The following is a 42,270-nucleotide window of genomic DNA, read 5'->3' as shown; positions in this document are numbered from 1 at the left end:
GCGGCTCACCACGGCGCCGGCGCACCTGCCGCAGGATCCGCTCCAGGTCAGGCAGGCGCTCGACCTCTTCGACGCGGGCACCATGCTGATGTACGGTCGCGGTGGCGCAGCCGCCGCCCGCACGCAGGGCGAACCGCGCCGCGGTGGTTCCGGCCAGTCGGCGACGCGTTCGCAGCAGCCCAGCCGCGCCGGCTCGGCCTCCGGCTCCAGCCGTGGCGCCGCGGCATTCTCGGCCGGCACCCGCGCGGGATCTCGCCGCACCGGGCGCTGACCGTCCACTTCAGACCGGCCCGCAGGCTCCTCGCCTGCGGGCCGGTTTTTTGTGCCGCAGGCGCGTCAGAGCTGGCCGAGCAAGGCGAACGCCGGCGGGAAACCGCCCAGCACCACGAACGCGGCGATGTTCGTCTTCTTGTACTGCACCAGCAAAGCCACGAACTCCCGCAGAAAGGCACTCGGCACGAAGTACGACGCCGTCTTCGCCCCGATCACGTCCAGGCGCAACCGCAGGCGGCGAGCGAGGATGGCGGTGCGGAAGACGTGGTAGTTGTTCGTCACGGCGAGGATCCGGCCGGAAATCCCCCGCGCGCGCAGCAGTTCCACGCTGAAGCGCAGGTTCTCGTCGGTAGTCGTGGCCTTGTCCTCCAGCAGCACCGACTCCCGAGGCACTCCGGCGTTCTCCAGATACGCAGCCATCGCCACGGCTTCCGAGGTGAGCTCGTCACTGCCCTGGCCACCGGACACAACCACGACGGCCTCGGGCGAGCGCTGGTAGCACTGCACCCCGCGGTCCAGCCGGCTGGCCAGCAGCGGCGGCACGCGGTCACCCAGCAAACCGGAGCCCAGCACGATGATCGCGACGGCGCGGGCGCGGCGGTTCAACCGGCTGTAGAGCACGGAGTACATGAGCAGCGCCGTGAACACGAACGCCAGATACGCCGAGAGCAGCAGTGCCGAGAGCGCCACCACGATCAGCCACGGCGCCGCGCGCGTGAAAGCGACCGCGCCCACCGTGAAGACGTAGACCGCCAGAATCGCCAGCCCCGCGAGCAGCGACAGCAGGTTCGCCGGCCGATGCCCCTCGCGGCGCCACATCACCGCGCCGTTGGCGACCAGCGCCCACGGCAGCACCAGCGCGGCGATCACCGCCACCACCGCGACGACGATCAGAACCACGGTCTGCAGCCACACCAGCCCCGCCGTAAGGCTGAAGAGCCACAACGCCGTCAACACCAAAGCGATCGCGAACCACACGGCGTTGCCGAACCGCCGTGGCTCGCGCAGGAACCGCACCAAGAAGATCAGATCGGCGAGCAGCGCCAGGATCGCGGGGGCCATGATCGGACATTGTGGTGGGTGCCGCGAAACCGCGTCCGATGAACCCCGTCAGAGCGAGGACGTGAGGCCGCGCGCCCGCAGCACGGCGCGCTCCAGCGGCCGGAACACCAGCAGCTCGATCCCGATTCCGACGAGCAGGATCAGGAAGATCGCTGCGATCACCTTCTCGATCGCGTTGAGCGACGAGCCCTGGTTCAAGTACGCGCCCAGGCCGATGCCGAGCTGCGGCGACAGCGCGATCAGCTCGGCCGCCATCAGCGAACGCCACGAGAACGCCCAGCCCTGCTTCAGCCCGGCGAGGAAGCCGGGCAACGCGGCCGGCAGCAGGATGTGGCGGGCCGCGGCCAGCCGGCGCGCGCCCATGACCTGGCCGACGCGCGGCAGGATCGGCGGGATCTGGTCGATACCGGACACGAGGCCGTTGGCGATCGAGGGCACGGACCCGAGCAACACGACGAAGTAGATCGCCGCGTCGTTGATACCGAACCACAGGATCGCGGCCGGCACCCAGGCCACGGACGGCAGGCTCTGCAGCCCCGTGAGCAGCGGCCCGATCGCCGCGCGCACCACGCGGACCTTGGCGACGAGCAGCCCGAGCGGCGTCCCGATCACCACGCCCGCGGCGAAGCCGAGCGCGGCGCGGTGCAGCGACGTCCAGATGAAGCCGAACACCTCACCGTCGGTGAGGCGGTCCCAGAACTCGTTCCACACGGCCAGCGGCGCGGGCAGCTGCGCCTCCGGCCAGAACGCGGCGGCCCACAGGATCTGCCACACGACCACGAGCAGCACGAGCGCGACGACCGGCGGCAGGAAACCCCACGCGAACCGCCGCCAGAACGACGGGCGGCGCTCCCCTACCGGGGCGTCGAGCGCGTCGAGGCCGGAACCGACGGCGTCCAGCTCGTCGACGGGTCCGTCAGGCTGCGGCATGGGTGCTGATCACCTTTCGCAGGTGGCCGGTGATTTCTTCGGTCAGCTCCTCGGTGTCGGCCAGCGGCACGTCGGTCCACTCGCGCACCACGCGGCCCGGGCGCGAGGACAGCAGAACCACGCGCTGGCCCAGCCGCACGGCCTCGCGCACGTCGTGGGTCACGAACAGCACCGACGTGCCCGTGCTGCCCCACACGCGCAGCAGCTCGCCCTGCAGCACGTCGCGGGTGATGGCGTCGAGGGCGGCGAACGGTTCGTCCATCAGCAGCAGTGCCTGCTCGGCGTCACCGCCGACGCGGTGGGTCGCCGCGAGCGCGCGGGCCAGCGCGACCCGCTGGCGCATGCCACCGGACAGCTCGTGCGGACGCTTGTCGCCCACGCCGCTCAGGCGCACCAGGTCCAGCAGCTCGGCGGCCTTGCGGCGGCGCTCGGCGCGGCCGAACCCGGCCAGGCGCAGCGGCAGCTCGACGTTGCGGCTGGCCGTGAGCCACGGCATCAGCGCGGCCTCCTGGAACATCACCGCCGGGCGCGAGGTGTTGAGCGTGATCTCCCCCGCCGACGGCGCGTCGAGGCCGGCCACGAGGTTCAGCAGCGTGCTCTTGCCGCAGCCCGACGCGCCGAGCAGGCACACGAACTCACCTGGCGCCACCGCCAGGTCCATGCCGTCGAGCGCCACCACGGCGCGCCCGGCCGGGCCGAACGCCTTGCCGACGCCGGACAGGCGCACGGCGGCGGTGGCGGTGAAGTCGGTCCGTCCACTGGGGAGGGTGATGGTCATCGCTCGCTGCCTCTCTTCGATCACCAGGGCTGGATCACCGGGACGCGGTCACTTGGCCAGGGCGGGGGCTTCGACGGCGGGTTGCTTCGCTTCCTGCAGGACCTCGTTGAGCGGACCGAAGTCGGCGAACCCCTTGAGCGCCACGGCGGACTTCGCGACGCCCGCGGTGACGGAGTCCTGCGCCAGCTGCGGGAACTGCTCGGGGATCGGGTCCGTGGTCAGCTCGATGCCAGAGAACGCGCGGTCGAGCACGGCCGGGCTCAGCGAGCTGCCGGCGAGCTTCTTGAGCGCTCCGTTGACGACCGTCTTCGCATCCGCCGGATTGGCCTTGGCCCAGTCGATGGCCGCCAGCTCGCCCTTCAGCACCGCGCGCACGGTGTCGGGGTGCTGTTGCAGGAACTCGCTGCGCACGATCACCACGGTGGTCGGGAACCGGCCGTCGGGCCACAGCGACTTCTCGTCGACGAGCACCTTCGCGCCGGCGTCGAGCACCAGCCGCGAGGACCACGGCTCGGGCAGCCAGCCGCCGTCGACGTCGCCCTTGCGGAAGGCGTCGAGTGTCTTCGGGTTGTCCATCGTGGTCACGGTGACCTGGCCGGTGAGCTGCTTGCCGACGAGGAACTTCTTGAGCGCCACGTCCTGCGTGTTGCCCAGCTGCGGCGTCGTCAGCGTCTTGCCCTTGAGCTGGTCGACACTGGTGATGTCCGGCTTCACCACAAGCTGGGCACCGCCCGAGACCGCGCCCGAGACCAGCTGGATGGCGCCTTCGGACTTGCTGAAGGCCGTGATGGCCGGGCCCGAGCCGATGAACGCCATGTCGAGCGACTTGCCGAGCAGCGCGTTGACCTCGTCGGGGCCGGCGTTGAACGTCTGCGTGGTCAGCTTCGTCTTGCCCAGCTGCTGGGTGAAGAAGCCCTTGTCGACGCCGATCAGCGCCGGCGCGTGGGTGACGTTCGGGAAGTAGCCGAGGCGGACCTCCGTCGCCGCGCCCTCGTCCGTGGCCGCGGCCTGGGGCCGGTCCGCGCGTGAACAGCCCGTGAGTGCGCCCACCGCGGTCAGCGCGACGAGCGCGGCGGCGAACAGACGGGTTCTCGGGAGCTTGCGCACGGGTGGGCCCTTCCAGCGGCGACGGGTCCCGGCGAGGTTCGCACGGTCACTCACCCGGGCGCATCGACATCCGCATCGCGGGAAAACCGGTGGGAGGCCCTTGACAGGGGTGCCGTTACTTGCTCAGCAGCAACGAGACGTCACCGAACTCGTGCCAGAGGTACCTCCGCTCGACGGCCGCGTCGTAGGCGCGCTGCACCAGAGCGGGGCCGACGACGGCCTCGAGCAGGAGCAGGTGCGAGGCCTCAGGCGTGTGCAGGCCGGTGACGAGCCCGTCGACGACCTGGGCCGGGTGGTCCGGGCCCAGCACCAGCGACGTCCAGCCCGACGCGGCGGTGACGGAGCCGTCCACCGCGGCCGACTCGAGCGCGCGGACCGCGGTCGTCCCCACGGCGACGACGCGGCCACCCTGCGTGCGAACCCAGTTGACCAGCGCGGCCGTGGTGGCGGGGACGCGGAAGCGCTCCGCGTACGGGGGCTCTCCCGCTTCCGGCGACGAGACGCCGGTGTGCAGCAGGATCGGCGCGAAGAGGACGCCGCGGGAGACCAGCTGCGTCACCAGTTCCGCGGTGAAGGGGCGGGCGGCGCTGGGCATTTCCGCCGAGCCGGGGTCGCGGGCGAACACGGTCTGGTAGTCGGTGAGCGGCCACGTGCGTGGGACGTAGCCGTAGCGGATGGGGCGGCCGACGAGCGCCAGGTACTTCTCCACGCCGCCTTCGACGTCGACGCGGGCGCGCCAGAGCCGTCGCCGGCCGGCGATGTGCGGCTCGAGCAGGGTAAGGCCGGCTCCGGCGGGCAGCGCGAGGTGCTCGCCTTCGCGGCCGTCGAGCAGCGGGCCACCGGTGGCGCGGAGTTCGACGACCCAGGTGCCCTCGTCGAACTCCACGGCGTCGAGCTCGGTGGAGAAGTGGACGCCGACGACGTGGTCGCCGCGCACGGCGTCGACGGCCGCCGGGAGCGTGCCCGAAGTGTTGACGACGAGCAGGTCACCGGGCCGCAGGTGGTCGCCGACCTCGCGGAACGTGGCGTGGTGGACCCCGGCCGGGCTCGCGGTGAGCAGCCGGACCTCGTCGCGGGCGAGGCCCCGTGCTTCGGGTGGTGCGACGGCGAGCAGATCGTCCGACAGCGTGAAGCGGGTGTGCGGAGTGGTCACGAGCGCACCGCCGTGGCGAGGTCGGCGGCGCGGTAGCGGCCGCTGGGCGGGCGTTCGTCGAGCAGCCTGAGGAACGCGGGAACAGCCGTCTCGGGCAGCGGCCGGTCGGAGATGTCCTCGCCGGGGAAGGCGAGCTGGTGCATGGCCGTGCGCAGGTCACCGGGGTCGACGGCGTAGACGGCGAGCTCCGGGTTCTCGACGCCGAGCACGGCCGTGGCGTGGTCGAGCGCGGCTTTCGCGGAGCCGTAGGCACCCCAGCCCTCGTAGGGTTCGACGGCGGCGTCGGAGCTGATGTCGACGAGAGTGCCGTTCGCGGTTTTCAGCGCGGGCAGCAGCGTTCGAGTGAGTGCGAGGGGCGCGAAGACGTTGGTGCGGTAGACGGATTCCAGGGCTTCGAGCGGGTAGTCGGCCAGCGGCGGCAGCGGGCTGATGCCGAGGCTGCTGGCATTGTTCACGAGCAGATCGAGCCGCGGCCCGGCGGCCTCGGCGAGGGCGGCGCGGTGCGCCGGGTCCGTGACGTCGCCGGGCACGGCGGTGAAGCCGATCTCGTCGGCGGTAGTCCGCAACGCTTCCGCACCCCGCGCGGTGCCCAGCACTGTCCACTTGCGACGGACGAGGGCCCCGGCGAGGGCCCGCCCCAGCCCGGCTGACGCGCCGGTGATGACGGCGACTGGCATGGTTCCTCCTGGCGTAGGTACCAACCAGCGTGCGACCTCTACTTTACTGGAGGTCAACCTTCTTTCCGCCACGCAGGATCAAATACGCCACCAGTGAAACCACGAACCCCGCGTAGTACGCCAGATCCGCACCGTGCAGGGCGGCGGTGACAGGTCCGGTGTAGACAGTGGTGTTCATGAACGGCACCGCCGCCGCGAAACCGACCAGGAACGCCACCAGCGCGGCCCACGTCCGGGTGGATTTACGCAGCTCAGCGCCGATGTCGAAGCGCCGGCCGGCCTTCGTGCGACGTAGCCAGTCGGGCACCACGACACCCAGGAACGGCGGGATCCAGTAGCTCACGAACAGCAGCACGTTCTCGAACTTCGCCGACAGGTCGCCGCTGTGCATCCAGAGGATGAGCACGAACGCCAGCACGGTCACCACGACCGCGGACACCGGGCGGCGCAACCGCACGCCCACGGTTTGGAGGGCGAGCGAGCCGCTGTAGTCGTTCATGGCGTTGGACGACACGGCGGCCAGCGCGATCACCAGCAGCGCCAGGCCACCGACCACGCCGCCGCCGACCAGCTGCGAGACGCCGGCCGCGGTCTGGTCGCCCAGCGCCGAGCCGAGCGCGAGGCCGATGCCCTCGCCCAGCGCGTAGGACGCGACGAGCCCGAGCAGCGTGAACCAGAAGACCCCGGCCGGCTTCGTGTCGGCGGGCAGGTAGCGACTGAAGTCGGCGGCGTAGGGCGCCCACGAGATGGCGAGGCTGAGCGTGATCGTGGAGAACAGCACGATGGCGCCCGCATAGTCGCCGCCGGTCGCGGAGTCGGTGAACGTGATCGGGTGGTCGAGCACGACCTTGACCGCGAGCGCCACGAACGCGACCACGAGCACCGCGCTCATCACGGCCTGGACGCGGTGGATCACGGCGTAGCCGAACACGCCGAGCAGGCATTGCAGGGCAAGCACGAGGACCACGGCGAGCCAGAACGGCAGCCCGGTCAACTCCGCCAGCGCTTCGCCGCCGAAGAGCCCCACCAGCGCGTCCCACGCGATGCTGCCGAGCCACTGCACGAGCCCTGGCAGCACCACGGTCTTGCCGAACGGCAGGCGCGCGAGCGGCAATTGGCCCGCGCCGGTTTTCGGGCCCCACGTGGACAGGTACGCGGGCGGCAGCGAGCCGAGGACCGTGCCGACGAGCGCGACGATGAACCCGGTCGTGAAGCCCAGCCCCAACGTCGACCCGAGCGTGCCGGTGAAGACGGCGGTCATGGTGAGGTTGGGTGCGAACCACACGCTCGCAAGCCGCCACGGCCGGCCGAACCGGTTCGCCTCGGGCACGGGCGTGATGCCGTGCGTCTCGATGGCGAAGTCGCCCGCGCCGGACGGCATGCGTCCCCCGAAGACGTCCGCGTCGATCCCGCTCATGTACTGGCCCTTCTCCCGTTTTGCCGGGTGTCATGATTGCCGCTGGCCGGGGCTGGGGGAAGCTTCCGCGACGAACGTCTCCCCCGGCCAGGAGAACTCGGGGTCTTCGAGGTCGAAAGTGATCGAGTTGCCCAGGTTGCCGGTGACCTCGACGATCGTCCCGGACACCGCGAGCCGTTCGAACGGGTTCGGCGCTCGGGAGCGGTACCCGCTCGCCACAGGACGACAATGCGCCCGGTCATTGTTGTTCCCTTTCCAGCTCGGTCTTGAAACTCTTTCGACGGCCTCCGTCCCCGCTGGCACGATGATCGAATGGGGGTTCTGGCGTCGCGGCGCTTCGCCGTGTTCTTCGGCGCGCGGATGGTGTCGTTGCTCGGCAGCTCGATGACGCCGGTGGCACTCGCGTTCGCGGTGCTCGACGCCAGCCCGGACTCCGGGGACCTCGGCATCGTGCTGGCGTCGAACATGGTGCCATTGCTCGCGTTGCTGCTGGTCGGCGGCTCGGTGGCCGACCGCTTCCCGCGTGACCTGGTGCTGCGCCTCGCCAACCTGGGCAGCGGCGCGACCCAGCTCGTGGCGGCGGGGGTGCTGCTGACGGGGAACTACTCGCTGCCGTTCCTGGTGTGCACGGAGTTCGCCAACGGGGTGCTCACGGCGTTCACCACGCCGGCCCTGCGCGGGATCGTGCCGCAGCTGGTCGACCGGGGGTTGTTGCGTCAGGCGAACTCGCTGTTGTCCTCGGCGCGCAACATCTCGAAGGTGGCGGGGCCTTCCGTCGCGGGTGTCCTCGTGGCCACCGTCGGCGGCGGCTGGGCCATCGCGGCGGACGGCTTGTCGTTCGTGGTGGCCGGCCTGGTGTTCAGCTTTCTCCGCCTGCCCCCGGTCGCCGGCTCGTCACGGGCGGGCGTCTTGCCGGGCATCCGCGAGGGCTGGCACGCGTTCCGGCGGATCACGTGGCTGTGGCAGATCGTGGCCGCGTTCACGGTCGTCAACATCGCGCAAACCGGCGTCTGGCAGGTCCTCGGGCCGACCATCGCGCGCGCCACCATCGGCGAGGCGTCGTGGGGTGCGGTGCTGAGCGTACGGGCCGCGGGGGTGCTGATCACGGGTGTGGTCATGTACCGGGTGGCGGCTCGCCGGCTGCTGACCTTGGGGCAGGTGTGCGCCGCGTTGTCGGCCGCGCCGCTGATCGTGCTCGGCTTGCAGCCGGGGTTCGTGGCCCTGGCGGGCGCGGCTTTGGTGGCGGGGCTCGGGAGTGGGGTCGCGAACGTGGCCTGGGATACGACGGTGCAGGAGAACGTCCCCGAGCACCTGCTCTCGCGGATGGCCGCGTATGACGACTTCGGGTCGTACGTGGGGATTCCGATCGGGCAGCTGTCGGCAGGGCCGTTGGCGTCGGCGTTCGGCACCGGGCCCGTTGCCACGGCCGGTGGGGTGGTGCTGGCGGTGGCGGCGTTGGTGCCGTTGTTGTCTGTCGCCGGCGGTGCGGAAGATGCGCCACACACCGGTGGAGGCGGGTTCGGGCGGCGCCTGAAGTCCCCCGAAAACGACGCAGGCCCCCACCCTGCCGAAACGCGGCAAAGCGGGGGCCTGCACCGACCCTCAGTAGCGGATCACACGAGCAACAAGAACGGCAAGCCGTTCGGCGAGCCCAGGCCGGTGACGTCGTCGTAGCCCTTGGTGGTGTGGATCGTCAGGTTGGGGTAGTCGAGCGTGCGGGCGGAGGTCAGCAGACCGTCCGACGCGTCGACGCTGTTGGCGAAGTCCACGCGCTGCACGGCGGCGTCCACGTGTTTCACGTCGTAGATCGTGCCGGTGCGTGACGTGAGCTGGTAGAGCGCCGGGTTGATGAAGCCGTGGTGGAAGTGGTCCAGGCTGTCGGCCACGGCCATCACGCCCGCGAAGACCGGGGACGCCAGGCTGGTGCCGCCGATGCGGTACTGGTCGTAGTAGTCGCCGTCGGGGAAGCGCTGGGTCTGGCCCACGAGCATGCCGGTGTTGGGGTCGGCGACCGCGGAGATGTCCGGGACGACGCGGCCCTTGGCCTTGCCCTTCTGGTTCTTCGTGGACAGCGCGTCCGGCACGATGCCCTTCTGGTACGCCGGCTGCGGGAACACGCGGCTGGTGCCGCCGCCCGCGCCGCCGTTGAAGGCGCCCGGGAAGGACGGGGTGTAGGCACCCGCGGTGAGCGTGGACTTGCCCGTCTCCCAGCCGGTCTCGAAGGTCCGCTTGCCGGAGGCGTCGACCGCCAGCGAGGTGCCGCCGACGGCGGTGACCCACGGCGAGGAAGCCGCGAAGTCCGGCGAAGGCGTGCCGAGGCGCGCGACCTCGTCACCGTTGTCGCCGGAGGAGAAGTACACGCCGATGCCCTCGAGCGCGGCCTGCACGGCGATCTGGTTGAACGCCTTGATCTCGTCGGCCGGCAGGTCCTCGCCGGTGTCGCCGTAGGAGTTCGACACGATGTCGGCCTTGTGGCCGGCGATGATGTAGTTCAGCGCGGTGTCGAGCGAGAGGTCCTCACAGTCGGAACCGCCGACGTAGAGGATGTTCGCACCCGGCGCGAGGCCGTGGGCGGCTTCGACGTCGAGGGTCTCCTCGCCGTACCAGCCCGAGGCGTCGCACTGGTCCGGGCCCTCGTCGGCCGGGTTGACCGGGAAGACGTGCTGGCTGAACTGCGCCTTCGTCAGCGGGTGCGCCGGGTCGTTGCGCTTGGCGTACTCCGACGCGTCGGCGTAGATGGTCGGCGAGGCGAAGGCGTCCACGATCGCGATCGTGGTGCCGCGGCCGTCGGCGCCGAGCTTGGCGGCCTGGTCGAGGCCGTACGCCGAACGCAGCTGCGCCGGCTTGTAGCCGCACGGCGCGTACGGCAGCTGCTTGCCGTTGTACGCCGGGTCGGTCGTGTCGGTCTTCTGGCCGTAGTAGTCGCTGCACGGGCCCGAGTTGCGGAAACCGGCGCCGGGAGGCGCGGTCGCCGGACCGGAAGACTTCGCGGAAGCGGTGTCGGCACCCGAAGTGTGGTCCGGCTCCAGCAGGCTCGTCGCCTGGTCGATGCCCACGACACCCAGCACGGAGGAAGCAAGCGTTGCCGGCACGGACAGGTTCTTGTCCGCCGCCCGCAGCGTCTGGCCCTTCACGGCGTACTTGCCGAGCGTGACGTCGAACGTCTTCTGCACCTGGTCCGCCGTACCGACGGCCTCCACGTACGCGCGGTTCGACGGCACGTCGCCGATCTGGAACCCGGCGCCCGACAGCCACGTCTTCACCGCGGACACGGTCTGGTCCGAAGCGGTGAAGCGGTCGCGCACCTGCTGCGGCGACAGGTACTGCCGGTAGCTCTTGGACTGCGGGTCGGACACGCCCGCCGCCACAGCTTCGGCACTGGCCTCGTCACGCAGGTTCAGGTACACCCGGAAGTCCAGCTTGGACGCCGGCGCGGTGTTCGCAACCCTGGCCCCGGCGTTCGCCCAGAGCGGGTGCGACGCGGGGATGTCGGCCCGACCCGGGGCCGACGCCGCAGACGCCAGCCCCGGCGTGGCGGCCGCGAGGCCACCCGCCATCGCCAGCGAAAGGAACACGGTGAGACTTCTTCGCACAGGCAACTCCCTCGTGAATCGCGGCCCCAGGCCGCAGACGTCCGGCCCGAGACTAGGTCCGCACCGGCCGCCGGGGAAGCGTCCGGCCCGCCGGTGCGGAACCGTTATCTCGAAGCCACACTCGATCTTCGTTGGCACACAAGGAGGAAGTCCGGTTCGTCCACACTGTCCCGAGTGGAATGTCGCCTAATGGAACAAAAGTCCGATTCGGAAGTTCCGCATCGCGGTATCACGGAGCACGCCGGACGGGGAAGCACCACCTACTTCCGTCGGTTGCTCACACCGCCTGCAGCCCCTTCGAACCCGCACCGACCACGAAGCTCTTGTCCGTCTTGATCACCAGCTTCGCCGGGTCGTTCACGCTCGTGTCCGACACCACCACGAAGTCGGCCAGCATCTGCGCCGGCGTCGCGGTGACGCGCACGTAGCCGCGTTCTCCCTTGCAGTACTTGATGTGCGGGTTGTTCGCGAGCCACGCGGCCGATGGCGGCGCGGCGTCGTCACTGTTGGACGTGACCGAGGTGGTCACCAGCTCCGAGCCGACGATCGGGTCGCCGTGGTCGAAGTAGTCCTTGCGCAGGTCGGCCGCCCAGTGGCGGTGGACGTCGCCGGTGAGCACCACCGGGTTGGGTACCTTGCGGTCGATCCAGCCTTGCGTGATGCGATCGCGCGAAGCCTGGTAGCCGTCCCACGAGTCGGGGCTCTCGCACGTGGTCGAATTGCCGTCGCCGTCGCGCTGGGCGAAGAACACCTGCTGGCCCAGAAAGTCCCACGTCGCCGGGTGCGTCTCGAACGCCTTGAGCAGCCACTGTTCCTGCGCCGTGCCGGTGATCGTGCGCGAGGTGTCGCGGTACGGACCGCACGCCGTGCCGGTGACCTGCGCGCTGCGGAACTGGCGCGTGTCCATCATGTGGAAGCGCGCGAGGTCGCCCCACAGGAACTGGCGGTACAGCTGGATCGACGACCCGCTGGGCTTGGCCGTGGACCGGATCGGCATGTGCTCGTAGAACGCCTGGAATCCGTAGCCCTTGCGGGCGGCCGAAGCTGGGCTGGTGGTGGAGTTCCAGTTGTTCATCACCTCGTGGTCGTCGAACACGACCAGCCACGGCGCCAGCGCGTGCGCGGCCTGAAGGTCCACATCGGTCTTGTGCTGGCCGTGCCGAGCCCGGTACAGAGCCAGCGTCGTGGTGTCCGAAGGCACCGCGAGCCGCCGCGGGTTGAGTTCCGCCTTCTTGCGTCCGGAAGGCTTTTCGTAGATGTAGTCGCCGAGGAACAGCACCAGGTCCGGATCGTCGCGCACCACACCCTTGTACGAGTGGTACCAGCCTTCCTCCCAGTGCTGGCAGGACGTGAAGCAGTACTTCAGCTGGTTCACGGCCGCACCCGCGGCGGGCGCCGTGCGCGTGCGCCCGACCGGCGAGATGTAGCCGGCGGTCTTGAAGCGGTAGAAGTACTCGCGCGCCGGCTCGAGACCCGTCGGCTCGATGTGCACGCTGTGCGCCGACGCGCGCACCGCGTTCACCGAACCGTTTTGCACGATCGAGGAAAACGCCTCGTCGTTCGCGATTTCCCAGTCCACCGCGTACGTCGCGTCCGGCATGCCGCCGAAGCCGTCGGCGTTGAGCGGCGCGGGGGCGAGCCGCGTCCACAGCACCACGCTGTCCGGCAACGGGTCGCCCGAGGCGATGCCGAGCTGGAACGGGTCGTGGATCGCCGGGGCGGCGACGGCGGTGCGCGCGTCGGCCCACGAAGGCAGTGCGGTCGTCGCGGCGGCCGCGGTCACGGCGGCGAGTCCGCCCAGCAGCACCGAGCGCCGGTTCACCTGGCCCATGTCAGGGATCCTTTCAGGGAGTAGGGGTTGTCAGGCCGCGAAGTCGGTGAGGCCGGCGCTGCAGCCGGCGAACGTCGGCGGCGAGGTGTTGTGGCCCGTGCAGACCTTGTAGAAGACCCACTTGCCCTGCGCGACGGGCGCGGCCTTGTCCACCGACGTGCCGTTTCCGCCGGAAGCCCAGACGTAGTACGGGCCCGAGCCGTCGGCGAGCCAGTACTGCACGACGCCGGAGCTGCCGTCGGCATTGGTGTCGTAGGCGACGAAGTGCGAGTCGGACGAGCGGAACACGCCTTCGGCGGCGCAGGACGCGGCGCACTGGGCGCTGCCGGTACCGGTGCCGCAATCGGGTGCGACGCGGCCGTCGGAGCCGGTCTGCACGTAGCCGTCGGACACGTAGCCGCCGAGCGCGGGCACGTAGTCCCAGATGGTGGTGGTGCCGAGCGGGCCGGCCACGGAACTGCCGGTGGTCTGGCACTCGATGGCGACGGTCGCGCCGTTGGCCACCGTCTTCACGGCGGTGGCGGCGGCGTTGGGTGCGCGGCGGACGTTGAGCGGGTCACCCGCGGTCTGGACCTTGCCGGGCACGGTTGACGACACTGCCGACGCGGGTACTCCCGAGGAAAACGCGAACCCGCCGATCGCGGCCAGGACAACCCCGAATCCGGCGAGGCGCCGGAGCTTCGAACGCTTCATGGCCATAGCGTGTCGAAGCCTTGTACACGACCCGTACAAATCGCGATATAGGGGACGTGAGCCTCCGAATGGATCTAGCTAACCTGCGCAAACGCTCCTAGCATGCCCGGTCATGGGGACCTTGCCGCTCAGGCGGGTAAATTGTTGACTTCGCTGGCGTTCCGAATTCTCGGACCGTTGGAGGTCATTGCTGAAGGCCGGACCGTCCCATTGGGCGGGCCGAAGCCGAGGTTGCTGCTGGCCGCGCTGGCTTTGCAGCCGAATGTCGTGGTGTCCACCGAAGTGCTGGTCGAAGTCCTCTGGCCGGGTACCGCACCTCGCTCCGCGGCAGCCAACATCCGCACCTACGTCCACTCCCTCCGCAGGCGGCTCGCGGAAACGGCACCCGAGCTGGGTGATCGCATCAGCAGCCGCGCGTCGGGATATCTGCTCATCGCCGCAGACGAAGAACTCGATCATGTGCTGTTCGCCAACCACGCTGCCGAAGCGCGGAAAGCGTTCGAACGCGGTGACGCGGAAGCGGCGCTCGCGTTGCTCGACAAAGCCGACGCGCTTTGGCGCGGCGAAGTGCTCGAAGGCCTGCCACACGACCACGGCTGGGGCGCGGCGATCGCGCGGCTGGCCGAGTTGCGCCTGTCGGTGCAGGAGCAGCGGCTGCGGGCCCGCCTCGCGCTGGGGCGCCACGGCGAGGCGATCGCCGAGCTGCGCGGCCTCGTCACCGAACACCCGTTGCGCGAACAGCTGTGGCAGCAGCTCGTGACGGCGCTTCGCGACGGCGGCCGGATCGCCGAGGCGGTGGAGGCCTACGAGCTGGCCGAGCACACGCTGGAAGAGGAACTCGGGGCGAAGCCCGGGCCCCGGCTGCGAGAGTTGCGGGCCACGCTCGTGACGCCCGCCGCGGTGCCCGGACTGCCCGGGCTGCCGGCCGAGCTCGCGGTGCCGCTACCGCGAGCTCAACCGGGGCCGCCGATCTGCCAGCTCCCGCTCGATCTGCCGGACTTCACCGGCCGCGAGGACGTGGTCGGCCGGCTGGTCACGCGCCTGCGCGAACACGGCGAGACGCGCCGGCCGACGGTGGTGGTGCTCTCGGGCGCGCCCGGCGTCGGCAAGTCCGCCATCGCGGTCCGGGTGGCCCACGCGGTGCGCGACGCTTTCGGGGACGGGCAGCTCCACGTGGACCTCGCCGGCACGTCGTCGTCGCCAAGGGCGCCGATGGGTGTGCTCGCGGAGTTGTTGCGCGCGCTCGGCATTCCCGACGCGGGCCTGCCGCGCGATCTGCCGGAACGCTCGGCGCTGCTGCGCTCGCGCCTGGCCGGCAAACGCATGTGCGTGGTACTCGACGACGCGGGCAGCGCCGCCCAGGTGCGGCCGCTGCTGCCGGGCACGGGTGCGTGCGCGGTGCTCGTGACGAGCCGGGTGCGGCTGCCCGACCTCGACGGCGCGGTGGCGGTCGACGTGGACCTCCTGCCCGAACCGGAGGCCGCGCGGCTGCTGGAGGGCATCGTCGGGGCCGAGCGGGTGGCGGCCGAGCCCGACAACGCCGCCGCGATCCTGCGTCAATGCGGGCACCTGCCGCTCGCGATCCGCGTGGCCGGGGCGAAGCTCACCAACCGGCCCAGCTGGTCGCTGCGGATCCTCGCCGATCGGCTGCACGACGAGCGGAGCCGGCTCGACGAGCTGCGCGTCGGCGACCTCGCCATGCGCGCCAGCGTGACGCTGAGCTACGACCTGCTGCCGATGTCGGCGGCCGCGGCGTTCCGCTGGCTGGGTGCGCTGGGGCCGATCCAGTTCCCCGCTTGGGTCGTCGCGGCCGCGCTGGGCCGTCCGTCGGCCGACGACGTGCTCGACGTGCTCGTCGATGCCCACCTGGTGGAGCTCGTGGCGTCCGACGCCACCGGCCAGCCGCGGTACCGGCTCCACGACCTGCTCCGCGTGTACGCGGCGGAGCTGGCCGGGCGGGACGCGCCGGAGAAGACGCGACGCGCGGCGCGACGGGTGCTCGAGGGTTACCTCGCGCTGGCCGTCGCGGCGGCGGAGCGGATGCCGATCCACTTCTTCGGCCAGTACCGCGACCACGCCGTGCCGCACCCGGAGCTGCCGGAGGGGACGGAGCAGCTCCTGGCCGACCCGGCGGCGTGGTTCGCCGCGGAGCGCCATTCCGGTGTCGCCGCGGTGACGCTGGCCGCGCAGCTCGGGTTCGACGACCTGGCGTGGCAGCTCACGGCCGCGTTCACGCCGTACTTCGACCTGCGCGGGCACCAGGACGACTGGCACGCCACGCACGAGGTGGCGCTGGCGGCGGCCCGGCGTGCGGGGGCCGAGCGCGGCGAGGCGATCGTGCAGCGCAACCTGGGGCAGATCCACCTGTACCAGGACAGCTACGCCGAAGCGTTCGTGGCGTTCGACGCGGCGCGGGAGCTGTACGAACGCGTCGGCGACGCGCAAGGCACCGGCATCGCGCTCGCCGGGCTCGGCACGATCCTGCGCATCCAGGGCGACAACGACCTCGCGCTGGAACGCTGTCACGAAGCGTCGAAGCTGTTCGCCGAAGCCGGCGACCGGCACGGCGAGGCGGTGATCCGCATCGCCGTGGGTGCCGTCTGGATGGCGCAGAAGTGCTACGCGCCGGCCAAGCGGTGGTTCACCGACGCGCTCGAGCTGGCCGCCGCGATCGGCGACCGGCACCGCGAGGCCCACGCCCTGCAACGGCTCGGGCTGCTGCACCAGCACGAGGGCAACCTCGGGCCGGCGCGCGAGTTCGTGACGCGCGCGATCGCGGTGTTCACCGATCTGGGCGACGACCACTGCGTGGGTTACGCCAACCAGAACCTCGGTGAGCTGTGCCTGCACAGCGGCGATTTCGCCCACGCGCAGCTGCTGCTGGTCAACTCGCTGAGCGTGCACCGCCGCAACGGTGACCGGCGCTCGGAGGCCGAGGTGTCGCAGCTGCTCGGTGAGCTGCATTCCGCGCTCAGCCAGCCGGAGCGCTCGCGCACGTACTCCGAGCGGGCGCTGGCGATCTGGCGGGAGCTTTCGGCGCGGCCGCAGCAATCGGCGCTGGAAACGCGGCTGGAGTCCGCTCCAGGTGAGGGGCCGCGGATCGTGTCCGCCTGACCCGTACGCGCGGGCTCGCTTGCTCGGCAAGGGGTCCTGCCGAGACGAGGATTGCGTCTCGACAGGACCCCTTTGTCGTGGAGGAGCGGGAATGGTCCGAAGAGGTCTGGTTCGGCGGGTGCTCGTGGTGCTGGCGGCGGTGCTCACGGTGGTACCCGTGACGCCGGCCGCCGCGGCCGGGTCGTGGCAGGTGGATCTGTCCACGGTGGACGGTGACGACGTGAACGTGTCCTCGGTTTCGGGTTTCCTGACGTTGGCCGACTCGGCGTGGAACCCGGTGACCGCACGGAGTTGGGGTGTTCTCGTCACGGCAACCCGTCACCTCGCCTCCTCGGTGGGCCGGCTGACCGCTCGGGTGGCGGACGACGTCCCGGCCGGCACCACCGTGGAGGTCGACGTCCGGGGCCGCGACACGGCCGGCGACTGGACCGAGTGGATACCGGCAGGCCAAGAGCTCCCGTTCGCCGTCCAGGTGGTCCAGGCCCGGATCTCCCTGTCCGGCACGGCCGACGGTGTGCGGCCGACCGTGCGTGCGGTGACGCTCGCCGCATCGGCCGGCTCGGCTCGGGACGCGGTCGTCACCGAGCCGTTGACCTACCGGATCTACGCGACGCGCGAAGGCCTCGTCGGCGGCAAGACGTCCAACGGTCACGTGATCGCCAAAAGCGACCACTTCGTGTCGTTCCCCTCCACGAAATCGGTGTCCCCCAAGGGAACCGGCTCCTACACGGCGAAGGTCTGCCGCACCGACGGCACCCGCTGCGAGTTCGCGCCCGTGTGGGAGGTCGGCCCCTGGAACACCCACGACGACTACTGGAACCCGGCCGAGGAGCGCGCCAGCTTCCCCACGCTGCCGCAGGGCACGCCCGAAGCGCAGGCCGCGTTCCAGGACGGCTTCAACGGTGGCAAGGACTCCCGCGGACGTGCGGTGAAAAATCCGGCCGGCATCGATCTCGCCGACGGCGTCTTCTGGGACGGCCTCGGCCTCACCGGCAGCTCGTGGGTCGACGTGACCTACCTCTGGACCGGCACCGGCGGCCCCGCCGGCGTGATCACCACCGCCGGCGCGCCGCTGAACCTGCGCGAGAGCCCCAGCACGTCAGCGGCGACAAAGGGCGTCGCAGCGCCCTACGCACGCGTGCCGATCGAGTGCTCGGTGCCCGGTGAGTCCGTGAGCGGCGCCCTCGGCACCAGCGCGATCTGGGACCGCGTTGGTCCGGACCTCTACGTCTCGGACACCTACGTGAAAACCGGCGCCGCCGGTCCCGTCGCGCCGATATGCCCTTGAGCTGCGACGACAGGCGACCAATACTGGACAATTCGCCAAGCCTGAGGGGGCAGCATGACCACACTCGACACGAAGGACGTGACTCCGTTGCGGCTGGGGTTCGCGGGGACCGTCTTCACGCCGGGCGACGACGGCTACGACGACGCGCGGAAGATTTGGAACGGTCAGATCGACCGGCACCCGGCCGTGATCGCCCAGGTCGCCGGCACCGCGGACGTCGCGACGGCGCTGGCGTTCGCCCGCGAGCACGGGCTGCCGGTGGGCGTGCGCGGCGGCGGGCACAGCTTCGGCGGGTTCTCGATGTGCGACGACGGCGTGGTGATCGACCTGAGCGCGCTGCGCGCGATCACCGTGGACACGCACACGCGCACCATCCGCTGCGGCGGCGGCACCACGTGGGCCGAGCTCGACGCGGCAGGCCAGCAGGAGGGGCTGGCGGTCCCGGGCGGCACGATCAGCGACACCGGCGTCGGCGGTCTGACGCTCGGCGGGGGCGTCGGCTGGCTGACCGCACGCCACGGCCTCAGCATCGACAACCTGCTCGCGGCCGACGTCGTCACGGCCGATGGTGTGCCGCTGCACGCATCGGCGGACGAGAACGCCGACCTGTTCTGGGCCCTGCGCGGCGGGGCCGGCAACTTCGGCGTGGTGACGGAGTTCGAGTTCCGCGCGCACCCGGTCGGCCCGATGATCGAGCTGGGCCTGTTCTTCTGGCCGCTCGCGCAGGCTCCCGAGGCACTGCGGTTCATCCGCGACACGCTCGCGACGCTGCCGCCGACGATGGGCGCGATGCTGGTGGGCCTCAACGCGCCGCCGGCCGACTTCGTGCCGCCCGAAGCGCACTTCGCGCCCGGGTACGCGCTGATCATCGCCGGGTTCGAAGGGCCGGAGGAGCACGCCGAGGTGGTCGCGCGAGTCCGGCGCGGGCTGCCGGCGGCGTTCGAGCTGGTGACACCGATCCCGTACGTCGGTCTGCAGAAGATGCTCGACGAAGCCGCTCCGCGCGGGCTGCTGGCGTACGAGAAGGGGCTGTACATCGACGATCTGAGCGACGAGGTGCTCGACGTGATCGCCGAGTACCTGCCGCGGAAGTCGTCGCCGCTGTCGATCACACCGATGTTCGTGATGCGCGAGGCCTACTGCAGCGTGGCCGAGGACGCGACGGCCTTCGGCGGCACGCGCACGCCCAAGATCGCCGTGAACCTCACGGCGACCACGGCCGACCTGCAGGAGTTCGAGGCGGACCGCGAGTGGGTACGCGCGTTCTGGACCGCGCTCACGCCGTTCGCGTCGAGCGCCGGCGGCTACGTCAACTTCATGACCGAGTACGACGAGAACCGCGTGCGCGCGGCGTACGGCGCCGAGAAGTACGACCGGTTGGCGCTGATCAAGGCGAAGTACGACCCCGGCAACGTCTTCCACCTGGGCGCCAACATCCGGCCCGCGGTGGCCGTCTGACAAGTCGCCGGACCGGACCACGGTGCCGGCCGCCCGCGGACACGGCGGCCGGCACCCACCCGGGCCGGGAACTCAGTGCCCGGACAGGTCGATCGCCTTGTCGAGCTCGCGGGGCTTCAGCACGCGCAGGATGCCTTCGAGCAGGTAGTAGTCCGCGTACGGCAACGAGATCTCGATCCCGTCCTCGGCCGGGCGGTTGCGCGTGCAGCGGGCCACCACCGCGTCGGCGCGGCTCGACTTCGTCGTGAGGCACGTGCGCGAAGTCGCCTCCAGCAGGCGCAGACCGGCGGCGCGGTACTCCGGGCGGCCCGCGGCCGAGGCGAGGTCGATGAGGCCGCACGCCATCACGACACCGGCGGAGGCGTCCTTGATGTCGTTGGGCGCCTGTGGGGCGGTGTAGTCCCACACCGGCACGTTGTCCGGAGTGAGGGCCTTCAGCGCGAAGTCGGCGAGCCGTCGCGCGGTGGTGAGGAACGAGCGGTCTCCGGTGCGGCGGTACATCGTGGTGAAGCCGTAGATGCCCCACGACTGCCCGCGCGACCAGCAGGATGCCGGGCTGTAGCCCTGCACGGTGTTCGGCCCGATCTCGGCGCCGGTGGCCGGGTCGAAGTCGAACACGTGGGGCGTGGAGCCGTCGGGACGCAGGAACACGCGCTGCGCCGTCTTCGCGTGCTCGATGGCGATGTCGAGGTACTGGCTGTCGCCGGTTTGCTTGGTCGCGAAGTCCAGCAGGTCGAGGTTCATGATCGTGTCCATGATGATCCGGCCCGCGTCCTTCGGGTCGGTCAGCGAACCCCAGGCCCGGATGAAGTGGCCGTTGGCGTTGTAGCGCTTGATCAGCGACGAGGCCGCCTGGATCGCGCCGGCGCGCCACTTGTCGTCGCCGGTGACGCGCCACGCGGTGACCCACGACGGATAGAACAGGAATCCGAGGTCGTGCGTGCTGGTGTCGTTCTGGCGCGGCGCCAGTTTGTCGGCCGACGCGAGTGCGAGCGCGCGGAATTGTTCGTCGCCGGTGTGCAGGTATGCCATCCAGAGCGTGCCGGGCCAGAATCCGCCGACCCAGTCACCATTCTGCGAAAAGGCCCATTTCTCGAACTTGGTCCCGGTGGGAAACGAGGTGACGCCCGGGGCGACCGCGCGCAGCTTCTTCACCGCGTAGTCTGCCGCTGAGCGGAACACCTTCTCCTGGCTCGCGATGTCGGACACTCCCTGCCCCGAAGCCACCGCCGGAACGGTGCTGGTCGCGGTCGCCGCCACGGCGGCACCGGCCGCGGTGGTCAGCAGGGTACGCCGGGAAACGCTCACGATTGCCCGCCATTTCACAGTCGTGGAAAACGCCAGTGGGGAAATGCCTCACGAGAAGGCCGCCTGCAGTTTTACTAATCCGGCCAAAAGTAGGCCGCCCCCCACACGGCACGCAACTGTTGCCACGAAGCCATTCGGCCGTGACTGTGGTCGGATTAGTAATAATCGGCACCGTACACGACCGTCATGTGGTTGTACACCCACCAAAGCGTGCTTTCACGGTTGTGAATTGTTCATGGATGTGAACTTGTTATTCCGCGCCGGACCGGAGTGAACCACGTGCTCACTCCGGTCCGGACCACTCAGTGGTGGTGGTGTGCGTGGACCACGGCGTGCCCCTTGCCCCGGCCGATCATCCACTTGTTCACCGGCACCGTGACCACGAAGGCGACGATGAGCGAGAACAGCAGCGAGAGCCAGAACAACGCCGACGTCACACCCGCGTCCATCGCGCCCGGGACCATGACGATCACGAGGTTGTCGACGATCTCCATCACCGCGATCGACACGGTGTCGGCGGCCAGGGCGACCTTGAACGCCGCCGAGACGCTCAGGCCCGACTTCAGGACACCGCGCATCGTCAGACCGTAGCCGAAGACGAACGCGAGCACGATGGACAGCACCACGGTGGCCGCGTTGTGCAGCCCGAACGCGGTGCCGAGAACCATGCCGAGCACCTCACCGATGGCACAGCCGGTGAGGCAGTGCAGCGTCGCCTGGATCGCGGTGGACCAGGACGCGCCGTTCTGGTGGTCAGTCATGTCGTCCACTATACCCCCTTAGGGTATCTCGATCACATGCTCAGCCGCCGAGGAGCGACTTCATCGCGGTGATCTCGGCCTCCTGGGTGTCGACGATCGGCTGGGCCATGGCCTTCGCATCCGCACTGCTCCCCTGGGCCAGTTCGGTGCGCGCCATCGCGACGGCACCGCTGTGGTGCTGGATCATCAGCTCGAGCCACTTGCGGCCGTAGGCCACGTCGCGCAGCTGGCCGAGGCCGGCGGTGTCGACCATGCCGGACATCTGACCGTGGTCCATGCCGCCCATCGGTGAAGGCGCCGGCGCACCCCACGCCTTCAGCCACGCCGTGAGCTGGTCGATCTCGGGCTGCTGAGCCTGCTGGATCTGCTTCGCCAGCGTGATCACTCGCTGGTCGCCAGTGTGGTCCGGCACGGGCGCGGACATCTCCACAGCCTGGCGGTGGTGCGGGACCATGTCCTGCGCGAAGGTGACGTCCGCGGTGTTGTGATCAGCGGGCGGGGCGGCGGCCTGCGACGAGCAGCCGACGAGCACGGCGGCGATCGCGGGCGCCGCGATGCCCACCAGGAACTTGCGATTCATGACGTTTCTTTCCTCACTGGGTACGACGAAGTTCGGACACGCTGGAGCCCGTGCCCGATCAGATCCGCAGTACGCAGGAAGCGGTGAGGAGTTCTCGGCCCGTCCGCGAAGGCGGCGCCCGGGCAAACCCGGCGGGCCCGCGTTCGACCGGACCCGACACCGCACTCTCGCGGCGCCGGCGCAGCCAGGCCAGCGCGAGCAACAACCCCGCCGCGGCCAGCAGCACCGCGAGGCACAGGTGCAGCATCACGTGGCCGCCGTCGCTCGCGGGCGGCGCGGCAACCGGATCCGCCGACGTCGAAGCCACGGGCACCGGAACCATCGCCACCGCAGGTGCGTCCATCGCCGAGTGCGCAACGGACACCGCCGCCATCCCGCTCATCTCACCACCGTGCGGCGCCGGGACGTGGTGCATCGCGAGCACGCCGAAGACCAGCGCGCCGAGCAACAGCCGGCGCGCCGGGGCCGAAAACCGGAACCCGCGGGACGGTCGAGTCATCGCCACCAGGCTAGCCACATACCCCAAACGGGTACCAGGTGCTGCCAAGATCACCGTTGAACTCGCTTCCGTAACCCTTTGCACACGACCGGTTGACCCCTGTGAGCACGCTCCCTTACGTTCACTCCAGGTCGCCGGCGGTGCGCAGACCGTGAACTGAAGGAATGGTGGGGATGCGAGGGCCGTCCAAGACGCTCTTCCTGGGCGTCGCGCTGCTGCTGAGCGCGGTGGTGGGGCTCGGCAGCTGTTCCTCCTCGCTCCGGACGCCGACGGCCGACGGTGACAAAGCCCCGGTCCGGATCGCCTTCGTGCCGAAGGTCGCGGGCATCGCGTACTTCGACGCCATGAACGCCGGCGGCCTGGAAGCGGCGAAGCGGCTCGGCGCGCAGTGGATCACGCGCGGCCCCGCGACCGTCGACCCGGCGGCCCAGACCGCCATCCTGAACGACCTCGTCGCCCAGCACGTCGACGTGATCGCCGTGGCGCCCAACGATCCCCGCGCGCTCGCGCCCGCGATCGCCGACGCTCGAGCCAAGGGCGTCCACGTGCTGACCACCGACACCGATGCGCCGGCAACTCAGCGCGAGGTGTTCGTGAACCAGGCATCTCCCGAAGGCGTCGGCACCGCGCTCGTCGACGCGCTGATGGCGAAAACGGGCGGCAGCGGCAAGTTCGCCATCGTCTCGTGCGGGCGGACCGCCGCGAACCTCAACGCGTGGATCTCCGTCGAGCAGACCTACGCGGCCCAGCGCTACCCGAAGGCGCAGCTCGTGGAGACCGTCTACGCCGGCGAGGACACGACCACGGCGACCGAGCTCGCGAAGCAGGTCCTCGACCGCCACCCCGACCTCACGGGCCTGATCGGCGAGTGCACCACGTCGGCTCCCGGCGTCGCGCAAGCGGTGCGGGACCAGCAGAAGATCGGCCGCGTCTACACCGTCGGCACGGGCACACCGCAAACGATGAAGCCCTACCTGCTCGACGGTTCCTGCTCGATGTCGGTGCTGTGGAACGTCGAATCGCTGGGTTACCTCACCGCGTGGGCGGCGGAACAGCTCGTGGAGGGCCACTCTTTCGGGCCCAGCAACAACGTGAGCCTCGAGCTGCCCGCGGTGAAGTACGACGCGCGCTCGAAGACCATGCTGCTCGGCGATCCGCTGCTGATCACCCAGGACAACGTGGACCAGTTCAAATACTGACGGCCGGAGCCCCGTTGACGGAGCCCCGGCCGCAGTCCTTGCTACAAACCAGTGCCTTGCTGTGAAACAGGAACTCAGCGCACGTCGATGGTGACCGTCGCCGTGGTGACGCGGGCGGGCAGCTTCGTCGTGTCGATCTTCAAGTACTCCCCGTCGTCCTGCTGACCGTTGGGCAGCGTCTTGGCGTGGAGCGCGTACGGCGGCGCGGTGTTCGAGAGGCCGTCGATGCCGAAGTCGTTGTCGTTGCTGACCACGAGGGTGCGGCCGCCGTCGGTGGTCGCGACGCCCTCCACCTTGTCGTGGCCGAAGAAGCCGCCGGTCGGGTCGAACCCGGTCACCAGCGCGCCGAGGTCGACATACAGCTTCTTCGCCACCGGCGTGATACCGACCTTGGCGAGGCCCGCGGTGGCCTCTTCGGTGGTGTCCTTGCCGACGTAGGCGTCGATGCTCGACTGCGCGTCACCCACGAGCAGCCCACCCTTGACGGAGTCGTAAGCGGCACCGGCCACCTTCGCCTTCGGCCCGATGTCGGTCGCGCCGCGCAGGTCGATCTCGTAGATCTTCTTGAACGCGCCGGGCTCGAAGTTGCCGTCGCGCTCGTCCACGAGGAACTTCGTCGACGACAGCGCGGTGATCTCGCTGACGGCCGTGCCCGTGTCGTCCGGGTCCTGCAGCAGGTACAGGTACTCATGCGTCGCGTGCGTGCGCAGGTCGACCGTGACGATCCGCAGCGTGGTCACGTTGCCGGGCTTCTTGGTGAGGTCCGGCTGCTGCAGGGCCGACTGCATGATGCCCACGAGCGTCTTGCCGTCCGGCGTGAGCGCGAGGCCTTCCATGCCCTTGTTGGGCACGCGGTACTTCAGCTCCCTCGGCAGCGAGCCGTCGAACGGCGAGAGCCACTCGATCGCGCGGCCGTCGGCGCGGAAGTGCGTGATGAAGGGACCGTACTCGTCGGACACCCAGAACGTGCCGTCGCGTTCGGCGACGAGGCCCTCGGAGTCGTACCCGTTGGGAGTGGCCGGCAACGGGTTCCCGTCGAGGCCCACGATCGTCTCGCCGGTGTCGGCCGCCGTGCTGACCTGCCCGTTGTACGGCGAACCGTCCTTGGCGCGCAACGGGATCCGCTTCTCGAGCACGGCCTTGCCGTCCTTGAGGCGGAACTTGCCGATGGCCGGGTCGAACGCGGGCAGCGGCTCCACCTTGGACCCGTCCGGCGCGTCGACGTTCGGGCCGCGGTCGGTGAGGCCGTAGAACTCGTCGCGCGAGCCCGGCACCGGCGTGAGCGCGGAACCGTAGGCACCACCGGTGAGCTTCACGCCGCCGATGGTCACGAGCGGCGGCAGGGAGGTCGGGTAGAGCTGCACCGCGTCCGACACCGAGTACGTGAACGTGTCGCGGCCGTGGAAGCCCGGCGCGGGCGTGTAGCTGAACGACCCGCTGGGGTCGAGGGTCAGCGACCCGTGTTCCGGCGCGGTGTGGCGCACGATGGCGCCGCTCGCGTCACCGCGGCTGTCGTTGCCGAGCACCCCGTCGCCGTGCACCTGCAGTGCCCGGCCGGCTCGCGTCCCGTAGTGGTCGTCGCGGGCGGCGAACGCGGCGTGCCCGTCGCCTCCGTGCGCCGACGCCGTGCCCGTGGCCAGCAGCGGCAGGGCGAGGATCCCCGCGGCGACCCCGATTCTCACGCGCTTCATCCGTTTTCTCCTCTTCCGGCGTCACACGACACCGGAGGAGGAGTCTGGTTAACGGAGTTGGACAACCGCCGTCATCGAGGCGACGCCCGCGTTAACGGCCTCGTCTCACATGCGCTGCCGCCGCTCCACCACCGATCACGAGAACCAGCACGGCAACGCTCCACCTGCGTTGTTTCTCCACGCGGTGGCCGGCGTCGGCCACCGGCTGCGGTGTCGCAACGGGACGGAACTTCGTCGGTGGCGCAACCGAGGTCGAGGCGACGATCGGGGCGGGCGAAGTCGCGTTCGGCGGCTGGGGCACCGCCGGCGACTGCTCCGCGAGCGCGGGCGGCGGTGGGTCTTCCGCGGTCTGCGAAGGTTTCACCGAGTTCGACGACGGTGGGGGATCCAGTCGCGGGGACGGCGGAGGCGGTGGGGGCGGTGGGGGCGGTACCGTTGCCCCGGCGAGACACCCGGCCGCGTCGGAGGTGTAGAGCTCGGGCCCGGTGCTGATCTCTTGCGCCCCACCGGAGCCGTCGCGCGGCAGGCGATAGGTCACGCTGCGGTGGCCGATGCGGTTCGCCGTCGCGTAGAGGGCACCGTCCGGACCGAACACGACCGAGCCGTACGCCGTGGCGAGGGGGAACTTCAAGCCCGGCACGATGGCGACGCGGCCGTCGCGCGGGTTGATCGTGACCACCGAGCCGTGGCCCGCGGCCGTGACCGACACGCCGTAGAGCAAGCCGTCCGCCGGGTTGTAGGCGAAGTCGTCGACACCGGAGGACAGGACGACGGGCCGCAGTTGCAGGTGCGCGACCACGTCGAGGTAGTGGGGACTGGCCGGGTCGACGTCCACTGTGTACAGGCTGTTGGCATGCAGCAGGTACCACGAGTTGCCGGCCATCGCGCCGCCCGTGGAGCCGGTCGCCCAGCTCCAGATGCCGTGGCGCGCGCCGGCGCGGAACACGCCGCCGAGGTCGGTGACGTGACCCGAACCGTCGATCCGCACCGCGTGGGCGCCGTCGTGGAAGTGGCCCGAGGTCGGACCGTCGGCCACGCCGTAGACCACACCTTGCGAGGCGGAGTAGGCCATCGCGTTGATCCTGTAGCCGGGGTTGCCGAGCGACTGCCACTGCCCGGTCGGCAACGTGAGCCGGACGAACGACGACGAGTGCGAGTTCTGGCTCTCCACCTGGAGAATCGCGCACGTCGCCGGCGCGGCCGGGTGCGTCCGGCCGGGTGGTTCGAGCCACCCCGACGCCACGAGCAGCGCCGACACGGCCGCCGCGGCGGCCGCCACCGGGAGGAAACGGGGAATGCGCACGACCCTCAGCCCAGTCGCGCCAGTGCCGAGCTGAACGCGTCGGGCTGGATGCTCGCCCCGCCTGCGAACGGGTTCTGCAGCTGGAAGATCGCGTAGAGCAGCAGTGCGATCGTGCCGGCCAGCGTCGACACGATCACGAGGTGCGCCGCCATGCGCGTGCCGCCGAAGAGGTTGGGCAGCAGCACGGAAATCAGGCTGCCGAGGATCAACGCGAACCAGACCACGGAGCCGACGCCGCTCGAGGCGGCGTCGGTGAGACGCGCCTGTCTGGCCTGGTAGACCTGCCACAGATCGTTGGCGGCCTCGGTCTTGCGGTCGTTCTCCCAGTCGCTGCTCGCCTGCGCGCCGGCGATGGTGCGGCGCAGCTGGTCGAGCTGCGTCCAACCGGTGTCGGGGACCGTGCCACCGTCGGCCAGACGCGGCCATTCCTGGTGCTGCACAGTACTGGCGTACGCGGTCGCGAGCTGCTGCACGCGTTGGCCGGTGTCGCCCGGCAGCGCTTCGGCGGCCCAGGTCATGGAGACGAGGCTGTCGGCCTCGGTGTAGGAGCCGTCGCGCGCGGTCCCCACCGCGTCGAAGAGCGAGATCAGCACGAACGCCACGAGCACCGCGTGGAGACCGCCGACAATGGTGAACACCTGACCGGCCGCATCGTTGTTGTCACGACGACCTTCATCCCAGCCGAACCGCCTCACCAGATAGCCGATGCCGCCGCCGACCACGGCCGCTCCGACCACCCAGAAGATCCCGGTCAGGTAGACGTTCATCCGACCCCTTTCACACTCGAAGACCACTGCGTCCGCCATTCTTCGGCGAATTCCCGGAAGTGGGCCCGCTCAAGTTAGTCATCTGATTCCCGAGCGACAAGAAGCGGCAGTTCGGTTCATTCGAGTGGCCCTGCGAGGCCCCGATGATCACTGGAACGGAGCAGTTGAATGTTCGAACACCTGCTCTGGATATGCCCGTTCACCTGGGATACACCGGCGATCTTCGGTCGAACTTCCCGTCCGGGTGAGTCCTGCCGACCGAGGGTGACGAACGTTGCGCCGACGAAGATCGTCTAAATCTGGCGCTCCGACAACAGCAACTGGAATGTCCGATTACCCGTTCTGGCAAACAGGTGAACCGACCCGGTTACCCGATCGTGGGATTGTCGGGCGAGGCCGGCTTGCTATGTTGATTCCGCGGTGCCGACCCGAATGAATTGCAGCAGGATAACGAACTCCAATTCGTGCTGGAAACTTTCTCACACGTTCCGAAATCCGACGATAGGTGGTTTTCGCTGTGACCGTCACGGACCCCGTGGACTCCGCGAATCAGGAACAACCGCAACTGAGCCTGGGCCGGGCCGCGGCCCGCACGCTCGCGACGACGACGAAGTCCGTTCCCCAAATGCAGAGCATCACCACGCGGTGGCTGCTCAAAGTGCTGCCGTGGGTGGAGGTCTCGGGCGGCGCGTACCGCGTGAACCGCCGGCTGAGCTACGCGGTGGGCGACGGCCGCGTCACGTTCACCACCACCGGCGCCGAGGTCCGCGTGATCCCGCCGGAGCTGGGTGAATTGCCGGCCCTGCGCGGTTTCGACGACGAAGAGGTGCTCATCGAGCTGGCCGGCCGGTTCGTGCAGCACGAGTTCTCCCCCGGCGACGCGCTCGTGGAATTCGGCCACCAGGCCGACCAGGTCTTCCTCCTGGCGCACGGCAAGATCAGCAAGGTCGGCACCGGCGCGTACGGCGACCAGACGGTGCTCGGCACCCTCGCCGACGGCGACTACTTCGGCGACGCCGTGCTCACCAACGCCGACGGGATCTGGGAGTACACGGCCAAAGCCGTGACCGCGTGCACGGTGCTTTCCTTGTCCCGCAGCGAGTTCCAGGGCGTGCTCGACCGCTCCGACGCGCTGCGCGAGCACCTCGCCGCCGTCGTCGCCGGTTCGGCCGGCCCGGCCAACGACCACGGCGAGGCGGTGATCGACGTCGCGTCCGGGCACGACGGCGAACCGCAGCTGCCCGGCACGTTCGTGGACTACGACAGCTCGCCGCGCGAGTACGAGCTGAGCGTGGCGCAGACCGTGCTGCGCGTGCACAGCCGCGTCGCCGACCTCTACAACCAGCCGATGAACCAGATCGAGCAGCAGTTGCGGCTCACGGTCGAGGCCCTGCGCGAACGACAGGAACACGAGCTGGTCAACAACCGCGACTTCGGCCTCCTGCACAACGCGGACTACTCCCAGCGCGTGTCCACCCGCACCGGCCCGCCGACGCCGGACGACTTCGACGACCTGCTTTCCCTGGTGTGGAAGGACCCTGCGGTCTTCCTGGCGCACCCGAAGACGATCGCGGCGTTCGGCCGCGAGTGCAGCCGCCGCGGTGTGTACCCCGACGCGGTGGACCTCGGCGGGCACCAGGTGCCGGCGTGGCGCGGTGTGCCCGTGTTGCCGTGCAACAAGATCCCGGTCACCGAGACGCGCACCAGCTCCGTGTTGCTGCTGCGCACGGGCGAGCAGTCGCAGGGTGTCGTCGGTCTGCACCAGACCGGCTTGCCCGACGAGTACCAGCCGGGCCTGAACGTGCGGTTCATGGGCATCAGCGAGCAGGCGATCATGTCGTACCTGGTCAGCGCGTACTACTCCGCCGCCGTGCTGGTGCCCGACGCGCTGGCCGTGCTGGAGAACGCCGAGATCGGGCGCGGTGACTGAGCATGGCCGCGCCCGCCACCCCGCCGCGCCCGCCCGAGACCGCCCCTGTGCGGCCCGGGCCGGCGCCGCTGCCCCCGTCGGCGTTCGGGCCGACGGGCCTGGGCACGAGCGCGCTGCGGATCGTGTCGAGACCCGCGTCCCAGCGACCTGGAGAAGCTGAGCCCACCAAGCGAGGAACCGCATGACCGTGACCGAAGAGCCGCCGCTTTCCCTTTCCACGCGCGCGGCCCGGACCCTGGCCACCACCACCAAGTCGTTGCCGCAGATGCGCGGCATCACCCCGCGCTGGCTGCTGTCACAGCTGCCGTGGGTGGAGGTGCCGGCCGGTTCGTACCGCGTGAACCGCCGGCTGACCTACACCGTCGGCGACGGCCGGGTGAGCTTCTTCAACACCGGCGCGCGGGTGCAGGTGGTCCCTGCGGAGCTGGCGGAACTGCCGCTGCTGCGCGGGTTCGCCGACGCCGACGCGTTGTCGGCGTTGGCCGAGCGCTTCGAGCAGCGCGAGTACGAGCCGGGCGACACCATCGCGACGGCGGGTTCGCCGCTCGACTCGGTGGTGCTGCTGGCGTACGGCAAGGTTTCGCGCACCGCGCCCGGTTCCTACGGCGAGGACGCGCACCTCGGCACGCTCACCGCGGGCGACCACTTCGGCGCCGAACTGCTGGGCGGCACCACGGGGAACTGGACCTTCACCGCCAAGGCGGCCACGCGGTGCATCGTGCTGGCGCTGCCGGCGGAGGCGTTCGAGCGGCTCAACGCCTCCGTCGAAAGCCTGCGCTCGCACATCAGTGCCGTGCTGGCGAGCCCGGGCCGCGAGCACAACAAGGCCGGCGAGGCGAGCATCGATCTGTCGGCCGGGCACGACGGCGAGGTCGCGCTGCCGGGCACATATGTCGACTACGACCCGGCGCCGCGGGAGTACGACCTCGCCGTCGCGCAGACGATCCTGCACACGCACAACCGCGTGACCGACCTCTACAACCAGCCGATGAACCAGCTGGAGCAGCAGTTGCGGCTCACCGTGGAGGCGCTGCGGGAGCGGCAGGAGCACGAGCTGGTGAACAGCACGGACTTCGGGCTGCTGCACAACGCGGACCTCGGCCAGCGCGTGACCACGCGCAGCGGCCCACCGACGCCCGACGACCTCGACGAGCTGCTGTGCCGTCGTCGCAAGTCGCGCTTCTTCCTGGCGCACCCCAAGGCAATCGCCGCGTTCGGGCGCCAGTGCACGGCGCGGGGCCTCTACCCGGCCAACTCGGTGCTCGACGGACGCCGGGTCACGACGTGGCGCGGGGTGCCGCTGCTGCCGTGCGACAAGATCCCGATCTCGCCGCAGGGAACCACCTCGATCCTCGTCATGCGTACCGCCGAGGACGACGCGGGTGTGATCGGGCTACGGCCGGCGGCATTGCCGGACGAGTACCAGCCGGGGCTGAACGTGCGGTTCATGGGCATCAGCGACCGGGCCGTGACGTCCTACTTGGTCAGTGCCTACCACTCGGCCGCGGTGCTCGTGCCGGACGCGCTGGGAGTGCTCGACGACGTCGAGATCGGGCGCTGAGCTTCTTTTTCGGAGGGGATGTATGACCACAGTGGACGCCCGGGCGCGGACGGTGCCGGAGGTGCTGGCTTGGAGCCGGGACCTGTGGGAACCGGCGATGCGCGCGGCGGTCGACCGGCTGCCCGTTTCGATGCGCCGCATCGCCGGCTACCACTTCGGCTGGTGGGACGCGTCGGGCGCCGAGTCGGCCGTACCGGCCGGCAAGGCCCTGCGGCCGGCGTTGGTGCTGCTGTCCGCCGCGGCGGCCGGCGGCGATCCGGGCGACGCGATCGCCGCCGCCGTGGCGGTGGAGCTGGTGCACAACTTCTCGCTGCTCCACGACGACGTCATGGACGGCGACGAAACCCGCCGCCACCGGGCGACCGCGTGGACCGTCTTCGGCACCAGCCCGGCCATCCTCGCGGGGGATGCGTTGCTGACGTTGGCCTTCGACGTCCTGGCCACGGACGGTCCCGCCGCTGCTCGCGTCCTGAGCACGGCGGTGCTGGACCTGTTGCACGGCCAGAACGAGGACCTGGCCTTCGAACGACGAGCGTCCGTGGATCGGTCCTCCTGCATCCGCATGGCCGAGGGCAAGACGGGCGCACTTCTGGGTGCCGCCTGCATCCTGGGCGTGCTGGTCGTCGGCGGCCGCGGCACGCACGTCTCGGAACTCGGCGCGTTCGGCCGCTCGCTCGGCCTGGCGTTCCAACATGTCGACGACCTCCTCGGCATCTGGGGCGACCCGGCCGTGACGGGGAAGCCGGTTTACTCGGATCTGCAGAACCGGAAGAAGTCGCTGCCGGTGGTGGCGGCTTTGGCCTCGGAGACCCCGGCTGCCCGGGAGCTGGCGGGGTTGTACCGGCAGGAGGCTCCCCTGTCGGCTGGGGAGCTGGCCCGGGCCGCTTCCTTGGTCGACTCAGCGGGTGGGCGTTCGTGGAGCTCTTCGGAGGCTGCGCGGTTGCTGGCTTCGGCGTTGGCCTCGCTGGCCTCCACGACGCCGGCGCCGCGCCCCGCGGCGGAACTCACGTTGCTCGCGCACCACATCACCCGCCGGGACCACTGAGCCGCGCTGACCGACCTGGCGCGCTTGTGCTCCTCCCCCAGTGCACGAGCGCGCCGTTCTCTTTCCCGGGGTGCGTTTCGGTCCGCGAACGGTCCCCTCGCCCGCCGCCGGGGCGCACGACCGGCGCCTCGCGCTTCCCGCCCGGCACGAACGGTCACTTCGCACCGCGATCCTTGCACGAACGGGCCCACTCGCGCCGGCTCCCGGTGCACGAAAAGTCACCTCGCGCCGGGCGCACCCACCTGCCCAGTGGCGCCTCCGCCGCGGCACGAACGGCCCACTCTCACAGGCAACAACACGCTAACGGTCCAGTCGCGACTCGCCCGCGGCACGAAAAGTCCCCTCGCACCAAGATCGGGGGGCGAGAGGTCCACTCGCGGCGACAGCGCGGCATGAACGGTCCGCTCGTACGGGAACCCGGAGCGCGAACGGTCCAGCCACGCGGGTTCCGACGGACGAGGATCCACTCGCGCCGGCCGCAGTCTTCGGCCAGGCCGCGATCGGGCGTTGGCACGAACGGTCCCGTCGCACCGCGGCCGATGCACGAACGGTCCAGTCGCAGTCGCGAGCAGACGCGAGTGGTCAGTTCGTGCCGCCGCGCACGTGTGACAGGACCAGTCGCGCGGACAACAAAGCACGAAAGGTCCCGTCGCCACCGCAGGCAGACGCGAGTGGTCAGTTCGTGCCGCCGCGCACGTGTGACAGGACCAGTCGCGCGGACAACGAAGCACGAAAGGTCCCGTCGCCACCGCAGGCAGACGCGAGTGGTCAGTTCGTGCCGCCGCGCACGTGTGACAGGACCAGTCGCGCGGACGACAAAGCACGAAAGGTCCAGTCGTGGCGGCGGGGAAGGCCTACTTGCTCGGTCGGCGGCCCATCGCCGCGGTCAAGACCCTGGTCAACCGGACGACCCTGCCCCCCTGCCGCGCCCCGATCTCCTGGTAAGGCGCGGTTTCCACGACCCCGGCCTCGGTCAGCGTGCGCAGCCTCGCGCTGAGCAGGTTGGGCGCGATGCCCAGCGACTCGCGCAGTTCGCTGAACCGCGTCTGGCCCCGGGAGAGCTGGCGCAGGATCATGCTCTCCGTGGCGTCCTGGAAGGGAAACGCGAGAACCGTCTCCTACTCGGCGTCGAAAGCGGCGCTTTGGTCGCTGACCGACGCGCTGCGCGAGGGCCTGCGCGACCAGGGCACGCTGGTGGTGGGCGTGCACGCCGGCTACGTGGACACCGACGGCTCCGCGTGGCTGGACGTCCCGAAGATCGGGCCCGCCGAGGTCGCGGCGAAGACCATGCAGGCGTTGCTGGACGACCGCGTCGAGGTCCTGGTCGACGAAGCGGCGCGGCGGCTCAAGGCCGCACTTTCCCAGCCCCTCGACCGAGAATCGCTCACTTGCCCGGCCGAGTGAGGCTATCGAGATCGGCACCTTCGAACGACCTGGTCGGTGTTCGTCGGGGCTTCCGCGCCGCACACGGCGGACGGGTACGCCGTCAGGTCAGCCAGACGAATCGACGGCACACTCACTTGCCCGGCCGAGTCAGGCCGTCGTCGGCAGCACCGCGGGACAAGACCACCTTGTCGGTGTTCGACAGCGCCTCCGTGCCGCGCGGGCTCGGCGGCGCGGAGCTCAGGTCGCGCAGGCAGATGGGCGGGCCGAGGTCGATGAGTGTGGGGATGTACTCCGCCTTGGAAACAGCCCAGTGGCCGTCCGCCTGAGTGAAGGTGAAGCGCGCGGCCGTGCCTTCTTCGGTGGAGCCGCGGGGGTCGTCGTGGCGGGCGATTTCGTTGCCGAGGCCGTAGGCGACCCACTTGCCCTCGACCTTCTCGAACGGCTGGACCACGTGGGCGTGGTGGCCGACGATCAGGTCGATGTCCGGGGAAGCCAGTAGCTCCTTCGCCAGCGAAGCCTGGTCGTCCGTCACCGAGTGCTGGTATTCGATCCCCCAGTGGAGGCTGGCGATCACCACCTCCGCGCCGGCCGCACGGGCGGCGTGGGCCGCCGCGAGGATGTCGTCGGCGTCGATCTGGTTCGCCAGCCAGGGCTTGCCGGCGGGAACCTTGATGCCGTTGAAGCCGAAGGCGAACGACAGCTGCGCCACCTTGACACCGTGGACGTCGAGGATCAGCGGCTTGTCAGCCTCGGCGGCCGAGCGCGCCGAACCCGTGTGCTCGAGGCCCACTTCGTCCAGCTTGTCCAGCGTCCGCGTGATGCCGGCGGCACCCTTGTCCAGAGTGTGGTTCGAAGCCGTGGAGCAGGTGTCGTAGCCGGTGTCCTTGATGGCGTCGGCGATCTCGGGCGGCGCGCTGAACGACGGGTACCCCGTGTACGGCCCGCCCTCCGGCGCGAGCGGCGTCTCGAGGTGGCAGATGGCCAGATCGGCGCCCGACACGAGCGGCTTCACCCCCGCGAGGATCTGCCGGTAGTCGATCTCGCCGCCACCATCGGCCTGCGCCTGGTCGGTGAGCGCCGGGTGGATCAGCACGTCGCCGGTGGCCACGACCGTGAACGACCCGGGCGTGGCCGAAGAAGGCACGCCTGCGGGGGCCGAAGGAGCGGAAGCGGGCAACGCGGCCTGCGGAGCCCCGCTGCACCCGGCCAGCACCAGCACGGCACCGGCCCATCCCACGATCGAGCGACGGATGTGCGTCATGTTCGCCCCCTTTGTCCAGCTGCGGGCCACATCCTGCCGCATGTCGACCGGACAAGACGCAACGCCCGCCATAACGGACCGTAATCGAACCCAAGTCAACAAGAAAACCCACCAGCAACCGAAACACCAGCATGATCAGCACGGAGCAACAAACCCTGGTCAGTCAGGAAAAAATACGATAATTAGCCCGCCAACCACCAGGCGGAAAATCACTCTCCGTAGGTATCCATCCGCTAACTGCGGCAGATCCCGTGGTTGACGTCACCAGATCAAGTGTCTTGTAATACGAGTCACGCGGAATTCACGCCCACGCAACAGTCGTCCTCGGCCCCAATGGGAGCACTCGATGTCCACATACCCGCACAGGTCACGTACCTGGAGCGTTGTTGGTTGTTGTTTGGTTGCCGGTGCAGTGTTGGCCGGATGCTCCTCCGGCAAGGACACCGCCGCGCCCGCGCAGCAGGCGCCGACGAACGGCAAGATCACGCTGTACTACCTGCAGAAGCAGGGTGACCAGCAGTACTTCGTGGAGCAGGCGCAGGGCGCCCAGGCGGAGGCGAAGGAGCTGGGTGTCGACCTCAAGGTCGTGAACCTCGGCCAGGACGCCAACAAGGCCATCACCGAACTCGACGCCGCGGTCGCGCAGGGCGCCAACGGCGTCGCCATCGTGGTGCCGGACCAGGCCATCGGCCCCGAGGTCATCGACAAGGCCAAGAGCGCCGGCATCCCGATCATCGCGTCGGACGACGTGATCAAGGACGGCACCGGCAAGGCCGCCGCGTTCGTCGGCTTCAACGGCACGCAGATGGGCACCTCGGTCGGCCAGGAGGCCGCCAAGCTGTTCAAGGCCGCCGGCTGGTCCGCCGCCGACACCAAGGTGATCAGCGCCTACAAGCAGGACCTCACCGTGTGCACCGACCGCGTCAACGGCGCCAAGGCCGCGTTCGACAAGGACTCCGGCGCCCAGGTGCAGGTGATCAACGTCGGCACCGACAACTCCCCCGTCGACGCGCAGAACCGCGCCGGCGCCGTGATCAGCTCCAACCCGGGCGTGAAGCACTGGGTCGTGTGGGGCTGCAACGACGAGAACGAGACCGGCGTTGTCACCGCGCTCGCCAACTCCGGAGTCGGCGCGAACGACATCATCGGTGTGGGCCTCGGCGCCTACCTCGACTGCAAGGACTGGGCTGCGGGCAAGGACACCGGCAACAAGTCCTCGCTCTACATCTCGGGCGCCGAGGTCGGCAAGAGCGCGATCCAGGTCCTCGTCGACAAGGTCAAGAACGGCAAGGACCTCCCGGCCGAGACGATCGCCAAGACCACGATGGTGAACAAGGACAACTTCAAGGCGGCCGGCGTCAACTGCACCTGACCCGACCGCGGCCCGGGGGTGTCCACTCGCGACACCCCCGGGCTCTCCTGTGAGGAAGGCTGAGGAAGGCTCACCATGGCCAGTTCCACGGCGCTCATCGCCGAGGGCATCGGCAAGCGCTTCTCCGGCGTCACCGCGCTCGACGACGTGACGCTGGAGTTCCACTCCGGCGAGGTGCTCGCGCTGATGGGCGAGAACGGCGCCGGCAAGTCGACGCTGCTGCGCGTGCTTTCGGGCGACCACGAGCCCAGCGACGGCACTCTGCGGGTCGACGGCGAGCCGGTGGTGTTCGACAACCCGCGCGCCGCGATGGCCGCGGGCGTGCGCGTGATCTACCAGGAACCGGAGATCATCCCGCACGTCTCGGTGGCGGAGAACGTGTTCGTGGGCGAGCTGCCCTCGCGCGCCCGCGTGTTCAGCCGTCGCACGCTCAACCAGCGCACGCACGAAGCACTCGTCGAATACGGCTTCGAAGGCGTGCTCGACCCCGCCACGCTCGGCAGCAAGCTCTCGGCCGCGCAGCGCCAGCTCGTCGAGATCCTGCGGGTGCTCACCGCGGCCACCCCGCCGCGCGTGATCGCCTTCGACGAGCCCACCTCGTCGCTCTCGGAGCACGAGGTCGACGCGCTGTTCCGGCTCATCCGCCGGCTGCGCGACTCCGGCGTGGCCGTGGTCTACGTGTCGCACCGCATGAAGGAGATCTTCCAGCTCGCCGACCGCGTGGCCGTGCTGCGCGACGGCAAGCTCGTCGGCGTGCAGCAGGCCGCGGAGTCCGACGAGAACCAGCTGGTGCGCATGATGATCGGCCGCGACCTCTCCGCGCTGGAGCGGCGCGAGACGGCTGACACCGGCGAGGTCGTGCTGCGCCTGAACCACGTGACCACCGATGACGTCACCGACGTCTCGTTCGAGGTGCGCGCCGGTGAGGTCGTGTGCCTGGCCGGGCTCGTCGGCGCCGGGCGCTCCGAGCTGGCGCGCGCGATCGTCGGCGACCTGCCCGTGCGCTCGGGAACCCTCGAGCTGGACGGGAAACCGTTCAAGGCCCGCACGCCCGGCGACGCCGTGAAGGCGGGCATCGGGTTCGCGCCCGAGGAACGCAAGACCGACGCGTTGCTGATGCAGCGTTCGGTGCGCGACAACGTCTCCATCGCCGTGCTCGACCGCCTCCGCCGCTTCCGCGTGATCAAGCGGGGGAAGGAGCGCGAGCTCGTGGCGGAGTACATCCGCGAGCTTCGCGTGCGCACGCCGTCGATGGAGCAGGAGGTGCGCAAGCTCTCCGGCGGCAACCAGCAGAAGGCCGTGCTCGCGCGCTGGCTCGCCCGCCGTCCGCAGCTGCTGATCCTCGACGAGCCCACTCGCGGCGTCGACGTCGGCGCGAAGGCCGAGATCTACCGCATCATCGACGGTCTCGCCGCCGAAGGCGTCGCCCTGCTCGTGATCTCATCCGACCTGCCCGAGGTGCTCGCGCTGGCCGACCGCATCGTCGTGATGCGGGCCGGGCGCGTCGCGGGCCAGGTGAGCCGCGACGACGCGACCGAAGAAGCCGTACTGACCCTGGCCATCCCGGCGACGGAGCCGGCCGCCGAAGACATCCAGGAGGTGGGGGCGTGAGCACCCCGACCCGGCCCAGCCCCGCGCAGGAGCAGCCGACCGAACAGCCCGACCCGCACCGGGTGTCCACCGCACGCAAGGTGCTCAACGGCATCGGCGTGCAGAACAGCAGCCTGATCATCACGCTCGTGGTGCTCGTCGTGCTGCTCTCCACGCTGAACGACAACTTCTTCCGCACCAACAACCTGCTGCTCATCGGCAGCGCGATCACCATCATGGGTTTGCTGTCGCTGGTGCAGACGCTGGTGATCATCCTCGGCGCGCTCGACATCTCGGTCGGTTCGATGGCCGGGCTCGCGTCGGTGATCTCGGCGATGGCCTTCACGTCCACCGGCAGCTCGATCGTCGGCATCCTCGCCGCGGTCGGCACCGGCATCCTGTGCGGTCTGGTCAACGGCCTGATCATCATCTTCGGCCGGGTGAACCCGGTCGTCGCCACGCTGGCCACGCTCGCCACCTACAAGGGCATCGCGCAGGTCGTGTCCGACGGCAAGGCGCAGGGCTACACGGGCGCCGACGACCTGTTCATCTTCCTGGCCAAGGGAAGCGTGCTCGGGCTGCCGACGCTGGTGTGGGTGTTCCTGATCGTGGCGGCGGTGCTGCACTTCCTGCTGAAGTACACCGACATCGGCCGCAACGTGTTCGCCATCGGCGGCAACGACACGGCCGCGCGCCTGGCCGGCATCAACATCAACCGCTACATCATCGGCGTCTACGCGCTCGTCGGCGTGGTCGCGGCCATCGCGGGCGTGCTGATCACGGCGCGCACGGGCTCGGGCCAGCCGACGTCCGGTTCCGAAGGCCTCGAACTGCAGGCCGTCACGGGTGCGGCGCTCGGCGGCACGATGCTCAAGGGCGGCAAGGGATCCATCGTCTCCACGGTGCTGGCGGTGTTCATCCTCGGCGTGCTCGACAACGGCATGTCGGGCCTGGGCATCAACCAGTTCTGGCAGAACGTGGCCCACGGCGCGCTGCTCGTGGTCGCCGTCGTGCTGCAGCAGCTGCGCAGCGGGGAGCGCCGCGTCGGTCTTCCGGCCTGACGTGGGCGCCGACGGGGCCGGGCTGCACGCCCGCATCGTCGACGCGCTCGGCCGGCTGATCGTCGAAGGGGCACTGCCCACGGGCGAGCCGATCGTGCCCGAGGACATCGGGCGCCGCTTCTCCGCCTCCCGGACGGTGGTCCGGGAGGCCTTGCGGGTCCTGGAGTCGAAGGGGCTCGTGGCCGCGCGACCGCGCGTCGGCACCTGGCCGCAGCCACCGGAGACGTGGAACGCGATCGACCCCGACGTGATCGCCTGGCGCGTCAGCGGCCCGGATTCGCCGCGGCAGCTGCACGACCTGATGGAGCTGCGCCACCTCGTGGAGCCGCAGGCCGCGCGGCTGGCGGCCCGGCACCGGGCGCCGGACGAGCTCTCCGCGCTGGCGGCGGCGTACGAGCTGATGACCGACGCCGTCGAACGCGAGGACACCGAGGCGTTCACCGAGGCCGACACGCTGTTCCACGCCGCACTCGTGCGAGCCGCGGGCAACGCGTTGCTCACCCAGCTGCAGGTGCCGGTCGTCGCCGCCCTGCGGGCTGCACCCGAGCCGACGGCGGGCACGCTCGTGGCGCACTCGCGCGTGCTCACCACCGTGCTCTCGAAGAACGCCGACGGAGCGGAGAACGCCGCCCGACGGCTGCTGGAAACCGTTGCGGCGTACCGCTCACCGGCACCTTGACACGCCCAGTGGTCCACACCATAGTCCGTGATCGACCGGCCACCGATCACGATGGCCTCCGCCGCCATGAGCTGCTTGAGGAGGACGCACCCATGCGTTTCCCGGGAATCCGCGGTTTCGCCGTGCTCGCGGCGGCGGTGACGGCCGGTGGGCTGGCACCGGCAGCCGTGGCGAGTGCGGCACCGGCGGCGCCGGCCGCGCAGTGCTCGGTCGCCGACGCGATGGTGAAGGCCGGTGACTACTGGGTCGCCCACGGGACGAACCTCGCGCCGGCCGACTGGCAGAACGCGACGTTCCACGTGGGCAACCTCGCCGTGGTCCGCACGACCGGCGTGTCCAACCACCAGACCCTGCCGTGGGGCGAGGCCAACAACTACCTGCTGCCCACGACCCCGGGGCAGCCGTTCTCGCCCGAGGACGAGGCCGCGGGCGAGGCCTACCTCGACCTGTACACCTACTTCCACCCCGACCCGCCGATCCTCGCCGACCTGCGTTCGCGCCTGGCCGACGAGGTCGCGAGCGTGCAGGCCGGGCACCCGGGCTACTGGGACCACGTGAGCGCGCTGAACATGGCGATGCCCTCGTTCGCCCGCATCGGCGTGATGGACTCCTCGGAGCCGACGCTCGCCGCGATGCAGAAGCTGTTCCAGCACACGGAGAAGAGCCTGTTCGACGAGTTCTCCGGCCTGTGGCGCACCGACGCGCACTCGCTGTCGTACTGGTCGCAGGGCAACGGCTGGGCGCTGGCCGCCCTGACAAAGGTGCTGCAGGTGCTGCCCGCGAACGACCCGCGGCGACCGGAGTACCTGCGCGTGTTCAAGAAGATGGCGACGACGCTGAGCGTCCTGCAGCGGCCGGACGGCTTCTGGAACGCCAACCTGCTCAACCCGTTCGGCGGCCCGGAGAGCAGCGGCACGTCGCTGATCACCTACGGCCTCGCGTGGGGCGTCAACGCGGGTGTCCTCGACAGCCGCTGGTTCACGCCGGTAGTCGACCGGGCGTGGAAGTCCTTGTCCACCAAGGCGGAGACCGCCGACGGCTTCGTCGGCTACGTCCAGCCGAAGACCGACGGACCGGGTTCGGCCAAGGCCACCGACACTTCGGCCGCCGGCGTCGGCGCGTTCCTCCTGGCCGGTCAGCAGGTCGCCGACCTCACCCCAGGTTGCGCTCTGCCGTCTGCCAGCTGAGGTGCTTTGGGTGAAGGGGTCGCCACTCTGGCAGTGGCGGCCCCTTCCGTCTACTTGAGACAGTCCTGGGGGTCGCCTCGGGTCAGCGCCGGGTCGGTCTGCTCGAACGTCTTCGCCACGCCCGGGCCGGAAGTCCGTGTCTCGAAGCGCACGGTCACGCGGCCGTGGCCCGCGCCCTGGACCCAGCCGGTGCCGAACTCCGGGTGGGCCACGTCGTCGCCCGGGCGCCAGCCGCTCGACGACACCGGCGCCGACCCACCCGGCGACGGGACCACGGCCACGACGGGTTCAGGCGAATTCCCAGGCACGGCAAGTGTGAACAACGCGTCCTGATGTGGCACGGAAAGGCCGCTGAACGCCACCCCGACCAGCCGCACGCCGCCGAACTCCTGCGGGTCCAGCAACAACCGCTCGGCCGTGGCGGCGAGCTGGTTGAGGTCGTCGGTGGGCGAGGCCGTGGTTTCCGACCGCGTCACCGTGCTCATGTCCGTGTGCCGCAGCTTGATCACGACCGTGCGCGCGACCCGGCCCGCCTTCACCAGCCGCGAATGCGCCCCCGCCGCGATCTTGCGCACCTCCGTCCGCAGCCGGCCCAGGTCCACGATGTCGACGTCGAACGTCGTCTCCGCGCTGACCTGCTTGGCCTCCCCACGCTCGGCCACGGGCCGGTCGTCCGTGCCACCGGCCAGCTTGCGCAGCTCTCGCCCGACGACACCGCCCAGCGTCGCCACCGCGTCCGGCTCCGACAACGCCGCCAGCTCCCCCAGCGTCAGCACGCCGATCGTGCGCAGCTTCGCCTCCGCCACCGGCCCGATCCCCCACAACGCCCGCACCGGCAACGGCGCCAGAAACTCCCGTTCGGTGCCCGGCGGCACCACGAGCAGCCCGTCCGGCTTCGCCCGATCCGAGCCGATCTTCGCGACCTGTTTGCCCGTGCCGGCCCCGATCGACGCCGTCAGCCCCGTCTCCGCACGAATCCGCGCCCGCAGGTCCTCCGCGAACCGCGTCACCTCGTCCACCGACGCGCCGGCCAGCGAAGGCGGCTCCGCGAAAGCCTCGTCGAGGGAAATCCGCTCCAGCACCGGCGCCACGTCCGCGACGATCTCGAAGACCTGCTTGCTCAACGTCTCGTACAACCGGAACCGCGGCGGCAGGACGACCGCGCCCGGCGGCAACAGCCGCCGCGCCTGCGACATCGGCATCGCCGAACGCGCGCCGTACTCACGGGATTCGTAGCTCGCCCCGGCAACGACACCACGCGGCCCCGTGCCGCCGACGACGACCGCGCGGCCCCGCAGCGTCGGGCGCGTGAGCTGCTCGACCGAGGCGTAGAACGCGTCCAGGTCGAGGTGGACGACCCAGCGGGTCACGTCAGCTCCCGCCGGTCGCGTCCAGCAGGCGGTGCAACGCCGTCGTGTAGGACTCGAAAGCCGCGCGGCCCTTGGCAGTCAGCTTCACGAGCGTGACGGGCGTGCGGTGCTCGTAGGCCTTGGTGATCTCCACGTACTCGGCGTCTTCGAGCTTGCGCAGGTGCGTGGAGAGGTTGCCGGCCGTCATGTCGAGCAGCTGCTGCAGCCTCGGGAAGGTGATCTGGTCGCCGTGGTGCAGCCCGGCGAGCGCGACGGTGACGCGCAGCCTGGCCTGGGCGTGGATCACCGGGTCGAGCTCCGGCAGGCTCGCCTCGGTCACCGGTCGGCCACTCGCGTCGGACCGGAG

General features: G+C 70.2%; 37 protein-coding genes and 1 pseudogene (1 of these 38 only partly in view). 15 read left to right on the top strand and 23 right to left on the bottom strand.

Features of this window, described 5'->3' with window-relative positions:
- Positions 1 to 271, top strand: a pseudogene (locus AB0M56_RS40840) (hypothetical protein); the annotation flags it as partial.
- A 65-nt stretch (positions 272 to 336) separates the two neighbouring features.
- Here the strand turns inward: AB0M56_RS40840 and AB0M56_RS40835 are convergent.
- From AB0M56_RS40835 to AB0M56_RS40800, 8 genes are all read right to left on the bottom strand, one after another.
- Positions 337 to 1,335, bottom strand: a complete 999-nt coding sequence (locus tag AB0M56_RS40835) for a YdcF family protein (protein WP_364186314.1) — start codon at positions 1,333 to 1,335, stop codon at positions 337 to 339.
- Between the two features lie 48 nt (positions 1,336 to 1,383).
- Complete coding sequence (locus AB0M56_RS40830) at positions 1,384 to 2,265, bottom strand: ABC transporter permease (protein WP_220246860.1); 882 nt, start codon at positions 2,263 to 2,265, stop codon at positions 1,384 to 1,386.
- Positions 2,252 to 3,043, bottom strand: a complete 792-nt coding sequence (locus AB0M56_RS40825) for an ABC transporter ATP-binding protein (protein WP_364186312.1) — start codon at positions 3,041 to 3,043, stop codon at positions 2,252 to 2,254. Before AB0M56_RS40825 ends, AB0M56_RS40830 begins: the two co-directional genes overlap by 14 nt.
- Before the next feature lie 48 nt (positions 3,044 to 3,091).
- Positions 3,092 to 4,150, bottom strand: coding sequence for an ABC transporter substrate-binding protein (locus AB0M56_RS40820; protein WP_364186322.1), 1,059 nt, complete (start codon positions 4,148 to 4,150; stop codon positions 3,092 to 3,094).
- Between the two features lie 115 nt (positions 4,151 to 4,265).
- Complete coding sequence (locus AB0M56_RS40815; protein ID WP_364186310.1) at positions 4,266 to 5,303, bottom strand: S-adenosylmethionine:tRNA ribosyltransferase-isomerase; 1,038 nt, start codon at positions 5,301 to 5,303, stop codon at positions 4,266 to 4,268.
- Positions 5,300 to 5,980, bottom strand: coding sequence for an SDR family NAD(P)-dependent oxidoreductase (locus AB0M56_RS40810; RefSeq protein WP_364186308.1), 681 nt, complete (start codon positions 5,978 to 5,980; stop codon positions 5,300 to 5,302). Before AB0M56_RS40810 ends, AB0M56_RS40815 begins: the two co-directional genes overlap by 4 nt.
- 43 nt (positions 5,981 to 6,023) lie before the next feature.
- Positions 6,024 to 7,397 carry a cytosine permease gene (locus AB0M56_RS40805; protein ID WP_364186306.1) on the bottom strand — a complete coding sequence of 458 codons (1,374 nt, stop codon included), beginning with the start codon at positions 7,395 to 7,397 and terminating at the stop codon, positions 6,024 to 6,026.
- 30 nt (positions 7,398 to 7,427) lie between these two features.
- Positions 7,428 to 7,616 carry a hypothetical protein gene (locus AB0M56_RS40800; RefSeq protein ID WP_364186304.1) on the bottom strand — a complete coding sequence of 63 codons (189 nt, stop codon included), beginning with the start codon at positions 7,614 to 7,616 and terminating at the stop codon, positions 7,428 to 7,430.
- 93 nt (positions 7,617 to 7,709) lie between these two features.
- Here AB0M56_RS40800 and AB0M56_RS40795 point away from each other — a divergent pair, with 93 nt between their 5' ends.
- Positions 7,710 to 9,071: an MFS transporter gene (locus AB0M56_RS40795; protein ID WP_364186302.1), complete on the top strand. Its 1,362-nt coding sequence runs from the start codon at positions 7,710 to 7,712 to the stop codon at positions 9,069 to 9,071.
- Here AB0M56_RS40795 and AB0M56_RS40790 read toward each other — a convergent pair.
- The 3 genes from AB0M56_RS40790 to AB0M56_RS40780 all read right to left on the bottom strand — a co-directional run bounded on the left by AB0M56_RS40790 (position 9,011) and on the right by AB0M56_RS40780 (position 13,514).
- Positions 9,011 to 10,990, bottom strand: coding sequence for a S53 family peptidase (locus tag AB0M56_RS40790; protein WP_364186301.1), 1,980 nt, complete (start codon positions 10,988 to 10,990; stop codon positions 9,011 to 9,013). The two genes, AB0M56_RS40795 and AB0M56_RS40790, sit on opposite strands and share 61 nt — an antisense overlap.
- Positions 10,991 to 11,267: 277 nt before the next feature.
- The gene (locus AB0M56_RS40785) at positions 11,268 to 12,821 is read right to left on the bottom strand and encodes an alkaline phosphatase D family protein (RefSeq protein ID WP_364186300.1); all 1,554 of its coding nucleotides are present in this window, start codon (positions 12,819 to 12,821) and stop codon (positions 11,268 to 11,270) included.
- 30 nt (positions 12,822 to 12,851) lie between these two features.
- Positions 12,852 to 13,514: a hypothetical protein gene (locus AB0M56_RS40780; protein ID WP_364186298.1), complete on the bottom strand. Its 663-nt coding sequence runs from the start codon at positions 13,512 to 13,514 to the stop codon at positions 12,852 to 12,854.
- 102 nt (positions 13,515 to 13,616) lie between these two features.
- On the opposite strand from AB0M56_RS40780, the gene AB0M56_RS40775 reads away from it, so the two are divergent.
- The 3 genes from AB0M56_RS40775 to AB0M56_RS40765 all read left to right on the top strand — a co-directional run bounded on the left by AB0M56_RS40775 (position 13,617) and on the right by AB0M56_RS40765 (position 19,374).
- Positions 13,617 to 16,628 (top strand): BTAD domain-containing putative transcriptional regulator, encoded by a 3,012-nt coding sequence (locus AB0M56_RS40775; RefSeq protein ID WP_364186297.1) that lies wholly within the window; start codon positions 13,617 to 13,619, stop codon positions 16,626 to 16,628.
- Between the two features lie 91 nt (positions 16,629 to 16,719).
- Positions 16,720 to 17,916, top strand: coding sequence for a hypothetical protein (locus tag AB0M56_RS40770; protein WP_364186295.1), 1,197 nt, complete (start codon positions 16,720 to 16,722; stop codon positions 17,914 to 17,916).
- A gap of 54 nt (positions 17,917 to 17,970) precedes the next feature.
- Positions 17,971 to 19,374, top strand: coding sequence for an FAD-binding oxidoreductase (locus AB0M56_RS40765; protein WP_364186294.1), 1,404 nt, complete (start codon positions 17,971 to 17,973; stop codon positions 19,372 to 19,374).
- Positions 19,375 to 19,446: 72 nt separating this feature from the next.
- Here AB0M56_RS40765 and AB0M56_RS40760 read toward each other — a convergent pair whose 3' ends face one another.
- From AB0M56_RS40760 to AB0M56_RS40745, 4 genes are all read right to left on the bottom strand, one after another.
- Positions 19,447 to 20,682: a glycoside hydrolase family 88 protein gene (locus tag AB0M56_RS40760; protein ID WP_364186293.1), complete on the bottom strand. Its 1,236-nt coding sequence runs from the start codon at positions 20,680 to 20,682 to the stop codon at positions 19,447 to 19,449.
- Between the two features lie 302 nt (positions 20,683 to 20,984).
- On the bottom strand, positions 20,985 to 21,443 hold the full coding sequence (locus AB0M56_RS40755) for a DUF4396 domain-containing protein (protein WP_364186291.1): 459 nt from the start codon (positions 21,441 to 21,443) through the stop codon (positions 20,985 to 20,987).
- A gap of 40 nt (positions 21,444 to 21,483) precedes the next feature.
- Positions 21,484 to 22,023, bottom strand: coding sequence for a DUF305 domain-containing protein (locus AB0M56_RS40750; RefSeq protein WP_364186290.1), 540 nt, complete (start codon positions 22,021 to 22,023; stop codon positions 21,484 to 21,486).
- A 58-nt stretch (positions 22,024 to 22,081) separates the two neighbouring features.
- The gene (locus tag AB0M56_RS40745) at positions 22,082 to 22,522 is read right to left on the bottom strand and encodes a hypothetical protein (RefSeq protein WP_364186288.1); all 441 of its coding nucleotides are present in this window, start codon (positions 22,520 to 22,522) and stop codon (positions 22,082 to 22,084) included.
- Positions 22,523 to 22,695: 173 nt separating this feature from the next.
- On the opposite strand from AB0M56_RS40745, the gene AB0M56_RS40740 reads away from it, so the two are divergent.
- A complete protein-coding gene (locus AB0M56_RS40740; RefSeq protein ID WP_364186286.1) occupies positions 22,696 to 23,721 on the top strand; it encodes an autoinducer 2 ABC transporter substrate-binding protein in 1,026 nt (341 codons plus the stop codon).
- A 74-nt stretch (positions 23,722 to 23,795) separates the two neighbouring features.
- On the opposite strand, the gene AB0M56_RS40735 is transcribed toward AB0M56_RS40740, so the two are convergent.
- The 3 genes from AB0M56_RS40735 to AB0M56_RS40725 form a co-directional block, all read right to left on the bottom strand.
- Positions 23,796 to 25,412 carry an esterase-like activity of phytase family protein gene (locus tag AB0M56_RS40735; protein ID WP_364186284.1) on the bottom strand — a complete coding sequence of 539 codons (1,617 nt, stop codon included), beginning with the start codon at positions 25,410 to 25,412 and terminating at the stop codon, positions 23,796 to 23,798.
- Between the two features lie 91 nt (positions 25,413 to 25,503).
- The gene (locus AB0M56_RS40730; RefSeq protein ID WP_364186282.1) at positions 25,504 to 26,715 is read right to left on the bottom strand and encodes a hypothetical protein; all 1,212 of its coding nucleotides are present in this window, start codon (positions 26,713 to 26,715) and stop codon (positions 25,504 to 25,506) included.
- A gap of 5 nt (positions 26,716 to 26,720) precedes the next feature.
- Positions 26,721 to 27,482 carry a hypothetical protein gene (locus AB0M56_RS40725; protein ID WP_364186280.1) on the bottom strand — a complete coding sequence of 254 codons (762 nt, stop codon included), beginning with the start codon at positions 27,480 to 27,482 and terminating at the stop codon, positions 26,721 to 26,723.
- Positions 27,483 to 27,999: 517 nt separating this feature from the next.
- Between AB0M56_RS40725 and AB0M56_RS40720 the strand changes: the two genes are divergently transcribed.
- From AB0M56_RS40720 to AB0M56_RS40710, 3 genes are all read left to right on the top strand, one after another.
- Positions 28,000 to 29,412: a family 2B encapsulin nanocompartment shell protein gene (locus AB0M56_RS40720; RefSeq protein WP_364186279.1), complete on the top strand. Its 1,413-nt coding sequence runs from the start codon at positions 28,000 to 28,002 to the stop codon at positions 29,410 to 29,412.
- Positions 29,413 to 29,593: 181 nt separating this feature from the next.
- Entirely contained in the window at positions 29,594 to 30,973 is a 1,380-nt protein-coding gene (locus tag AB0M56_RS40715) for a family 2B encapsulin nanocompartment shell protein (protein WP_364186277.1), read from the top strand.
- A 22-nt stretch (positions 30,974 to 30,995) separates the two neighbouring features.
- Positions 30,996 to 32,018 (top strand): family 2 encapsulin nanocompartment cargo protein polyprenyl transferase, encoded by a 1,023-nt coding sequence (locus AB0M56_RS40710; RefSeq protein ID WP_364186275.1) that lies wholly within the window; start codon positions 30,996 to 30,998, stop codon positions 32,016 to 32,018.
- Between the two features lie 854 nt (positions 32,019 to 32,872).
- Here AB0M56_RS40710 and AB0M56_RS40705 read toward each other — a convergent pair.
- Positions 32,873 to 33,094, bottom strand: a complete 222-nt coding sequence (locus AB0M56_RS40705; RefSeq protein WP_364186273.1) for a winged helix-turn-helix transcriptional regulator — start codon at positions 33,092 to 33,094, stop codon at positions 32,873 to 32,875.
- 7 nt (positions 33,095 to 33,101) lie between these two features.
- On the opposite strand from AB0M56_RS40705, the gene AB0M56_RS40700 reads away from it, so the two are divergent.
- The gene (locus AB0M56_RS40700; RefSeq protein WP_364186271.1) at positions 33,102 to 33,422 is read left to right on the top strand and encodes an SDR family NAD(P)-dependent oxidoreductase; all 321 of its coding nucleotides are present in this window, start codon (positions 33,102 to 33,104) and stop codon (positions 33,420 to 33,422) included.
- A 112-nt stretch (positions 33,423 to 33,534) separates the two neighbouring features.
- On the opposite strand, the gene AB0M56_RS40695 is transcribed toward AB0M56_RS40700, so the two are convergent.
- The gene (locus tag AB0M56_RS40695) at positions 33,535 to 34,665 is read right to left on the bottom strand and encodes a CapA family protein (RefSeq protein ID WP_364186269.1); all 1,131 of its coding nucleotides are present in this window, start codon (positions 34,663 to 34,665) and stop codon (positions 33,535 to 33,537) included.
- Between the two features lie 412 nt (positions 34,666 to 35,077).
- On the opposite strand from AB0M56_RS40695, the gene AB0M56_RS40690 reads away from it, so the two are divergent.
- The 5 genes from AB0M56_RS40690 to AB0M56_RS40670 all read left to right on the top strand — a co-directional run bounded on the left by AB0M56_RS40690 (position 35,078) and on the right by AB0M56_RS40670 (position 40,554).
- Positions 35,078 to 36,037 carry a substrate-binding domain-containing protein gene (locus AB0M56_RS40690; protein WP_364186267.1) on the top strand — a complete coding sequence of 320 codons (960 nt, stop codon included), beginning with the start codon at positions 35,078 to 35,080 and terminating at the stop codon, positions 36,035 to 36,037.
- A 75-nt stretch (positions 36,038 to 36,112) separates the two neighbouring features.
- Positions 36,113 to 37,648, top strand: a complete 1,536-nt coding sequence (locus AB0M56_RS40685) for a sugar ABC transporter ATP-binding protein (RefSeq protein ID WP_364186266.1) — start codon at positions 36,113 to 36,115, stop codon at positions 37,646 to 37,648.
- Positions 37,645 to 38,688 (top strand): ABC transporter permease, encoded by a 1,044-nt coding sequence (locus tag AB0M56_RS40680; protein ID WP_255638722.1) that lies wholly within the window; start codon positions 37,645 to 37,647, stop codon positions 38,686 to 38,688. Before AB0M56_RS40685 ends, AB0M56_RS40680 begins: the two co-directional genes overlap by 4 nt.
- 1 nt (position 38,689) lies before the next feature.
- Positions 38,690 to 39,367, top strand: a complete 678-nt coding sequence (locus tag AB0M56_RS40675; RefSeq protein WP_364186264.1) for an FCD domain-containing protein — start codon at positions 38,690 to 38,692, stop codon at positions 39,365 to 39,367.
- Positions 39,368 to 39,459: 92 nt separating this feature from the next.
- Positions 39,460 to 40,554, top strand: coding sequence for a glycoside hydrolase family 88 protein (locus tag AB0M56_RS40670; RefSeq protein WP_364186263.1), 1,095 nt, complete (start codon positions 39,460 to 39,462; stop codon positions 40,552 to 40,554).
- Between the two features lie 50 nt (positions 40,555 to 40,604).
- On the opposite strand, the gene AB0M56_RS40665 is transcribed toward AB0M56_RS40670, so the two are convergent.
- The 3 genes in view from AB0M56_RS40665 to AB0M56_RS40655 are tightly spaced (at most 1 nt apart) and all read right to left on the bottom strand, a layout consistent with a single transcriptional unit that may run on beyond the window.
- Positions 40,605 to 41,924 (bottom strand): DNA polymerase IV, encoded by a 1,320-nt coding sequence (locus AB0M56_RS40665; protein ID WP_364186261.1) that lies wholly within the window; start codon positions 41,922 to 41,924, stop codon positions 40,605 to 40,607.
- A 1-nt stretch (position 41,925) separates the two neighbouring features.
- Positions 41,926 to 42,243, bottom strand: a complete 318-nt coding sequence (locus AB0M56_RS40660; protein WP_220246822.1) for a transcriptional regulator — start codon at positions 42,241 to 42,243, stop codon at positions 41,926 to 41,928.
- Positions 42,240 to 42,270: the end of a hypothetical protein gene (locus AB0M56_RS40655; RefSeq protein WP_364186320.1), read on the bottom strand. Its footprint extends 602 nt past the window's final position; only the last 31 of its 633 coding nucleotides appear in the window; its start codon lies beyond the right edge, outside the window; the stop codon is at positions 42,240 to 42,242. The genes AB0M56_RS40660 and AB0M56_RS40655 overlap by 4 nt, the downstream gene beginning before the upstream one ends.

The sequence above is a fragment of the Amycolatopsis sp. NPDC051372 genome (assembly GCF_040682095.1).
GTDB lineage: Bacteria > Actinomycetota > Actinomycetes > Mycobacteriales > Pseudonocardiaceae > Amycolatopsis.
This window is presented reverse-complemented; position numbering and strand designations above follow the sequence as displayed.

Excerpts from the sequence above, each read along its gene's own strand:
- AB0M56_RS40835 (WP_364186314.1), bottom strand. The coding sequence starts at position 1,335 with ATGGCCCCCGCGATCCTGGCGCTGCTCGCCGATCTGATCTTCTTGGTG.
- AB0M56_RS40830 (WP_220246860.1), bottom strand. The coding sequence starts at position 2,265 with ATGCCGCAGCCTGACGGACCCGTCGACGAGCTGGACGCCGTCGGTTCC.
- AB0M56_RS40825 (WP_364186312.1), bottom strand. The coding sequence starts at position 3,043 with ATGACCATCACCCTCCCCAGTGGACGGACCGACTTCACCGCCACCGCC.
- AB0M56_RS40810 (WP_364186308.1), bottom strand. The coding sequence starts at position 5,980 with ATGCCAGTCGCCGTCATCACCGGCGCGTCAGCCGGGCTGGGGCGGGCC.
- AB0M56_RS40805 (WP_364186306.1), bottom strand. The coding sequence starts at position 7,397 with ATGAGCGGGATCGACGCGGACGTCTTCGGGGGACGCATGCCGTCCGGC.
- AB0M56_RS40795 (WP_364186302.1), top strand. The coding sequence starts at position 7,710 with ATGGGGGTTCTGGCGTCGCGGCGCTTCGCCGTGTTCTTCGGCGCGCGG.
- AB0M56_RS40785 (WP_364186300.1), bottom strand. The coding sequence starts at position 12,821 with ATGGGCCAGGTGAACCGGCGCTCGGTGCTGCTGGGCGGACTCGCCGCC.
- AB0M56_RS40780 (WP_364186298.1), bottom strand. The coding sequence starts at position 13,514 with ATGAAGCGTTCGAAGCTCCGGCGCCTCGCCGGATTCGGGGTTGTCCTG.
- AB0M56_RS40775 (WP_364186297.1), top strand. The coding sequence starts at position 13,617 with ATGCCCGGTCATGGGGACCTTGCCGCTCAGGCGGGTAAATTGTTGACT.
- AB0M56_RS40770 (WP_364186295.1), top strand. The coding sequence starts at position 16,720 with ATGGTCCGAAGAGGTCTGGTTCGGCGGGTGCTCGTGGTGCTGGCGGCG.
- AB0M56_RS40765 (WP_364186294.1), top strand. The coding sequence starts at position 17,971 with ATGACCACACTCGACACGAAGGACGTGACTCCGTTGCGGCTGGGGTTC.
- AB0M56_RS40755 (WP_364186291.1), bottom strand. The coding sequence starts at position 21,443 with ATGACTGACCACCAGAACGGCGCGTCCTGGTCCACCGCGATCCAGGCG.
- AB0M56_RS40750 (WP_364186290.1), bottom strand. The coding sequence starts at position 22,023 with ATGAATCGCAAGTTCCTGGTGGGCATCGCGGCGCCCGCGATCGCCGCC.
- AB0M56_RS40745 (WP_364186288.1), bottom strand. The coding sequence starts at position 22,522 with ATGACTCGACCGTCCCGCGGGTTCCGGTTTTCGGCCCCGGCGCGCCGG.
- AB0M56_RS40740 (WP_364186286.1), top strand. The coding sequence starts at position 22,696 with ATGCGAGGGCCGTCCAAGACGCTCTTCCTGGGCGTCGCGCTGCTGCTG.
- AB0M56_RS40735 (WP_364186284.1), bottom strand. The coding sequence starts at position 25,412 with ATGAAGCGCGTGAGAATCGGGGTCGCCGCGGGGATCCTCGCCCTGCCG.
- AB0M56_RS40725 (WP_364186280.1), bottom strand. The coding sequence starts at position 27,482 with ATGAACGTCTACCTGACCGGGATCTTCTGGGTGGTCGGAGCGGCCGTG.
- AB0M56_RS40715 (WP_364186277.1), top strand. The coding sequence starts at position 29,594 with ATGACCGTGACCGAAGAGCCGCCGCTTTCCCTTTCCACGCGCGCGGCC.
- AB0M56_RS40710 (WP_364186275.1), top strand. The coding sequence starts at position 30,996 with ATGACCACAGTGGACGCCCGGGCGCGGACGGTGCCGGAGGTGCTGGCT.
- AB0M56_RS40705 (WP_364186273.1), bottom strand. The coding sequence starts at position 33,094 with ATGATCCTGCGCCAGCTCTCCCGGGGCCAGACGCGGTTCAGCGAACTG.
- AB0M56_RS40695 (WP_364186269.1), bottom strand. The coding sequence starts at position 34,665 with ATGACGCACATCCGTCGCTCGATCGTGGGATGGGCCGGTGCCGTGCTG.
- AB0M56_RS40685 (WP_364186266.1), top strand. The coding sequence starts at position 36,113 with ATGGCCAGTTCCACGGCGCTCATCGCCGAGGGCATCGGCAAGCGCTTC.
- AB0M56_RS40670 (WP_364186263.1), top strand. The coding sequence starts at position 39,460 with ATGCGTTTCCCGGGAATCCGCGGTTTCGCCGTGCTCGCGGCGGCGGTG.